The organism is Pseudomonas sp. C9D1 (genome assembly GCF_056491235.1).
Genome location: NZ_JBSZIE010000004.1, coordinates 1 through 51,649 on the forward strand (window position 1 = coordinate 1; position 51,649 = coordinate 51,649).

General features: G+C 66.0%; 58 protein-coding genes, 1 tRNA gene and 2 pseudogenes (1 of these 61 cut by a window edge). 25 read left to right on the forward strand and 36 right to left on the reverse strand.

Annotated elements, in window-relative coordinates; translation table 11 throughout:
- Nucleotides 1-240 (reverse strand): hypothetical protein (locus ACXI0U_RS30300; protein ID WP_479551310.1); only part of this gene is annotated, 240 nt, incomplete at its 3' end.
- Nucleotides 241-595: 355 nt separating this feature from the next.
- Here ACXI0U_RS30300 and ACXI0U_RS30305 point away from each other — a divergent pair.
- Nucleotides 596-1,240 (forward strand): hypothetical protein, encoded by a 645-nt coding sequence (locus tag ACXI0U_RS30305; RefSeq protein WP_479551311.1) that lies wholly within the window; start codon nt 596-598, stop codon nt 1,238-1,240.
- 60 nt (nt 1,241-1,300) lie between these two features.
- Here the strand turns inward: ACXI0U_RS30305 and ACXI0U_RS30310 are convergent, their stop codons facing one another.
- Nucleotides 1,301-2,539 carry an MFS transporter gene (locus tag ACXI0U_RS30310; protein WP_479551312.1) on the reverse strand — a complete coding sequence of 413 codons (1,239 nt, stop codon included), beginning with the start codon at nt 2,537-2,539 and terminating at the stop codon, nt 1,301-1,303.
- A 182-nt stretch (nt 2,540-2,721) separates the two neighbouring features.
- On the opposite strand from ACXI0U_RS30310, the gene ACXI0U_RS30315 reads away from it, so the two are divergent.
- The 4 genes from ACXI0U_RS30315 (at nt 2,722) to ACXI0U_RS30330 (ending at nt 4,845) form a co-directional block, all read left to right on the forward strand.
- Nucleotides 2,722-3,609, forward strand: coding sequence for a LysR family transcriptional regulator (locus ACXI0U_RS30315; RefSeq protein WP_184489441.1), 888 nt, complete (start codon nt 2,722-2,724; stop codon nt 3,607-3,609).
- Nucleotides 3,610-3,727: 118 nt separating this feature from the next.
- Nucleotides 3,728-3,880 carry a hypothetical protein gene (locus ACXI0U_RS30320; protein ID WP_423499290.1) on the forward strand — a complete coding sequence of 51 codons (153 nt, stop codon included), beginning with the start codon at nt 3,728-3,730 and terminating at the stop codon, nt 3,878-3,880.
- The gene (locus tag ACXI0U_RS30325; protein ID WP_271660740.1) at nt 3,877-4,173 is read left to right on the forward strand and encodes an antibiotic biosynthesis monooxygenase family protein; all 297 of its coding nucleotides are present in this window, start codon (nt 3,877-3,879) and stop codon (nt 4,171-4,173) included. Before ACXI0U_RS30320 ends, ACXI0U_RS30325 begins: the two co-directional genes overlap by 4 nt.
- A 153-nt stretch (nt 4,174-4,326) precedes the next feature.
- Entirely contained in the window at nt 4,327-4,845 is a 519-nt protein-coding gene (locus ACXI0U_RS30330; RefSeq protein ID WP_043242913.1) for an ankyrin repeat domain-containing protein, read from the forward strand.
- Between the two features lie 590 nt (nt 4,846-5,435).
- Here ACXI0U_RS30330 and putA read toward each other — a convergent pair.
- Together putA and ACXI0U_RS30340 are read right to left on the reverse strand one after the other, a co-directional pair.
- Complete coding sequence (putA, locus tag ACXI0U_RS30335; RefSeq protein ID WP_431484058.1) at nt 5,436-9,410, reverse strand: trifunctional transcriptional regulator/proline dehydrogenase/L-glutamate gamma-semialdehyde dehydrogenase; 3,975 nt, start codon at nt 9,408-9,410, stop codon at nt 5,436-5,438.
- A gap of 254 nt (nt 9,411-9,664) precedes the next feature.
- Nucleotides 9,665-9,901: a DUF3820 family protein gene (locus ACXI0U_RS30340; RefSeq protein ID WP_043242915.1), complete on the reverse strand. Its 237-nt coding sequence runs from the start codon at nt 9,899-9,901 to the stop codon at nt 9,665-9,667.
- Between the two features lie 150 nt (nt 9,902-10,051).
- On the opposite strand from ACXI0U_RS30340, the gene ACXI0U_RS30345 reads away from it, so the two are divergent.
- Nucleotides 10,052-10,930, forward strand: a complete 879-nt coding sequence (locus tag ACXI0U_RS30345; protein WP_435635968.1) for a DMT family transporter — start codon at nt 10,052-10,054, stop codon at nt 10,928-10,930.
- Here the strand turns inward: ACXI0U_RS30345 and ACXI0U_RS30350 are convergent.
- Nucleotides 10,905-11,261 carry a transcriptional regulator gene (locus tag ACXI0U_RS30350; RefSeq protein ID WP_374981483.1) on the reverse strand — a complete coding sequence of 119 codons (357 nt, stop codon included), beginning with the start codon at nt 11,259-11,261 and terminating at the stop codon, nt 10,905-10,907. The genes ACXI0U_RS30345 and ACXI0U_RS30350 overlap by 26 nt on opposite strands.
- 316 nt (nt 11,262-11,577) lie before the next feature.
- Between ACXI0U_RS30350 and ACXI0U_RS30355 the strand changes: the two genes are divergently transcribed.
- The 5 genes from ACXI0U_RS30355 (at nt 11,578) to ACXI0U_RS30375 (ending at nt 16,364) form a co-directional block, all read left to right on the forward strand.
- Nucleotides 11,578-12,264 (forward strand): endonuclease, encoded by a 687-nt coding sequence (locus ACXI0U_RS30355; RefSeq protein ID WP_184489438.1) that lies wholly within the window; start codon nt 11,578-11,580, stop codon nt 12,262-12,264.
- A gap of 368 nt (nt 12,265-12,632) precedes the next feature.
- Complete coding sequence (locus ACXI0U_RS30360; protein WP_021216740.1) at nt 12,633-13,124, forward strand: GNAT family N-acetyltransferase; 492 nt, start codon at nt 12,633-12,635, stop codon at nt 13,122-13,124.
- A gap of 173 nt (nt 13,125-13,297) precedes the next feature.
- Nucleotides 13,298-13,666 (forward strand): c-type cytochrome, encoded by a 369-nt coding sequence (locus ACXI0U_RS30365; protein ID WP_021216739.1) that lies wholly within the window; start codon nt 13,298-13,300, stop codon nt 13,664-13,666.
- 94 nt (nt 13,667-13,760) lie between these two features.
- Entirely contained in the window at nt 13,761-15,071 is a 1,311-nt protein-coding gene (locus ACXI0U_RS30370; protein ID WP_374981925.1) for a D-arabinono-1,4-lactone oxidase, read from the forward strand.
- A gap of 84 nt (nt 15,072-15,155) precedes the next feature.
- Nucleotides 15,156-16,364, forward strand: a complete 1,209-nt coding sequence (locus tag ACXI0U_RS30375; RefSeq protein WP_431484865.1) for a DSD1 family PLP-dependent enzyme — start codon at nt 15,156-15,158, stop codon at nt 16,362-16,364.
- Between the two features lie 222 nt (nt 16,365-16,586).
- Here the strand turns inward: ACXI0U_RS30375 and ACXI0U_RS30380 are convergent, their stop codons facing one another.
- Nucleotides 16,587-17,537, reverse strand: coding sequence for a SphA family protein (locus ACXI0U_RS30380; protein ID WP_271660746.1), 951 nt, complete (start codon nt 17,535-17,537; stop codon nt 16,587-16,589).
- A gap of 242 nt (nt 17,538-17,779) precedes the next feature.
- On the opposite strand from ACXI0U_RS30380, the gene ACXI0U_RS30385 reads away from it, so the two are divergent.
- A complete protein-coding gene (locus tag ACXI0U_RS30385; RefSeq protein WP_431484060.1) occupies nt 17,780-18,832 on the forward strand; it encodes an AraC family transcriptional regulator in 1,053 nt (350 codons plus the stop codon).
- Between the two features lie 46 nt (nt 18,833-18,878).
- On the opposite strand, the pseudogene ACXI0U_RS30390 reads toward ACXI0U_RS30385, so the two are convergent.
- Both ACXI0U_RS30390 and ACXI0U_RS30395 read right to left on the reverse strand, forming a co-directional pair.
- Nucleotides 18,879-19,013 (reverse strand): annotated as a pseudogene (locus tag ACXI0U_RS30390) (glyoxalase superfamily protein); the annotation flags it as partial.
- A gap of 50 nt (nt 19,014-19,063) precedes the next feature.
- Nucleotides 19,064-19,693, reverse strand: coding sequence for a DUF998 domain-containing protein (locus ACXI0U_RS30395; RefSeq protein ID WP_479551313.1), 630 nt, complete (start codon nt 19,691-19,693; stop codon nt 19,064-19,066).
- Nucleotides 19,694-19,847: 154 nt separating this feature from the next.
- Here ACXI0U_RS30395 and ACXI0U_RS30400 point away from each other — a divergent pair, with 154 nt between their 5' ends.
- Both ACXI0U_RS30400 and ACXI0U_RS30405 read left to right on the forward strand, forming a co-directional pair.
- Nucleotides 19,848-20,726, forward strand: a complete 879-nt coding sequence (locus ACXI0U_RS30400) for a LysR substrate-binding domain-containing protein (RefSeq protein WP_479551314.1) — start codon at nt 19,848-19,850, stop codon at nt 20,724-20,726.
- 39 nt (nt 20,727-20,765) lie between these two features.
- Complete coding sequence (locus tag ACXI0U_RS30405) at nt 20,766-21,260, forward strand: DinB family protein (protein ID WP_374981476.1); 495 nt, start codon at nt 20,766-20,768, stop codon at nt 21,258-21,260.
- A gap of 6 nt (nt 21,261-21,266) precedes the next feature.
- Here ACXI0U_RS30405 and ACXI0U_RS30410 read toward each other — a convergent pair whose 3' ends face one another.
- The 9 genes from ACXI0U_RS30410 to ACXI0U_RS30450 form a co-directional block, all read right to left on the reverse strand.
- The gene (locus ACXI0U_RS30410) at nt 21,267-21,905 is read right to left on the reverse strand and encodes a cell wall hydrolase (RefSeq protein ID WP_037020852.1); all 639 of its coding nucleotides are present in this window, start codon (nt 21,903-21,905) and stop codon (nt 21,267-21,269) included.
- Between the two features lie 117 nt (nt 21,906-22,022).
- Complete coding sequence (locus ACXI0U_RS30415) at nt 22,023-22,361, reverse strand: VOC family protein (protein WP_479551342.1); 339 nt, start codon at nt 22,359-22,361, stop codon at nt 22,023-22,025.
- A gap of 81 nt (nt 22,362-22,442) precedes the next feature.
- Entirely contained in the window at nt 22,443-23,834 is a 1,392-nt protein-coding gene (locus ACXI0U_RS30420) for a putative bifunctional diguanylate cyclase/phosphodiesterase (RefSeq protein ID WP_423727926.1), read from the reverse strand.
- Nucleotides 23,835-24,026: 192 nt separating this feature from the next.
- The gene (locus tag ACXI0U_RS30425; RefSeq protein WP_435635965.1) at nt 24,027-24,932 is read right to left on the reverse strand and encodes a sugar kinase; all 906 of its coding nucleotides are present in this window, start codon (nt 24,930-24,932) and stop codon (nt 24,027-24,029) included.
- Nucleotides 24,933-24,936: 4 nt separating this feature from the next.
- Nucleotides 24,937-25,329: a RidA family protein gene (locus ACXI0U_RS30430; protein ID WP_184489419.1), complete on the reverse strand. Its 393-nt coding sequence runs from the start codon at nt 25,327-25,329 to the stop codon at nt 24,937-24,939.
- 12 nt (nt 25,330-25,341) lie between these two features.
- Nucleotides 25,342-26,796: an N-acyl-D-amino-acid deacylase family protein gene (locus ACXI0U_RS30435; protein WP_479551315.1), complete on the reverse strand. Its 1,455-nt coding sequence runs from the start codon at nt 26,794-26,796 to the stop codon at nt 25,342-25,344.
- 3 nt (nt 26,797-26,799) lie between these two features.
- A complete protein-coding gene (locus ACXI0U_RS30440) occupies nt 26,800-27,657 on the reverse strand; it encodes a MurR/RpiR family transcriptional regulator (RefSeq protein ID WP_479551316.1) in 858 nt (285 codons plus the stop codon).
- Nucleotides 27,657-29,009: a GntT/GntP/DsdX family permease gene (locus ACXI0U_RS30445; RefSeq protein ID WP_184489417.1), complete on the reverse strand. Its 1,353-nt coding sequence runs from the start codon at nt 29,007-29,009 to the stop codon at nt 27,657-27,659. Before ACXI0U_RS30445 ends, ACXI0U_RS30440 begins: the two co-directional genes overlap by 1 nt.
- Nucleotides 29,010-29,086: 77 nt before the next feature.
- Nucleotides 29,087-30,358 carry an amino acid deaminase gene (locus tag ACXI0U_RS30450; RefSeq protein ID WP_431484066.1) on the reverse strand — a complete coding sequence of 424 codons (1,272 nt, stop codon included), beginning with the start codon at nt 30,356-30,358 and terminating at the stop codon, nt 29,087-29,089.
- A 379-nt stretch (nt 30,359-30,737) separates the two neighbouring features.
- Between ACXI0U_RS30450 and ACXI0U_RS30455 the strand changes: the two genes are divergently transcribed.
- Nucleotides 30,738-31,316, forward strand: a complete 579-nt coding sequence (locus ACXI0U_RS30455; protein WP_431484067.1) for a hypothetical protein — start codon at nt 30,738-30,740, stop codon at nt 31,314-31,316.
- 4 nt (nt 31,317-31,320) lie between these two features.
- On the opposite strand, the gene ACXI0U_RS30460 is transcribed toward ACXI0U_RS30455, so the two are convergent.
- The 3 genes from ACXI0U_RS30460 to ACXI0U_RS30470 form a co-directional block, all read right to left on the reverse strand.
- Complete coding sequence (locus ACXI0U_RS30460; RefSeq protein ID WP_021216719.1) at nt 31,321-31,692, reverse strand: glutathione S-transferase N-terminal domain-containing protein; 372 nt, start codon at nt 31,690-31,692, stop codon at nt 31,321-31,323.
- A 67-nt stretch (nt 31,693-31,759) separates the two neighbouring features.
- Nucleotides 31,760-32,020, reverse strand: coding sequence for a hypothetical protein (locus ACXI0U_RS30465; protein ID WP_021216718.1), 261 nt, complete (start codon nt 32,018-32,020; stop codon nt 31,760-31,762).
- A 14-nt stretch (nt 32,021-32,034) separates the two neighbouring features.
- Nucleotides 32,035-32,259: a hypothetical protein gene (locus ACXI0U_RS30470; RefSeq protein ID WP_043242934.1), complete on the reverse strand. Its 225-nt coding sequence runs from the start codon at nt 32,257-32,259 to the stop codon at nt 32,035-32,037.
- Between the two features lie 331 nt (nt 32,260-32,590).
- Here ACXI0U_RS30470 and ACXI0U_RS30475 point away from each other — a divergent pair, with 331 nt between their 5' ends.
- A complete protein-coding gene (locus ACXI0U_RS30475; RefSeq protein WP_021216716.1) occupies nt 32,591-33,313 on the forward strand; it encodes an amidotransferase in 723 nt (240 codons plus the stop codon).
- A gap of 68 nt (nt 33,314-33,381) precedes the next feature.
- Here ACXI0U_RS30475 and ACXI0U_RS30480 read toward each other — a convergent pair whose 3' ends face one another.
- Nucleotides 33,382-34,353, reverse strand: coding sequence for a magnesium and cobalt transport protein CorA (locus ACXI0U_RS30480; RefSeq protein ID WP_271660759.1), 972 nt, complete (start codon nt 34,351-34,353; stop codon nt 33,382-33,384).
- A gap of 189 nt (nt 34,354-34,542) precedes the next feature.
- Between ACXI0U_RS30480 and ACXI0U_RS30485 the strand changes: the two genes are divergently transcribed.
- The gene (locus ACXI0U_RS30485; protein WP_479551317.1) at nt 34,543-35,412 is read left to right on the forward strand and encodes an alpha/beta fold hydrolase; all 870 of its coding nucleotides are present in this window, start codon (nt 34,543-34,545) and stop codon (nt 35,410-35,412) included.
- 68 nt (nt 35,413-35,480) lie between these two features.
- Here the strand turns inward: ACXI0U_RS30485 and ACXI0U_RS30490 are convergent, their stop codons facing one another.
- The 5 genes and pseudogenes from ACXI0U_RS30490 to ACXI0U_RS30510 all read right to left on the reverse strand — a co-directional run bounded on the left by ACXI0U_RS30490 (nt 35,481) and on the right by ACXI0U_RS30510 (nt 39,966).
- Nucleotides 35,481-36,200 (reverse strand): 1-acylglycerol-3-phosphate O-acyltransferase, encoded by a 720-nt coding sequence (locus ACXI0U_RS30490; protein ID WP_265168193.1) that lies wholly within the window; start codon nt 36,198-36,200, stop codon nt 35,481-35,483.
- 69 nt (nt 36,201-36,269) lie between these two features.
- Nucleotides 36,270-37,121, reverse strand: a complete 852-nt coding sequence (locus tag ACXI0U_RS30495; RefSeq protein WP_316926644.1) for a substrate-binding periplasmic protein — start codon at nt 37,119-37,121, stop codon at nt 36,270-36,272.
- 48 nt (nt 37,122-37,169) lie between these two features.
- On the reverse strand, nt 37,170-37,997 hold the full coding sequence (locus ACXI0U_RS30500) for a methyl-accepting chemotaxis protein (protein ID WP_371877147.1): 828 nt from the start codon (nt 37,995-37,997) through the stop codon (nt 37,170-37,172).
- A gap of 30 nt (nt 37,998-38,027) precedes the next feature.
- Nucleotides 38,028-39,053 (reverse strand): annotated as a pseudogene (locus tag ACXI0U_RS30505) (HAMP domain-containing protein); the annotation flags it as partial.
- A gap of 223 nt (nt 39,054-39,276) precedes the next feature.
- Entirely contained in the window at nt 39,277-39,966 is a 690-nt protein-coding gene (locus ACXI0U_RS30510; RefSeq protein ID WP_184489409.1) for a crotonase/enoyl-CoA hydratase family protein, read from the reverse strand.
- A gap of 199 nt (nt 39,967-40,165) precedes the next feature.
- Between ACXI0U_RS30510 and ACXI0U_RS30515 the strand changes: the two genes are divergently transcribed.
- Entirely contained in the window at nt 40,166-40,384 is a 219-nt protein-coding gene (locus ACXI0U_RS30515) for a hypothetical protein (RefSeq protein ID WP_184489408.1), read from the forward strand.
- 93 nt (nt 40,385-40,477) lie between these two features.
- Nucleotides 40,478-40,567 (forward strand) — tRNA-Ser (locus ACXI0U_RS30520).
- A gap of 246 nt (nt 40,568-40,813) precedes the next feature.
- Here the strand turns inward: ACXI0U_RS30520 and ACXI0U_RS30525 are convergent.
- Nucleotides 40,814-41,158 carry a hypothetical protein gene (locus ACXI0U_RS30525; protein WP_374981465.1) on the reverse strand — a complete coding sequence of 115 codons (345 nt, stop codon included), beginning with the start codon at nt 41,156-41,158 and terminating at the stop codon, nt 40,814-40,816.
- On the reverse strand, nt 41,155-41,502 hold the full coding sequence (locus ACXI0U_RS30530) for a DUF3592 domain-containing protein (protein WP_374981464.1): 348 nt from the start codon (nt 41,500-41,502) through the stop codon (nt 41,155-41,157). Before ACXI0U_RS30530 ends, ACXI0U_RS30525 begins: the two co-directional genes overlap by 4 nt.
- Here ACXI0U_RS30530 and ACXI0U_RS30535 point away from each other — a divergent pair.
- The gene (locus ACXI0U_RS30535) at nt 41,501-41,725 is read left to right on the forward strand and encodes a hypothetical protein (RefSeq protein ID WP_479551318.1); all 225 of its coding nucleotides are present in this window, start codon (nt 41,501-41,503) and stop codon (nt 41,723-41,725) included. The genes ACXI0U_RS30530 and ACXI0U_RS30535 overlap by 2 nt on opposite strands.
- 106 nt (nt 41,726-41,831) lie before the next feature.
- Here ACXI0U_RS30535 and ACXI0U_RS30540 read toward each other — a convergent pair whose 3' ends face one another.
- A complete protein-coding gene (locus ACXI0U_RS30540) occupies nt 41,832-42,248 on the reverse strand; it encodes a hypothetical protein (protein ID WP_479551319.1) in 417 nt (138 codons plus the stop codon).
- A gap of 22 nt (nt 42,249-42,270) precedes the next feature.
- Nucleotides 42,271-42,882 (reverse strand): hypothetical protein, encoded by a 612-nt coding sequence (locus ACXI0U_RS30545; RefSeq protein ID WP_479551320.1) that lies wholly within the window; start codon nt 42,880-42,882, stop codon nt 42,271-42,273.
- Nucleotides 42,883-43,117: 235 nt separating this feature from the next.
- On the opposite strand from ACXI0U_RS30545, the gene ACXI0U_RS30550 reads away from it, so the two are divergent.
- Nucleotides 43,118-43,759, forward strand: coding sequence for a DUF4124 domain-containing protein (locus tag ACXI0U_RS30550; RefSeq protein ID WP_479551321.1), 642 nt, complete (start codon nt 43,118-43,120; stop codon nt 43,757-43,759).
- A 75-nt stretch (nt 43,760-43,834) separates the two neighbouring features.
- Here ACXI0U_RS30550 and ACXI0U_RS30555 read toward each other — a convergent pair whose 3' ends face one another.
- The 3 genes from ACXI0U_RS30555 to ACXI0U_RS30565 form a co-directional block, all read right to left on the reverse strand.
- Complete coding sequence (locus ACXI0U_RS30555; RefSeq protein WP_374981460.1) at nt 43,835-44,914, reverse strand: hypothetical protein; 1,080 nt, start codon at nt 44,912-44,914, stop codon at nt 43,835-43,837.
- Between the two features lie 169 nt (nt 44,915-45,083).
- Complete coding sequence (locus ACXI0U_RS30560) at nt 45,084-46,082, reverse strand: PA5033 family protein (RefSeq protein ID WP_374981459.1); 999 nt, start codon at nt 46,080-46,082, stop codon at nt 45,084-45,086.
- A 193-nt stretch (nt 46,083-46,275) separates the two neighbouring features.
- Nucleotides 46,276-46,593 (reverse strand): hypothetical protein, encoded by a 318-nt coding sequence (locus ACXI0U_RS30565; protein ID WP_148304242.1) that lies wholly within the window; start codon nt 46,591-46,593, stop codon nt 46,276-46,278.
- 342 nt (nt 46,594-46,935) lie between these two features.
- Here ACXI0U_RS30565 and ACXI0U_RS30570 point away from each other — a divergent pair, with 342 nt between their 5' ends.
- Nucleotides 46,936-47,403, forward strand: coding sequence for a hypothetical protein (locus tag ACXI0U_RS30570; protein ID WP_263403112.1), 468 nt, complete (start codon nt 46,936-46,938; stop codon nt 47,401-47,403).
- Nucleotides 47,404-47,480: 77 nt separating this feature from the next.
- On the opposite strand, the gene ACXI0U_RS30575 is transcribed toward ACXI0U_RS30570, so the two are convergent.
- Nucleotides 47,481-47,702, reverse strand: coding sequence for a hypothetical protein (locus ACXI0U_RS30575; RefSeq protein WP_021216702.1), 222 nt, complete (start codon nt 47,700-47,702; stop codon nt 47,481-47,483).
- Between the two features lie 183 nt (nt 47,703-47,885).
- Here ACXI0U_RS30575 and ACXI0U_RS30580 point away from each other — a divergent pair, with 183 nt between their 5' ends.
- The 3 genes from ACXI0U_RS30580 (at nt 47,886) to efp (ending at nt 50,004) form a co-directional block, all read left to right on the forward strand.
- On the forward strand, nt 47,886-48,104 hold the full coding sequence (locus ACXI0U_RS30580; protein WP_021216701.1) for a hypothetical protein: 219 nt from the start codon (nt 47,886-47,888) through the stop codon (nt 48,102-48,104).
- Nucleotides 48,105-48,266: 162 nt separating this feature from the next.
- Complete coding sequence (gene earP / locus ACXI0U_RS30585) at nt 48,267-49,394, forward strand: elongation factor P maturation arginine rhamnosyltransferase EarP (RefSeq protein ID WP_479551322.1); 1,128 nt, start codon at nt 48,267-48,269, stop codon at nt 49,392-49,394.
- A 43-nt stretch (nt 49,395-49,437) separates the two neighbouring features.
- On the forward strand, nt 49,438-50,004 hold the full coding sequence (efp, locus tag ACXI0U_RS30590; protein ID WP_021216699.1) for an elongation factor P: 567 nt from the start codon (nt 49,438-49,440) through the stop codon (nt 50,002-50,004).
- Between the two features lie 69 nt (nt 50,005-50,073).
- Here efp and ACXI0U_RS30595 read toward each other — a convergent pair whose 3' ends face one another.
- Both ACXI0U_RS30595 and ACXI0U_RS30600 read right to left on the reverse strand, forming a co-directional pair.
- A complete protein-coding gene (locus tag ACXI0U_RS30595; RefSeq protein ID WP_479551323.1) occupies nt 50,074-51,099 on the reverse strand; it encodes an alpha/beta hydrolase in 1,026 nt (341 codons plus the stop codon).
- A 149-nt stretch (nt 51,100-51,248) separates the two neighbouring features.
- Nucleotides 51,249-51,649, reverse strand: the 3' portion of a protein-coding gene (locus ACXI0U_RS30600; protein WP_184489401.1) for a MarR family winged helix-turn-helix transcriptional regulator. The gene runs 52 nt beyond the window's last position; 401 of the gene's 453 nt are visible here — the last part of the coding sequence; its start codon lies beyond the right edge, outside the window; it ends in the stop codon at nt 51,249-51,251.

The following is a 51,649-nucleotide window of genomic DNA, read 5'->3' on the forward strand; positions in this document are numbered from 1 at the left end:
GGGCAGCAGGCGGGCGCGGGGATCGTCTTCGCTGTTCTTCGGCTGGCGGTTGGCGCCGGGGTCGACGGGCGCGCGGGCCAGGGCCTGGAGCACGCCGAAGCAGAAGGTGGCGCTGCGGATGCCGCCGCCGGAGAGGGCGACGGCCCAGGGGCGGCGCGGCGACTCGTTGTCGGTGTCGAGGCCGAGGGCCTTGCGGCGCCAGGTGATCCGGTCCTGTTCCGCCTTGTATTGGTCTTCCATCCGCCGCTCCCTGGTCGTTGTAGGTCTTCGCTGAAGTCCGCCTAGTAAAGCAGGAGTCGGGCCGATTGCCATTACGGCAAGCGGGCGGCGGGGCCTGCCGCCTCCGGCAAACCCTGGCCTTGTTCGGGGTCCATGTTGGGCTGCAAGCCGCGCCCGGCGTGGGTTTGCAAGCGGTTGAAGGCAAAGGTTTTTGTCGCTGGGGGCCGGTGTGGCGGGGCAGGGCTGGCACGGCCATTGCTCCCCAGGCCCTGTGCTTGAAATTCCGTATGGCAGCACACGCCGGCTTGGTGCAGTTGCAAGCCCCAGCCCTCCAACCCCGGCAGCGGTTCGCCGGGCAAGGCCAAAAGGAAACCCCATGAAGATCAACGCAGGAGTGAACGACTGGTATTCCTACATCAGGCAGTCCAACGCTATGAAAGACCCCTCGATCTCCGCCCTCGACAAGTCCGTCCAGGTCCAGGAGGAGAACGCTTCCCGCTACCAGGACAGGGTGTCCATTTCCGCGGAGGCCAAGAGCCTCCTCAGCCAGGTCGATGGAGGTGACCCAGCCCTCGCCGACGATCCGTTGAGCCGGGTGGTGCCCGAGGCGACCTACAGCCCTGCCAGCCTGCAATCGCCTGCCGCCACCAGCGAGCCGGAAGCCCAGGCCGCTGCCCGCGATGGGGTGGCCGTCGACTCATCGGGCCCGCCCTGGCGCGTCTTTTCCGCTGGGCAGCCCCTGACGGCCACCAGTCCGGCCGAGGCGGAGGCGCGTATCGACGAGGTCACCCGCCAACGCGTCGCCCTCTATCAGAAGGCCATGGAGGCCGGTGCCAGTGACGAGGAGATCGGGCGGCAGATGGCCGCCTTCAACGCGGCGTTGCCGGATGACTACAAGGCCCTTGCCGGCAAGACCGAAGACCCCGCCGCTGCGCTGCGGGTGATGACCGAAGGCGCGGGGCTGACGGTCAGCCAGGACCCCGACGCGCGGCTGAGGTCGCTGGGTATGCAAGTGGGCTGATGTTCAGTGGGTTCCCGCGCTCGCGGGGACCCACTGAAAAGCTCCGCAGGTTTACTTCCCCTATGGCTTGCTTGTGCACGCCGCGCCCTGTGGCTGGCGCGACAGGTGCAGGGCGATCAGCAATGCCAGGCTGAGCATCAGGCCGACGAACAGGCCGATGCCGTTCCAGCCGGCGCGGTTCCAGAACAACCCACCGACCGTGCCGGCGATCCCCGAGCCCGCGTAGTAGAAGGTCTGGTACAGCGAAGCCGCCTGCCCCTTGGCCTGCACGGCGCGGCGCCCGACCCAGCTGCTGGCCACCGAGTGGGCACCGAAGAAGCCGAAGGTGAACAGCAGCATGCCCAGCAGGATCAGCGGCAGCGGCGTGAGCAGGGTCAGGCCGAAGCCGGCCAGCATCAGCAGGATCACCGCCCAGAGCACCTTCTGCCGGCCGACGCGGTCCGCCAGGGAGCCGACCATCGCTGAGCTGTAGGTGCCCGAGAGGTAAACGATGGAGAGCATGCCCACCGCCGCCTGGCTGAGGTGGTAGGGCGCATCCAGCAGATGGAAGCCGATGTAGTTGAAGACGGTCACCAGGTTGCCCATGAGCAGGAAGGCTTCGAGGAACAGCAGCGGCAGGCGTGCATCGCGAAAATGCAGGGCGAAGCCGCCGAAGAGGTTTTTCGCGGTGATGGGCCGCGCCTGGAAGTGCCGCGACTCGGGCAGCACGCGCCAGAACACCAGCCCGGCGATCAGGGCCAGGGCGCCGATGCAGGCGAGGGTCCAGTGCCAGGACACGTAGTCGACCATCACCCCGGCCACCAGCCGCCCGCTCATGCCGCCGATGGCGTTGCCGCCGATGTACAGGCCGACGGCGAGGCCGGTGTGGCGCGGGTCGATCTCCTCGCTCAGGTAGGTCATGGCCACGGCGGTCAGCCCGCTCAGCGACAGGCCCACCAGCACGCGCATGAGCAGCACCATTTCCCAGCTCTGCATGGCCGCGCTGGCCAGGGTGAAGAGCCCGGCGCAGAGCAGCGAGACCCCCATCACCCGCTTGCGCCCGAGGGCGTCGGAGAGCGAGCCGGTCACCAGCAGGCCGCAGGCCAGGGCCAGGGTGGAGACGGAGAGGATCATGCTGCTCTGCGCCGCGCTGATGGCGAAGGCCTGGGCCAGCACCGGCATCATCGGCTGCACGCAGTAGAGCAGGGCGAAGGTGGCGAAGCCGCCGCAGAACAGTGCGAGGCTGGTGCGCAGGAAGGCGGGGGTGCCTTTTTCGATATGGCTGGGCAGGGCGCTGTCCTGGGCGGACGGATTCATCATGGACCTCGGCAAGGCTTCATCAGGGCCCCGGCGCCTGTCGTGCAGGCGTGCGCCGTCGCACCCGCTGATCGGGGGTGGAGTGGCTGCTTCGTTCGGGAGTTGGGCAAAGCCTATCGGCGGGGAGTGATACTTTCCAATATATTGTTCGGCATCTTTGATAGGCAGGACATATCATTCCCGCCATGGAACTCCGTCATCTCCGTTACTTCATCGCCGTTGCCGAAGAGCTGCATTTCGGCCGCGCCGCCGAACTGCTGGGCATCTCCCAGCCACCCTTGAGCCAGCAGATCCAGGCGCTGGAGGAGGAGCTGGGCGCGCGCCTGTTCGAACGCACCAACCGCCGCGTGGCGCTGACCGAGGCGGGGCGGCTGTTTCTCGTCGAGGCGCGCCAGGTGCTGGCCCAGGTGGGGCAGGCGACCGAGGTGGCGCGCCGGGCCCAGCGCGGCGAGCTGGGTGAGCTGAAGGTCGGCTTCACGTCGTCGGCGCCTTTCACCTCGGTCATACCCGAAGCCATCTTCCGCTTTCGTCGCGCCTACCCGGACGTGCAGCTGGAGGTGCACGAGATGGTCAGCCGCGACGTGGCCGAGGCGCTGCTCAACGGGCGCATCCAGGTGGGGCTGATCCGCCCGCTGCCGCTGCCCGAGTCCCTGGTGGCGGTGGAGCTGTTCCGCGAGCCGCTGGTGGCGGTGCTGCACGCCGACCATCCCCTGGCGACGGACCCGGCCCTGGACGCCGGGCTGTACCTGCAGGCCCTGGCCGCCGAGCCTTTCGTGTACTTCCCGCGCACTGCTGGTACCGGGCTCTACGACCAACTGATCGCCCTGACCCACGAGATGGGCTTCAGCCCACGCATCACCCAGGAATCCCACAGCGCGCTGACCATCATCGGCCTGGTGGCGGCGGGGCTCGGCGTCTCGGTGCTGCCGGCGTCCTTCACGCGCATGCAGTTCGATGGCGTGGTCTACCGCCGCCTGCTTGACCCCGTGGCGACCACGGCGGTCTGGCTGGTGCGCCGCAGCGACGAGCGTTCGCCGTTGTCGCGCTCCTTCATCCAGATGCTGACGCAATGAGATTCGCAGGATCAGGCAAGCATCACGCAGGAATCGTCTAACCGGGAAAGCCTTCCCGCCCGTAGTCTTTCGCTGTATCGGCGCTGACTACGGGCGCCGCATGCCGAGGTCGAAGGCGATGCGAGAGCAACAGCGAAGCAACCCGCGCAAGGCCGATCGTGCAGCACTGCCGGTGATCCTGTGGTTGCTGGTGCTGACGTCCCTGTTTCTCGCCACGCCATTGATCGAGGCCTGTGTCCTGGGCCACGTGCAAGAGGAGAACAGTCCATGACCCCATCCCCATCCTTTACCAGCCTCGCCTCGATCCGTGCCCGCAACGGGCGTTCGGCCGAGCTGGGCGAGCGCCTGCTCGCCCTGGTCGAACCGGCGCGGCGCATCGAGGGTTGCATCAGCCACGACGTGCTGCGCGCCCCGGGTGACCCCGATCTGTGGTTGCTGCAGGGCCGCTGGGCCAGCCAGGCGGCGCTGGAGCACTATTGCGACGGCACCTGCGGCCAATGCCTGGCCGAGGTGTTGCAAGGCGCCCTGGTGCTGGAGGCGAGCTACTCCAGCGACACCCTCTAGCGTCACCGCGGCGCTGCAATGGCGCAGGCGTACCCGCCCCATCCACGGCGGCTTTCAACCCTATAGATAATCCCTAAGAGCCGCGCCCCGGCTGCTTCCCTATCATCGGCCCACTGATTTCCGCAGCCTGGCTGCCACTTCAAGGAGAGCCTGATGAGCGAGCAAGACAAAGCGGCCGCACTGGACGACGCCACCCTGGAATTCGCCAACAAGGTGTTCGACCTGGCCCGCGCCGGAGATGCACACAACCTGGTGGCATTGCTCGACCAGGGGCTGCCGGCGGACCTGCGCAACCACAAGGGCGACAGCCTGCTGATGCTGGCCAGCTACCACGGCCACGCAGACACGGTGCGTGCCTTGCTGGAGCGCGGCGCCGACCCGGACCTGCGCAACAACAACGGCCAGACCCCGCTTGCCGGTGCCGCCTTCAAGGGCGACCTGGCCATGGTCGAGCTGCTGCTCGCCCACGGCGCCGATGTGGAAGGCGCGACGCCCGACGGCAAGACGGCCTTGATGATGGCGGCCATGTTCAACCGGGGCGAGATCATCGACAGCCTGCTGGCCCATGGCGCCCGTATCGACGCCACCGATGCCGGCGGCGCCACCGCCCTGTCCGCCGCCCGGCAGATGGGCGCGGCGCAAGCGCTGGAGCGGCTGTCCGCCCGGCATTGATCCCGGATGGGGCCCCGTGGGAGCGGATTCATCCGCGATTGGATTGCCTCCGCGCCCGCCGCATCCCCCTCACCCCGTAGGGCGGGTGAAACCCGCGTTGTCGTGGTACACCCCCTCGTCGGGTTGCACCCGACCTACAGCGGCACGGCGCCGTAGGTTGGTGCCGAGCGTAGCGAGGCCCAACGTTGCGTGGTTCGGGTCTGTCGCGTTGGGCTTCGTACCTCAGCCCAACCTACGGGGCTCCGAGTTCCCAGGCAGCACTGCCTGGTGGATGAAAAGAGCGTCATCCACCCTACAAAAGCTGTCGGCGGCAGGGCATGGAAAGGGGGCGGCTGTAGGGCGGATGCAACCCGCGAAAGCCTTCCTCTCAGATTTCCAAACACCAGAAATGAAAAAGGAGCGGCGCTTGTGGCGCTGCTCCTTTGCCCGAAGGCCTTGGATGGCGGGACGAGCCGCCTGTTGGAAAAGGCGCCAGGCGGATCACCGGGAACCTTGGGTGCCCACATCCCTCTTGAGGAGGCGGGCGCCAGGAGCAGAAGCCCCTGGTTGGAACGGGTGGCGGGCCAGGTGTTCGCCGGGCCCGCCGGCCATCAGCCGATGGTCATCAGGCTGGCGTTGCCGCCGGCCGCTGCGGTGTTGACGCTCAGGGCGCGCTCGATCAGCAGGCGCTCCAGCGGTACCGCGGTCTCGCCTTGGGACAGGCCCTGGACACCGATGATCGGGCCTTTGCGCGCAGCCACTTGTTGGCAGATGCCGCGCAGCTGGTCCGAGTCACCGTGGTGCAGCACGGCGTCGAATTCCACGCCTTCGGCTTTCCAGTCAGCGACCAGCTGGATGCGTGCCTGTACCGCCTTGGGCAGCTTGCCGCGCAGGGTCTTGGTGAGGTCGCCGTCCTGCCAGATCATCGCGCTGCCGACCGCGAGGGCGGCGGCCAGCTGTACCAGCAGGTCGCCTTCGTCGTCGGCCAGACCCAGCACATTGGCGCGGGGCAGCAGCATGTAGGTGTTGCGCTCGCCGGTCGGGCCGGGGAGGGTGCGGGTCAGGCCACTCTGGGAGAGTTCGGCGAAGCCGTCGCAGAGGCTGGCCAGCTCGGCCTTGCCTTCCTTGCCCGCCCATTCCTTCAGCGCTGCGAGGGGGGTGCCCTGGCGTTGCTGCAGGCTGGTGCGCAGGTGGGTGTCGGCGGCCTGTTCGTCCATGCGCTTGAAGGTGCGGCTCACCGCGTCCACCGGGCGGGTGGCCAGCAGGCGGTACATGTACAGCGGGCCGCCGGCTTTCGGGCCGGTGCCGGAGAGGCCTTCACCGCCGAAGGGCTGCACGCCGACCACGGCGCCGACCATGTTGCGGTTGACGTAGAGGTTGCCGGCGTGGGCCTTGTCCACCACCTTGGCGATGGTCTCGTCGATGCGGGTGTGCACGCCCAGGGTCAGGCCGTAGCCGGTGGCGTTGATCTGGTCCAGCAGCTGGTCCAGGTCCTGGCGCTTGTAGCGCAGTACGTGCAGCACCGGGCCGAAGACTTCGCGCTCCAGCTCGTCCAGGCTTTCCAATTCGATCAGGGTCGGCATCACGTAGGTGCCGCGGCTCATCACGTCGCCTTCGGTGCGGGCGACCTGGAACACGTGGCGGCCCTTCTTGCGCATGGCGTCGATGTGCTTGTCGATGCCGGCCTTGGCTTCAGCGTCGATGACCGGGCCGATGTCGATGGCGAAGTTGTCCGGGTTGCCCAGGCGGCATTCGGCCATGGCGCCCTTGAGCATTTCCAGCGCGCGGTCGGCGACGTCTTCCTGGATGCACAGCACGCGCAGGGCCGAGCAACGCTGGCCGGCGCTGTCGAAGGCGGAGGCGACCACATCGGTGACCACCTGCTCAACCAGCGCGGAGGAGTCGACGATCATCGCGTTCTGGCCACCGGTTTCGGCGATCAGCGGGATCGGGCGGCCCTGGGAGTCCAGGCGGCCGGCGACGTTGCGGGCGAGGATGCCGGCGACTTCGGTGGAGCCGGTGAACATCACGCCCTTGACGCGCTCGTCGGCCACCAGGGCAGCACCGACGGTGTGACCTTCACCCGGCAGCAGCTGCACGGCGCCTTCCGGGATGCCGGCTTGCAGCAGGATGCGCACGGCCTGGGCGGCGATCAGCGGGGTCTGCTCGGCGGGCTTGGCCAGCACGGTGTTGCCGGCGGCCAGGGCGGCGGCTACCTGGCCGCTGAAGATCGCCAGGGGGAAGTTCCACGGGCTGATGCACACCACCGGGCCCAGGGGGCGGTGGCTGTCGTTGGCGAAGTCGTGGCGCGCCTGGGCGGCGTAGTAGCGGAGGAAGTCCACGGCTTCGCGCACTTCGGCGATGGCGTTGGCGAAGGTCTTGCCGGCTTCGCGGGCCAGCAGGCCCATCAGCGGCTGGATCTCGGCCTCCATCAGGTCGGCGGCGCGGTCCAGGGCGGCGGCGCGCTCCACCGGCGGGGTGGCCTGCCAGATGGGGGCTGCGGTCAGCGAGGCGAGCACGGCGTTGCCGACGTCTTCCAGGCTGGCGTTCTGCACGTGGCCGACGATGTCGCGACGGTCCGCCGGGTTGGCCACCGGCAGGCTCTCGCCGGCGCTGGCGTTGCAGCCGAGCATCGGCTGGGCACGCCAGTCGGCGTGGCCGCTGCTGAGCAGGGCGCTGGACAGCGAGCCCAGGCGGTGCTCGTTGGACATGTCGATGCCGCTGGAATTGGTGCGGGCGCTGCCGTACAGGTCACGCGGCTGGGGAATGCGCGGGTGCGGCTTGCCCAGGGCGCCTTCGGCGGCGGCGATGGCTTCGATGCTGGCGACCGGGTCTTCCACCAGTTGCTTGATGGAGATGGTCTGGTCGGCGATGCGGTTGACGAAGCTGGTGTTGGCGCCGTTTTCCAGGAGGCGGCGGACCAGGTAGGCCAGCAGCGTTTCGTGGGTGCCCACCGGTGCGTAGATGCGGCACGGGCGGTTCAGCTTGCCTTCGGCGATCTTGCCCACCACTTGCTCGTACAGCGGCTCGCCCATGCCGTGCAGGCACTGGAACTCGTACTGGCCGGGGTAATAGTTCTGCCCGGCGATGTGGTAGATGGCCGAGAGGGTGTGGGCGTTGTGGGTGGCGAACTGCGGGTAGATGGCATCCGGCACCGCCAGCAGCTTGCGCGCGCAGGCGATGTAGGAAACGTCGGTGTAGACCTTGCGGGTGTAGACCGGGAAGCCTTCCAGGCCGTCGACCTGGGCGCGCTTGATCTCGCTGTCCCAGTAGGCGCCTTTCACCAGGCGGATCATCAGGCGATGGCGGCTGCGGCGGGCCAGGTCGATGACGTAGTCGATCACGTACGGGCAGCGCTTCTGGTAGGCCTGGATGACGAAGCCGACGCCGTTCCAGCCCTTGAGCTGCGGCTCGAAGCAGAGGCGTTCGAGCATGTCGAGGGAGATTTCCAGGCGGTCCGCTTCTTCAGCGTCGATGTTCAGGCCGATGTCGTACTGCTTGGCCAGCAGGGTCAGCGACAGCAGGCGCGGGTACAGCTCGTCCATCATCCGCTCGTACTGGGCGCGGCTGTAGCGCGGGTGCAGGGCGGAGAGCTTGATGGAGATGCCCGGGCCTTCATAGATGCCGCGGCCGTGGGACGCCTTGCCGATGGAGTGGATGGCCTGCTCGTAGGAAGCCAGGTAGCGCTGGGCGTCTTCCTCGGTCAGCGCGGCTTCGCCGAGCATGTCGTAGGAGTAGCGGAAGCCCTTGGTCTCGAAGCTGCTGGCATTGGCCAGGGCTTCGGCGATGGTCTCGCCGGTGACGAACTGCTCGCCCATCAGGCGCATGGCCATGTCCACGCCCTTGCGGATCAGCGGCTCGCCGGACTTGCCGATGATGCGGTTCAGCGAGCTGGAGAGGCCGGCCTCGTTGTGGGTCGACACCAGCTTGCCGGTGATCAGCAGGCCCCAGGAGGCGGCGTTGACGAACATCGAGGGGCTCTGGCCCAGGTGCTGCTGCCAGTTGCCGTTGCTGATCTTGTCGCGGATCAGGGCGTCGCGGGTGCCCTTGTCGGGGATGCGCAGCAGGGCTTCGGCCAGGCACATCAGCGCCACGCCTTCCTGGGAGGAGAGGGAGAACTCCTGCAGCAGGCCCTGGACGATGCCGGCGCGGCCGCTGGCGCTCTTCTGGTTGCGCAGCTTCTCGGCGATGCCGTAGGCGAGCTTGTAGGTGGCGTCGGCCATGTCGGCGGGCAGGCGGGCCTGCTCCAGCAGCATCGGCACCACTTCTTCCTCGGGGCGGCGATAGGCCCCGGTGATGGCGGCACGCAGCACGGACTGCGGCAGGATGCTTTCGGCGAAGTCGAGGAACGGCTGGTGGATCGGGTCGATCAGGGCTTCCACGGCCTCCAGGTCACCCTCGGCCAGGCGCGCGGCGATGCCTTGGAGCTCGGGAAGGGTCTTGCCGCTTTCCAGGGTCTCCAGGTAGCTGTAGATGGCCTGCTTGATCAGCCAGTGGGGCGTGCGGTCGATCTGGCGGGCGGCCTCTTTCAGGCGCTCACGGGTGGCTTCGTCGAGCTTCACGCCCAGGGTGGTGGTGGTTGCCATTTCTTATCCTCATTCTTGCCGTGGTCGCGACGGCTTTTGCGGCGCCAAGAGTAGCTGCGCATGAAGCGAGGTGCAACCAGGTGCAACCTAAGTTTTTCCAGTCAATCCGACCATTGGCCGGGCCGTGCAGCAAAAGCCGCACCGCCTTGGTGCCCGTGGCCTGTAGCGCTTCCTTATAAGGTGCAACCCGGTGGCCGGTGGCAGGGTAACCCGCCAGTCACAAGCCTAGACGCTTTCTGGTTGCACCTGTGGAATCAATCGGCGGTCCGACGGGCTGCACCGGGGCGGCGCAAGGGGTCGAGCAGTGGCTTGAGGCCGTTGTGGTCGATCTCCTGCATGAGGGCGAGCAGTCTGCCGATCTCACCTTTCGGGAAGCCTTCACGGGCGAACCAGTTGAGGTAATGGCCGGGCAGGTCGGCGAGCAGGCGGCCCTTGTACTTGCCGTAGGGCATTTCACGGGTCACCAGGAGCAGCAGGTCTTCGGGTTTCATCGGTCTCGCGCCGGCCGGGAGGAGGGAAGTGGGCAAGAATACCTGCTAACCGGCTACTGTCACTTGAGCCTGAGTCACGAAGCCGATATTTTTGAGCCGCCTAATCATTAGTCTGCTACCAAATCGGGCGCGGACCACCCCGGAATCCCCATGAGCACCAACCCCCCATCGCTGCGACGAGAGGAACCCCTGAAGGGCATCCTGCTCGTGTGCCTGGCGATTTTCCTGTTCTCCAGCCATGACGCGATCTCCAAATACCTGTCGGCCTTCTACCCGATCGTCATGGTGGTCTGGGTGCGCTACCTGGTGCATACGCTGCTGATGGCGGGCTTCCTGCTGCCCCGCGAGGGCCTGCGCGTGTTGCGTACCCAGCGCCCACTGCTGCAGCTGGGCCGGGCGCTGTGCCTGATCGGCACCAGCCTGTTCTTTACCACCGGCTTGCGCTACATCCCCCTGGCGGAGGCCACGGCGGTGAACTTCCTGGCGCCGCTGGTGGTGACCGCGCTGTCGGTGCCTTTCCTCGGCGAGCGCGTCACCCGTGGGCAGTGGGTGGCGGTGCTGCTGGGCCTGGGCGGGGTGATGCTGATCGTGCGGCCGGGCAGCTCGCTGTTCACCCCGGCGATTCTCCTGCCGCTGGCCTCGGCGCTGTGCTTCGGTTTCTACCAGCTGTTCACCCGGCGCCTGAGCCAGACCGACAGTCCGGGCACCAGCAACTTCATCACCGGCATCACCAACACCCTGATCATGAGCACCCTGGTGCCGTTCTTCTGGGAAGCACCGGCCACCCTGGCCCACGGCCTGCTGTTGCTGGCGCTGGGTGCCTGCGGGATGGGCGGGCACGTGCTGCTCACCCAGGCCTTCCGCCATGCCTCACCGGCGCTGCTGGCGCCGTTCAGCTACGGGCAGATCGTCTTCGCCGGGTTGCTCGGCTTCCTGCTCTTCGGCCACGCGCCGGATGCCATCGGTATCGCCGGCATCCTGGTGATCGTCGGCAGCGGCCTGTTCACGGCCTACGCGCAGCGGCGCTGAAGTCGTCGGCGCTGCGGGCCAGCGTGTGGCTGGCCTGGGCGTTGTCGACGTACTCCTTGAGCCAGCGCAGCACCTCCACCGGTTCCCAGCGGCCCGGGTCGAAGAGGGCATAGGCCAGCCCCTGGTAACCCACCACATCGAGCTGCTTGTGGTAACCGGCGCGCTGGAACAGCGCTTCGATCTCCGCCAGGCAGGTGTTGAAGTGCACCCGTGTGAACGGCGTCTTGCCGTCGGTCACCAGCCCTTCCAGGCGCAGTTCCGCGACCGCCTCGCTCACCTCGTCCACGGCCATGCGATTGACCGTGTATTTCAGCTGCAGTACGTCGACCATCCCTGTTCTCCTCCTCAATGCAGGCCTTGCGCCTTGTTGCGGCTTCCAGCCGACTGGCGCAGGGGGCGGGGGGCCGGCCGCTTCGGCAAGCGGGGTGGAAAGCCGAGACCGGCGACCTGGGAGACGATGATCCCAGGGATTTGTGACAGTGGTTTTGGCAAGGCGGTTGGGGCTGAAAGGTTCATAGGACGCTTCTCTGAAATACTGTATATTTATACATCTATCAGCTTCGCCGCTTCGTTTGCAACCAAACTCCGATGAATAAACGTTGTCAGTGAAGGCCTTGAAAACAGCCGTACCGGGAACCCCAGAAGTAATGATCCGTCTCGTCCTGCTGCTGAGCCTTCTATTGGCCGGCACCGCCCACGCCTCCGCCCCCCGCACCTTCCAGGAAGCCAAGAAGGTCGCCTGGAAGCTCTACGCCCCCCACCCCGTCGAGTTCTATTGCGGCTGCCGCTACAGCGGCAACAAGGTCGACCTGAAAAGCTGCGGCTACGTGCCCCGCACCAATGCCCAGCGGGCCAAGCGCATCGAGTGGGAGCACATCGTCCCGGCCTGGGTCATCGGCCATCAGCGCCAGTGCTGGCAGAAGGGCGGGCGCGAGAACTGCGCCAGGCACGACGCCGCCTTCCGCCGCGCCGAGGCCGACCTGCACAACCTGGTGCCGAGCATCGGCGAGGTGAACGGCGACCGCAGCAACTACGGCTTCGGCTGGCTTCCACAAAAGCCCAGCCAGTACGGCGCCTGCCCGATGGTGGTGGACTTCAAGGCACGCAAGGCCATGCCGCGCCAGCAGGTGCGCGGCATGATCGCGCGCACCTACTTCTACATGAGCGAACGCTACGGCCTGCGCCTCTCCAAGCAGGACCGCCAGCTCTACAGCGCCTGGAACAAGCAGTACCCGGCCGAAGCCTGGGAGCGTAACCGCAACCAGCGCGTCGCCTGCGCCATGGGCCACGGCAACCACTTCGTGGGGGCGGTGAACCTGAAGTTGTGCAAGTAGGGGCGATTTCAGTCGCCCAGGGCAACGGAGTTGCCGCGGCTTGCGGAGGGCAGCCCTGCGGGCTGCTTGGCGACTGAAGTCGCCCCTACAGGTTGCGCTGCGCATCAGCCGCGAACCCTTCTGAAACATCGCATCGCCAATGAATTCGCTCCCACGAGGCGGCAGTGCAGGCACCCCTTGTGGGAGCGGCTTCAGCCGCGAAAGATCTTCCGCAGGCACCCGGTAGCGAATGACCGGATAACCCAGGGCGACTGAAGTCGCCCCTACAGGGCGGCCTGGCGCTGTATGCCGTTTTTCCCAGCGATCTGTGCCTATCGGCTGCCGCGCGTTGCGCCCTAGCATCGGTCATCGATGAAGAGGGTGGTGCAATGGACGGGATTCCCGGCGGTATCGAATTTCCTGGCCTGCAGGTGCGGCGGCTGGTGCCGGACGACCTGGAGCGGGTCTGCGTGCACCGCGAGGCGATGTTCCTCGAAGCGGGAGGCGACCCGGCGGGGCTGCGGGTGATGACCGAGCACTTCCGCCCCTGGCTGCGGGAGCGCCTGGCCGACGGCCGCTACTACGGCTTCGCGCTGATGGACGAGGCGCGCATTGCGGCGGCCATCGGCCTGATGAGCATCGAGTGGCCGCCGCATCCTTCCCACCCGGAGCAGGACCAGCGCGGCTATGTGCTGAACGTGTTCGTCGAGCCCGACTACCGGCGCCGAGGCCTGGCGTCGGCGCTGATGCAGCTGGCGGAGGCCGAATTCACCCGTCGTGGCCTGGGCTTCGCCGTGCTGCACGCGACCCAGGTCGGCCGCCCGGTATACGAGGCGTTGGGTTGGGCGGCCACCAGCGAGATGGCCAAGGCCATTGGCTGAGCCGCCATCCCGGCACCGTCCCTGGCCGGAAATCACCGCGCTGTCCCCTTAAGCCCCCCTGGCTGTCCGCGATTGCCCTCAGCCCCTGTCGAGCGGCTGGCTTAACGTTGCCCTCTACCCACCACAACAAGAGCCCGTGCCGGCTGCCTGGCACGGTAGACGAGGGGAGTGCGATGCCGAAACCCAGAACACTGCTGATTCCCGCCGCCCTGCTGGCCCTGGCCGGGCTGCTTGGCGGTTGTGGCGAGGAGGCCAAGCCGGCCGCGCCGCAGAACGCCGCCACCCTGGCCCCCACCGACCCGGCCCTGGCCAAGGTCTACGACACCAGCTGCAAGCTGTGCCACGCCAACCCCGCCTCCGGCGCCCCGCAGAGTGGCGACACCGCGGCCTGGGCGCCTCGTGTAGCCCAGGGCACGGACAGCCTGCTGGACCACAGCATCAATGGCTTCAAGGGCATGCCGCCGATGGGCATGTGCATGCAGTGCTCGGAAGAACAGTTCCTGGCGCTGATTTCCTTCATGTCCGGTCAGCACCTCGAATAAGGCGTCCTCCATGGTTATGAATCTCACCCGACGCCAACTGCTGCAAAGGGCCGGCGTCGCTGGCGCCTTCACGGCCCTGGCCTGCACCCCGGCGATGGCGGAACTGGTCCGCGCACCCCGCCTGATTCCCTGGCGCAACTGGTCCGGCGGGCAGAGCTGCCTGCCCCAGGCGCGCCTCGCCCCGCAGAACCTGGACGAACTGGTCCAGGCCATCCGCCAGGCCGAAGGCAAGGTCCGCCCGGTGGGCTCCGCTCACTCCTTCAGCGCCCTGGTGCCCACCGACGGCACCCTGGTGTCGCTCGCCTATTTCAATGGTTTGCTGAGCCACGACCCGGCCACCCTGCAGGCGGAGTTCGCCGCCGGCACGCCGATGTCGCTGATGGGCCCGGCGCTCAAGGATGTGGGCCAGGCCCTGCACAACATGGCCGACATCGACTACCAGACCCTGGCCGGGGCGATCGCCACCTCGACCCACGGCACCGGCGTCGGCTTCGGCTCCTATTCCGACCATGTCACCGGCCTGCAACTGGTGACCGCCAGCGGCGAGGTGCTGGATTGCGACGCCCAGCGCCACCCCGAGGTGTTCAATGCCGCGCGGGTGTCCCTCGGCGCCTTTGGCATCGCCACCCGGGTGCGCATGCAGAACCGCGAGGCCTACCGCCTGCGCGAGAAGCAGTGGATCGCCAGCACCGAGGAGCTGCTGGAGGACGTGGACAACCTCACCCGTGACAACCAGCACTGGGAAATGCTGGTGATCACCCATTCCGACTACGCGCTGTCCATCGCCCTCAACGAGACCACCGACCCGGCGACACCGCCGCTGGACCCGGCGGAGGAGGGGGGCAACGAGTTCGTGAAGATCATCGAGAACCTCGACAAGTACGGCAGCGACTTCCCCGCCGCGCGCCGTGCGCTGCTCAACAGCCTGCGCCATATCGCCAGCTTCGATGACCGGGTCGGCGACTCCTACGAGATCTACGCCAACGTGCGCAACGTGCGCTTCAACGAGATGGAGTACTCGGTGCCCGCCGAGCACGGCCCGGCCTGCCTGCGGGAGATCCTTGCGCTGATCCGCGAGAAGGACCTGCGCACCTGGTTCCCCATCGAGTACCGCTACGTGAAGGCCGACGACATCCCCCTGAGCATGTTCGAGGGGCGCGACAGCTGTTCGATCTCCGTGCACCAGCATTACGGCATGGACCACCACAACTTCTTCGCCGCCGTCGAACCGATCTTCTGGAAGTACGCCGGCCGGCCGCATTGGGGCAAGCTGCATACGCTGAATGCGCGCACCCTGCAGCCGCTCTACCCGCGCTGGAAGGAATTCACCGAGGTGCGCCAGGCGCTGGACCCGAGCGGCAAGTTCCTCAATGCGCACCTGGCCTCGATCCTCGGCGTGGCCTGATAACAAGGAGAAACCATGAACCGTCGCAAATTCCTCGTCGGTACCGCCGGTGCCGGCGTGCTGCTCGCCGGTGTCGGTGCCTGGATGCGCCCGGCCGACAAGGGCGCCCCCTACAGCGATTACTTCGCGCGGCTGAACCGCGAGCTCAAGGAGCGGGGGCCGATGCACCCGGTGATGCTGATCGACCTGGACCGGCTGGACCACAACATCGACGTGGTGATGCAGTCGGTGCGCCGTGCCGGCAAGGCGTTGCGCCTGGTGGAGAAGTCGCTGCCGTCGCCGCAACTGCTCGATTACATCGCCAAGCGCGCGGGCACCCGGCGGATGATGTCGTTCCACCAGCCCTTCCTCAATCACGACGCCGAGCGCTTCCCCGATTCCGACCTGCTGCTCGGCAAGCCGATGCCGGTGCGCTCGGCGCAACTGTTCTACGAAAGCCATCGCGGCGCCTTCGACCCGACGACCCAGCTGCAATGGCTGCTCGACACCCCCGAGCGGCTGGAGCAGTACCTGGCACTGGCCAAGGGCCTGAACACGCGCATGCGCATCAACATCGAGCTGGATGTGGGGCTGCATCGGGGCGGCGTTCAGGACCAGGCGACCCTGGGGCGGATGCTCGGCCTGATCGGCGCCAACCCGCAGCACCTGGAGTTCGCCGGCTTCATGGGCTACGACCCCTTCGTCGGCATGGGCGTGCCGGGCATCCTCGGCTCGCCCGAGGAGTTGTTCGCCAAGGTGATGACCCTCTACGACGGCTTCGTCGACTACACCCGCACCCAGCACGCCGCGCTGTGGCGCCCGGGCCTGACGCTGAACACCGCCGGCAGCCCGAGCTACCGCATGCACGAGCGCGAGCGCACCAGCAGCGAGGTGTCGGTGGGCTCGGCGCTGCTCAAGCCCACCCATTACGACCTGCCGTCCCTGGAGGAGCACCAGCCGGCGGCCTATATCGCCACGCCGGTACTCAAGAGCACCGGCGCGGTGCGGATCCCGGCGCTGGACGGCAAGTCGGCGCTGTTCTCCTGGTGGGACCCGAACCAGCGCGAGACCTTCTTCATCTACGGCGGCAACTGGATGGCCGAGCCGGAGTCGCCCAAGGGGCTGCAGTTCAACGGCCTCTACGGGCGCAGTTCCAACCAGGAGATGGTCAACGGTTCCCACGCCGTCGGCCTGGGCGTGGATGACCAGGTGTTCCTGCGGCCGACCCAGTCGGAATCCATCCTGCTGCAGTTCGGCGACCTGCTGGCGGTGCGCGATGGGCGCATCGTCGACACCTGGCCGGTGTACAGCTGAGTGGATGGCACACCGCCGTAGGTTGGCGCCGAGCGCAGCGAGGCCCAACGGTGCGATGCAGGGGCTCGCTACGTAGGCAGATAAGTAGGGCGGGTGAAACCCGCGTTTGCCCTCGTGCCCAGCCCTGTCGGGTTGCACCCGACCTACAAGGCGCATTGCCGCGTGATGCAGGATGCAAAACGAAAACCCCGGGCATTGGCCCGGGGTTTTCGTGTCTGCCTGTCAGAGGGTGAAGGGCAGGTTCAGCTTGGCCCAGAACATCTCGCCTTCCGGGCGGTTCTCCACGGCGAATTCCTTGGCCCAGCGCATCTCCACGCTGGCGTACTTGAGGAAGGTGAGGTGCACGGCCGGGCCGATGGCGAAGACCTGGCCGCGCACGCCGTCGTCCACGTCCTCGCCCATGAAGGTCACCGTCCTGCCGAACTGCTCGTCGTCGGTGGTCTGCTTCACGTAGTAGCCGTTCAGGCCCAGGCGCAGGTTGTCGGTCACCCGGTAGCTGGCGGAGTAGTCGAAGTGGAACAGCTGACCGGAGCGGTAGTCGGTGTCGTGGTTTTCCTCGTTGAAGCTGTAGGTGGTCTTGATCGACAGCTCGGTGCGGTCGTCGGGCTGCCAGGTCGCCGAAAGCATCGGTTTGTAGGTGTAAAAGTTGTTGCTGGTGTTGGCCGGGCGCGCGGCGTCGTAGCTGCCGGTGGGGATTGTGATCTCCAGGGCGGCGCCCAGGGTCAGGTCCTTGCCCATGTCCCAGAGGATGAGCGGTGCGACTGTGGTGTCGCCCTGGCTTTCACGTTCGCTCTGCATGCCGAACATGGCCACCTGCTGGCGCATATAGGGCTGCGCGACGTAGCCGCCGACACGGCCACCGAACACCCGCAGCGGGCTGAGGTAGTCCAGGCGCGGGATGAGTGCGTCGGAGGTGATCTTCACGTCCGGCACCTTGCCGCCGAGGGAGCTGATGTCCAGCTTCTTCGACTCGTAGTGGTTGTAGTAGAGGTTGAAGGCGAACATGTGGTCCGGCAGGTTGTTCACGTCCAGCGGCAGGACGAAGAAGCCGTCAGTACCGGGGCCGATGTTGTCGACACCGTTTTCGGTGGCCTGGGCCGGTGAGGAGAGGGAGGTCGCCATGGCGAGGGAGGCTGCCAGCACGGACAGCCGGGGGACACGGATAGGTTTCATAGTGAGCTCATTTCTTATTGTTGGTGGACGGCTCCGGGGCGTGGCCCGGGCCGCCGCATAGAAATAAGCGCTCAAGGCCGAGGGATGCAGGGCATTGCCGGACAATCAGGGGGCCTTTCGGGGCCAGGCCGCAATATTCAGTTACACCCTCATCTGGGACACCCGCTAACGCGATATGATGGCGCCGCCACGCCCCTCCCCAGAACAAGAATTCCGGGCGCGTGGCTGGGGAACCGCTCGCCATGTCCATTACCACCACCGATGCCCAGTTCGACCTCGCCCTGGTTTCGCCCTTCCTCCTGCAGACCCTCGCGGAGGTGGCGCACGACAAGGGCGTCAGCGGCGAACGCCTGTGCCGCGGGCTCGGCTTCACCCTCGAAGAGCTGCAGGACCCTGCCCAGCGCATCTCCTATCGCCAGGCCGTGACCATGATCCAGCGCGCGCTGGTCGCCTTGCCCGAGCGCGGCCTCGGCCTCTGGGTCGGGCACCGCAACGTGCTCGGCACCCTCGGCCTGCTGGGCCACGTGCTGTCCCTGTGCAAGACCCTGCGCGACGCCTTCGAGATCGGCCAGCGCTTCCAACACACCTCCGGCGGCATGGCCGTCTACACCCTGCGCGAAGGCGCGGGCGAAAGCTTCGTCGAAGTGGAATGCCGGCTGCCCTACGCCGATGTGCAGCTGTTCGCCGTGGAAGAGTTCTTCGCCAGCCTGGTTGTCTACAACAACGCGCTGATCGGCAGCGAGTTCCAGCCCCTGCGCTTCGAGTTCACCCACGCCGCGCCGGCCTATGAGGCCGAGTACCAGCGCCTGCTGGGCCCCAACCTGCACTTCGGCTGCCTGCACAACCGCATGGTGATCGACAGCCACTGGCTGGACATGCAGCTGCCCAGCCACCAGCCCGTCGCCCTGCGCCAGGCGCTCAACCTGCTGGAGCTGGAGTGTGCCCAGGTGCAGCAGAAGATGGGGCTGCTGCAGACGGTGGAACGCGCCATCGCCCGCGACCTGGCCCAGGGCTGCCATATCGACAAGGTGGCCAGCGAGCTGAACATGAGCAGCCGCACCCTGCGCCGCCGCCTGACCGAGCACGACATGACCTTCGACGCCCTGCAGGAGCAGGTGCGCCGCGCGCGGGCCATGAGCCTGCTGAGCAACCCGGAGATGCCCATCGAGCGTATCGCCGAAGAGCTCGGCTACAGCGACATCCGCGGCTTCCGCCGGGCCTTCAAGCGCTGGACGGGGCTCAGCCCTTCGGCGTATCGCGATGAGGCGCCATCCCTGTCCACGGGCGCTGACTAGCTAGCGGGCTGGGTGGACGCATCCACCCAGCCCGCCGTCCTTTCACTCAGTACTGACAGAACCTGATGCGGTTGCCGAAGGGGTCGTACACCTGCAGTTCCTGGCCCCAGTCCTGCTGGACGATGTCCGGGCGGCCGTAGTTGTAGCGTTTGCCGAGCAGTTCATCGCGCAGGGTAGTGATAAGGGCCCCCGGTGTCGGCGAGCCCGTTCGTGTGAGGGGGGATCCGCGAACTAGCGCCGTGGATCCCGCCACAGGGTGAGCAGCGCCAGGGCCGCGACCCAAATCACCGAGACCCCGTAGTTGAGTCGCTGGTAGAGGCCGAAGAGGTGGCCATCGGCGAAGGCCTTGCCCATCAGCGCCACGGTTGTCAGGGCCAGCACCACGCAGAGCGCCGAGAACAGCCCGAAGCCGGGGGCGCCGAGCAGGCGCCGGCCGAGAAACACCCACAGTGCGCTGGCCAGGGTCAGCGAGAGGAACATCACCAGCCCTGCCAGGTTGTGCACCTGTTGCGAGAGCGACGGTTGTGCCGGTGCGCAGCCCTGGTCGCAGGGGAAGTAGCCGGTGGCGAAACTGGCCAGGCCGTGCAGGGCGATTAGTGCAGCGCTCAGCAGGGCCAGGCGCGAGGTCTGGAAGCGCCTCGCCACACCCGCCGCGAAGAGCACGAACAGCAGCCCCAGGGGCGCGTTGTTCACCCAGGCGGAGAAGCCCCGGGTGGGCGCGCCTGCGGCCCCCAGCTGGCTCATCGCCTGGTCGAGGTGGCTGTAGCCGGGGTAGGCGAGCGCGGTCAGCGCGACACCGGCGAACAGCCAGAACGGAATCAGCACGCCCAGCCCCAGCAGGGCCCGGTCAATCGTCTTCACGGCAGTACTCCCACTCATCACGGATGGCGTTCCGACTCCTGCGGAATCACGGCTCCATGCTAAGGCGCGCCCCTGCCGACGGTTACCGAATTTTTTGCAAGGCAGCTTGCGCATGCGTCATCCTGTCGCCCCATCGATCCACGGATGGCCACCGATGACCAGACGCCTGCCCAGCACCTCCGCCTTGCTCGCCCTGGAGGCCGCCGCGCGCCACCAGAGCTTCGCCAGGGCCGCGCAGGAACTCTCGCTGAGCGAAGGCGCCATCAGCCGGCAGATCGCCAAGCTGGAACAGTTCCTCGGGGTGCGCCTGTTTCTTCGCGTGGGCAACCGGGTCGAGCTTTCGAGCGCCGGTACCCGCTACGCGGCGCAGATGCGCACGCTGCTGGCGGACATGGAGCGCCACACCCGCCAGGTGATGAGCGAGGCATCCGCTGGTACTGCCCTGGAGATCGGCGTCATTCCCACCCTGGCCAGCCGCTGGCTGATTCCCCGGCTCGCACGCTTCCGCCAACGCCACCCCGATATCGAGATCAACCTGCGCGAGCGCACACAGCCCTTCATCCTGGAGGACAGCGACCTGCACGCGGCGATCAACTACGACCACCCCATCTGGCGTTCCATGCGGGTGCAGCCGCTGTTCGAGGCGCCGATGGTCGCGGTCTGCCACCCGCGCCTGGCGGACGAGGTGCACGCACGCATGCCGCTGCTGCACAAGCACGGGAGCCCCTATGGCTGGTCGCGCTACGCGGAGCTGGCCGGCATGGCCCTGCCCAGCGCCACGACGGGCCCGGTCTATGACCGCTATGCCTTGCTCATCGAGGCTGCCAAGGCGGGCTTCGGCATGGCGCTGGTGCCGCGTCGCTACGTCGAGGACGAACTGGCCGAAGGCCGGCTGAGCGCGCCCTGGCCGACGCTGCCGCAACTCAGCGAGCGCTACGTGCTGGTGACCCGGCCCGCCGCCGAATCGCCGCCTGCGCTCGCGACCTTCACCCGCTGGCTGCTCGCCGAAGGCGAAGCTCCATCGTCTATGTGACGACTCCGTTTCCGAGCCACCTGACCCCGAGGACCGCCGATGTTGACCAAGGCCTTTCAGTACAAGTGCTGGGCGGACCGACGCGCGCTGGAGGCCATCGGCCTCATCGACGCCGAGCGCTTCCCCGACTCGCTGGCCTTCACCCTGCAACAGCTCAACCACATGGTGATAGTCGAGGACCTGTTCCGCGCGCGGCTCACGGGCACGGCGGAACCTCACCCGGCTACCAACACCGAGGCGGTGCCGGGTTATGAGGTGTTGCAGCGCCGGCTGCTCGCTTCCGGCCAGTGGTACGCCGAACAGGTGGCGGCGCTGGAGCCTGCCGCCGCCTCAGAGGCCATCACCTTCCGCTTCACCGATGGCCGCATGGGCCGGCTGACCCGCGAGGAGATGTTCTTCCACGTGCTCAACCATGCCACCTACCACCGCGGCAACATCGCCCACGCGCTGGACCTGGCCGGCGTGGCGCACCCGGCGGACACCTACACGGTGTTCGTGCACGCCACCGAGCCGGCGCGTCGGGAAGCCCGCTGACGGCCCCTAGGGGCGGGTGTCTTCCGCACCGGCCAGTGGCTCTTCGAGGCGCGGTTTGTAGAACAGCAGGCGCTTGGTCTGCGCCGTGCGGGTGAACGTCTTCGCCCAGGACGGCGAGACGTTGCGGTCGTGGAAATACAGGGCGCCGTGGGTGCGGTCCTGCAATTGCCCGTTGAGGGCTTTGCGGGCGATTTCGCGGGCGAGGGTGAAGCGTTCTTCTTCCACGGCTTCGTCGGGGCGGCCGTCGCACCACCAGGAGAACTGGCAGCTCTTGGTTTCCGAGCCTTGCTTGACCACTGCGCAAACGGTCTTGGGGAACTGCTCGTTGCCGAGGCGGTTCATCACCACGTTGGCCACCGATTCCATGTCCTGCGCCGGGGCGCCCTTGGCTTCCCAGTAGATGGAGCGGGCGAGGCAGGTGATGGGGTCGTCCAGGGGCGCTTCGCCGGCCGGGTCCACGGCCTTGGCTTCGCTGCGGGTGATGGGCGGGGTGCCAGCGGGGAGTGGCGCCTGGTTGGCGGCTTTTTCTTCCAGCACCTCGGCCTTGGTTTCCGCCGCCTGGGCTTTTTGCCGGGTTTCCCCGGCGAAGGTTGGACCGCCGATCAGCAGGGCGGCGACGCAAAGCATTCCTGATATCCAGCGCATGATCGACCTCGCCATCGCTGTGCGTTCGGGGCCGCCCCTGGGGGCAAGGCGGGCGGTTGTCGGCGTGGCTGCCGTCTGGCTTGCCGCGCTTGAGGGATAGACTGCGGCGCCGCTCAATCATTCCCCGGTGGCGGGCGCGACCTGGGTGAAGGCCAGGGTGTAGCCGTTGCAGTCGCGGATGCCGAACTCCCTTGAGCCGTAGTCCATCTCCTGCAGGGGCCAGGCGATCTCGGCCTTGTCCCTTACCTGCTCGTAGTAGCGGGCGACGTCGGCGATGGCGAGGTAGAGGGTGCCGGAGCAGGCGACGGGAGCGGCCCACAGGTCCTGCTCGGTGAAGATCAGGCGGCAATCCTGCAGCTGCACGGTGAGGCTCGCGTGCGCCGAGTCGAGGGTGGCGAAGCCCAGGGCATCGCGGTAGTGACGGCGGGTGGCGTCCAGGTCGTGGCCGCGCAGCAGGGGCGCGAGCGGCGTGGGTGGCTCCGGTGGCGTGGCTCGAGGTCACCTTTTACCGCTGCGGAACCGTCTTGCCAGTTGCGCCTACGACATGCCGCTGCCCGCGCGGCTTTCCCGTTCGGTGATGGCCTGGGTGAAGTCCAGGAAGGCGTCCAGTGGCAGCGGCTTGCTCAGCAGGTAGCCCTGGAACTGCGCGCAGCCGTGGCGCAGGAGGAAGTCCTTCTGCGCTTCGGTTTCCACCCCTTCGGCGATCACCGTCAGGCCCATGCTCTGGCCCAGGGCGATGACGCTGCGCACGATGGCTTCGCTGCTGGCGTCGGTGAGCAGGTCGCAGATGAACGAGCGGTCGATCTTCAGCTTGCCCAGGGGTAGCCGCTTGAGGTGGCTGAGGGAGGAGAAGCCAGTGCCGAAGTCGTCCAGGGAGAAGGACACGCCATGCTGCACCAGGACCGACATCTTTTGCGTCAGGTCTTCCAGGTCCTGCACCAGCACGGTCTCGGTCAACTCCAGTTCCAGGCGCCGCGCGTCCATGCCGTAGCGCCGCAGCATCTCCAGGACCTCGGGCACGAAACTGGCCTGGCGGAACTGCTTCTGGCTGATGTTGACGGCCAGGCACAGGTCGCAGCGGGCCGGGTCGTCCGCCCAGGTGCGCAGTTGCGCGCAGGCCTGCTCCAGCACCCACTTGCCGATGGGGATGATCAGCCCGCTGCGCTCGGCGTGGTCGATGAACTCGCCGGGGGGCAGCAGGCCCCGCTGCGGGTGGCGCCAGCGGATCAGCACCTCGGCGCCGATCACCCGGCCGGCGACGTTCAGCTGGGGCTGGTAGTGGAGCTCGAACTGCTGCTCGCGCAGCGCGGCCTGCAGCTCGCGCTCCAGCACCGAGCGCTCGGCGGCATCGGTCTGCAGTACGTGGAGAAGGGCGAAGAACATCGCCATCGCCGCCCCGGCCTGGCCCCAGGAGCCCGGCGTGCGCACCTCGTCCGGCAGGCTGTAGCCGATGACGGGCGCCCAGTTGCTGGAGGCGAGGCAGGTGAAGGTGAGCAGGCACAGCAGGGCGATGCCGTAGCGCAGCCACGGGCCCTCGTCGCGGAACGCCATCAGCGCGGCGAGGGTGAGGGGCAACAGGTACAGGTGGGTGGCGCGGGGCGCGGCGGCATTGGGCACATCGAGCACGATGGCGGTGCCGGCAATGATCACGATCAGCACGCTGAACAGGATGAGGTTGGCGCTGCGGGCCTTGTTGCGCACGGTGAGCATCAGCACGGTGAGGCCGGAGACGATGAGCACCGCATCCATCGCGACGATGGCCCAGAACCCCCGCAGGGCGAAGATCACCGCCCAGATCACCCCCAGCACTAGCATCACGCAGCTCGCCAGCAAACGCATGCGCCGCTCGCGGCGTTGGGCCACCGACACCAGGTCGGCGGCGTGCCAGAGCTGTCTGACGCGCTTGAAGAAACGTGATTTCGCAATCATTCGGCGTTCCCGTACAGCCTGCTCTCCACAAGGCTCCCTGCAGGCTGGAGTGGATTATAGAAGGCGCTTTTCGAGGGCGTCGGGATGGCGATGCTGCCGCTGGAGAAAGTGACCTGGGGCAGCGCGTCGGCGGTGAACGGCGCGGTGACGCAAAGCCGGCCCCGGGCCGGCTTCGTCGTTGTCGGTTGTAGCTCAGATGGGCATCGCGCTGCGGGGGATGATCGCGCCCGGATGCTGGATCACGGCTGCAGCCAGGCGGTGCCCGCTTTCCGCCGCCAACCGGAGTGGCTGCTGCTGGATGCGTGCGGCGAGGTAGCCGGCGGCGAATGCATCGCCCGCCGCGCAACTGTCCACCACCCGGGTCACCGGGCGGGCGGGGACCTCGATGCGCTGCTCCGCCGTGGCTACCAGGCAGGGCTCGCCTCCGCGCTTGATCACCACTTCCGTGCAGCCCAGGCCCAATGCCCGATCAGCGACTGCCTGTGCGCCCAGCGTGCCGTGCAGCAGGCATTCGTCAGCCAGCGTCAGCAGGGCGGTATCGGTCAGTGCCAGTACCTGATCGTGAACCGGGCGGGCGTGCGCGGCACTCCAGAGTGCTGGCCGCAGGTTGTTGTCGAAGCTGATCTGGCCCCCTTCGGCCTTGAACGCGGCGAGCGCGACCAGCAGCTCCTCCCTGCGCGGCGGCGGGAACAGCGCGAGGCTGATGCCGGAAAGATAGAGCATGTCGATGCGTGAGCGGTCGACCCAGCGCGCCAGTGCTGTGCCGCTGGAGAAGCAGTGGCGTGCGGCACTGTCTTCGCGCCAGTAGTGGAAGCGCCGTTCGCCCAGCGCGTCCACCTCCACCAGGTAGAGGCCGGGGCGACGACCCGGTAGCCGTAGCACTTCCCGGGTGTCGATGCCTTCTTCGATCCAGCTTTGCTCCATCTCCTCGCTCAGGGTGTCATCGCCGAGGGCGCTGAGGTATTCGACCCGGTGCGCCGTCCCGGCCAGCAGGCGGGCGAGGTAGAGCGCGGTATTCAGGGTGTCGCCACCGAAGCTGCGTCGCAGCGGGTTGCCGGCGAGCTCCACCATGCATTCTCCAAGGCAGGCGATGCGCATGCGGCTACCTCCCTTCGGGCGCACGGTAGGCGATGCAGTCGACCTCGACCCGGCAGTCGATGACCATGCTGGAGACCACGCAGGCCCTGGCTGGCGGGTGGTCGCCGAAGAACTCGAGGAACACCGCGTTGAAGGCGCCGAAGTCCCTCGGGTCATCCAGCCAGACCCCGCAGCGCACCACGTGCTCGGGTCGATAACCGGCCTCGTCGAGAATCTCCAGCAGGTTGTTCAGGCACTGGCGGGCTTGCGGGACGATGCCGCCATCCACCAGCACACCGTCGCGGAGGGGCGTCTGCCCGGAGACGTGGAGCCAGCCATCGGCCTGTACGGCGCGGGCGAAGGGCATGGGTTGGCCGGCGGTGCCGCTGGCGCGGGTGTAGCGTTTGAGTTCGGTCATGGGGTGCTCCTTTCAGTTCACGGGGGAGGGGGTGTCGCGGGCCAGGAAGCGGCCTGCCCTGTCTGGGCAGGCCTCCCCCGGGCAATAGGCCAGGGTGCCGTTGACCCAGACGGCGTGGATGCCGGTGGCGGGGCGTTGCGGGTCGGTGTAGCTGGCGACGTCGGAAAGGGTCAGGGCGTCGAACAGCACCAGGTCGGCCCAGTAGCCGCGGGCGACCACGCCTCGTTCATGCAGGCCGAAGCGGTTGGCGGGAAGCGAGGTCATCTTGCGCAGCGCCTCTTCGATGCTGAACAGGCCGATGTCCTGGGCGTAGTGGCCGAGCACGCGGGGGAAGGTGCCCCACAGCCGCGGGTGGGGTTGCGGGTCTTCCGGAAGGCCGTCCGAGCCGATCATGGTCAGTGGGTGGGCGAGGATGCGCTGCACGTCCGCTTCGCTCATGCAGTGGTACACCGCACCGGCGGGCTGCAGGCGCCGCGCGGCCTCCAGCAGGGGAAGCGCCCAGTCGGCGGCGATCTGCACCAGCGTGCGCCCAGCCATGTGGGGGTACGGCTCCGACCAGGTGATGAGGATTTCGTAGGCGTCGGTGACCTGTTTGAGGTCGAGGGTGGACGAGCTGGCGGCGTAGGGGTAGCAGTCCCAGCCCAGGGGTTGCCCGGTGCTGGCGGCGTCCAGGTGGGCGAGCACCTCGGCGCTTCGGCCCCAGTTGCCGACACCGGCGCATTTCAGGTGGGACACCACCACCGGCCTGTCGATATGGCGGCCGGTCGCGAGCGCTTCGTCCAGCGCACCGAGGATGCCGTCGAACTCGTCGCGCAGGTGGGTGGTGTAGAGCCCGCCAAAGCGACTCAGCTCTTCGGCCAGCTGGCGCACCTCGTTGGCGTCGGCTGCATGGGCCGAGGCATAAGCCAGGCCGCTGCTCAGGCCGATGGCGCCCTCGGCCAGGCTGGCTGCCAGCTCGCTGCGCATTGCGCGTATCTCGGCTTCCGTGGCGCTGCGGTCGAGGCGGTCCAGGTGGTTGTTGCGCAGGGCGGTGTGCCCCACCAGTGCCGCGACGTTGACCGCCGGACGGACCCGTTCCACCGCCGAGCGATAGTCCGAGAAGCGCGGGTAGCAGAAGGCTTCCGCCGTCCCTAGCAGGTTCATCGGGTCCGGCGGAGAGCCGGTCAGGCGCACGGGGGCGGCACTGATGCCGCAATTGCCGACTATCACCGTGGTCACGCCCTGGCTCAGCTTGGCCAGCATGGCCGGGTTACGGATGAGCGCCAGGTCGTCGTGGGTGTGCACGTCGATGAAGCCCGGGGCCAGGATCAGCCCATCGGCATCGACGGTGCGCTCGGCCGTGGCATCGCCGGCCTCGCCGATCAGGGTGATGCGGCCGTCCAGCAGGCCGACGTCGGCGACGAAGCCTTGCGTCCCGCTGCCGTCCATGACCTGTGCGCGGCGGATCAGTGTGTCGTAGTGGTTCATGTGTCAGTCCCCCAGCGGAAGTCGGTCCTCGCCCTGGCGATAGCCGTCCAGCGCCAGCTTCACCCGGCGCAGGAGTTCCTGGCTGGCTTCGGCGTTGCGCAAGGCGAGCTCGGTGGCGAGGAGGTCGATGATCAGCAGCATCCCGTAGCGGGCGGCTGTCGGTTTATGGATGAACTCGGTTTCGTCCAGGTGCACGGGCAGCACGATGTCGGCCAGCGCGGCGAGGGGGCCATTCGCCCGGGTGAGGGCGAGTATCCGGGCGCCGTAGTCCCTGGCCAGGCGCAGGACGCTCGGCAGGTCGGGCGGCGTGCCGGTGAGCGACAGCACGATCAGCAGGTCGCCCTCCGCGAGGGTGGAGGCCACCATGCGCATCATCACCGGGTCGTGGTAGGTGGACACCGGGTAGCCCAGCCTCACCAGCCGGAACTGGAACTCGGTCGATAGCAGCGTGGAGCAGCCGCCCATGCCGAAGGCGTAGAGGCGGCGGGCGGAGGCCAGCAGGTCCACTGCGGCACTCAGTTGCGCTTGGTCGAGTCCGTCGAGGTGGTGGCGCAGGCTGTTTTCCACGTCTGCCAGGATCTGTTCGTGGAAAGGCAGCGCCGGTGTGGCAGCCCCGGCGAGGAAGCGGCGGCCGACGAGGGAGGCCCGGGCCAGCTTGAGGCGCAGGTCGCGCAGGTCGTTGCAGTCCATCGACCGGGCGAAGCGCGACATCGCGGCCTTGCTCACGCCGGCCTTGGCCGCCAGTTGATCGATGCTGGCTGCGGCCGCGAAGGCCACGTCGTGCAGCACGGCCTCGGCGATGCGCGCCGCGTTGCCGCTGAGCCGGCCCTGGCGGCTGCGGATGGTGTAGAGGATGTCCATCACAGCACCAGGGCCAGGCCGCAGGTGAGGGCCAGGGCGACCACCGAGATCAGCGTTTCCAGGACCGTCCAGGTCTGCAGGGTCTGGACCACGGTCATGTTGAAGTACTCCTTTATCAGCCAGAAGCCGCCATCGTTGACGTGGGAGAGAATCAGCGAGCCCGCGCCCGTGCTCAGTACCAGCAGCTCGGGGTGCGGGTAGCCGCTGGCCAGCGCAATGGGGGCGACGATGCCGGCGGCCGTGGTCATGGCGACGGTGGCCGAGCCGGTGGCGATGCGCATCAGCGCGGCCACCAGCCAGCCCAGCAACAGCGGCGAGAGCTCGAAGCGGGACGACAGGGCGACGATCTCGGTGGTGATGCCGGTTTCGATGAGGATGCGGTTGAGGCCGCCGCCGGCACCCACCAGCAGGGTGATGGCAGCGGTGGGGGCCAGGCATTCGGTGCTGAACTTGAGAATGGAATCGCGGTTGAAACCACGGGCCAGACCCAGGCTCCAGAAGCTGAACAGGGTGGCGATCAGCAGGGCGATCACCGAGTTGCCGACGAACGACAGAAACTGGTGAAGCCCGCTGCCCCGGGTGCTCAGTTGATCGGCCCAGCCGCCAAGCAGCATCAGCGCCACCGGCAGCAGAATGGTGCCGATGGTGATGCCGAAGCCTGGCAGCGATGCCACGGGCTTGCCGGAGCCGAGCAGCTGTTCACCGATGGGGTTGTGGGCGGGCAACTGGATGCGCGGGGCCACGAGCCGGGTGAAGAGGGGCCCGGCGATCGCCGCCGTGGGAATGCCGACAACGATGGCGTAGAGAACCGTCCTGCCGACCTGCGCCGAGTATTCGCCCACCGCCAGCATGGCCGCCGGGTGTGGGGGGACCAGCCCATGCACCACTGATAGCCCGGCCACCATGGGCAGGCCGGTCATCAGGATCGATACCCCGACCTGGCGGGCCACGGTGAAGGCGATGGGCACCAGCAGCACGAAGCCCACTTCGAAGAACAGTGGCAGCCCGCAGAGGAAGGCGATGGCGGCCATGGCCCAGTGGGCGTTGCGCTCACCGAAGCGGGTGATCAGGGTCTGGGCGATGCGTTCCGCGCCGCCCGACTCGGCCATCATCTTGCCGAGCATGGTGCCGAGGGCCACCACCAGCGCGATATGGCCGAGGGTGCGGCCGACGCCGGCCTCGTACGCGACCATGATGTCCTGGGCCGGCATGCCGGTGGTCAGGGCCAGGCCGATGGACACCAGGGTGATGACGATGAAGGGGTTGAGCCGATAGCGCGCGATCAGCAGCACCAGGGCAATGATGGCGAGCAGTGCGTGGATCAGCAGGTAGGTGCCGGAACTGGCGGGCATGGTGTGCTCCTTTTCTCGGGGCAAAGGCCGGCCGCCCCGCCTGATAAGGCGGGAACCGGCTCGTTCCAGGGGGTGAGCTAGAAGAAGGTTTCCACCGCGCCGATGACCCGGTAGTGGTCATCCACCAGCAGCAACTGGCGCCACTTGTCGAAGGTCAGGCAGGGGTGGGAGATATCGAACGCAAGCAGGTCGCCCACTTGCAGGTCGGCGTCGGGGGGCGTTTCCAGGAAGGCGTGCTGATCCATCATCCGCGTGATCTTCCAGGCGGCCGGAGCGACCACCGGCGGCGCCTCGCGGCCAGGGCGGTGGTGAAGCGCCGGCAGGGGCATGCCCGCGTCGAACGCGGCATCGCGTTTGCCCAGGCCGATGATCGCCAGGCCCGGTTCGGGCAGCGCCTGCACATGGGCCCAGAGCTGCAACGCTGGCAGCAGGCTGCTACCCATTTCCCTGGCCACGGTGTTGCTGGCGTGGATCCGCTGCGCCGCTTCGCGGTAGATGCCTTCGTCGTGGGTCAGGTAGCAGCCCGGGCGCAGTATCACCTGCAGGGGCTGGCCGATGTCCTGGCCGCTGAAGGTTTCGGCGACCACGTCGTACCAGGCGGAGCCCGCGCCGGAGAGGATCACCTCGGGCTCGTCGAAGCAGCCTTTGGCGGCCAGCTGCCGCGTGCGTTCCAGTACATGGCGCAGCAGGTTCCGAACGCTGGGCTCGTCCTGCAACACGCCTTCGTAGACTTCACAGCCCACCAGGCTGAGGGTGCCAGGCCAGCGCCCGATGGCTGCGAGCACCTCGGCCTCCTGTCGCTCGTCACGGATACCGGTGCGACCGCCTTGCACGCCGAACTCCAGCAGCACCCGCAGGCGTTGGCCGGTGGCGGAGAAGTGGCGCCCCAGTGCCTCGACGTTCGTGCTGGAATCCACCAGGCAACAGAAGCTGAAGGCCGGGTCCCGGAGCAGGTGCGCGACCAGCGCCATGTTCGCCTTGCCTACCAGTTGGTTGGCCATCAGCACACGCCGCACGCCGTGGTTGTAGGCGGCCTGCACCTGTGGGGCGGTGGCCAGGGTGATGCCCCAGGCGCCCTGTTCGAGCTGCATGTGGAACAGTGCGGGGCTCATGGTGGTCTTGCCGTGGGGGGCCAGCTGTACGCCGTAGTGGCGGATGAACCGGCCCATCCACGCCAGGTTGTGTTCGAGGCGGCTCTGGCGCAGTACGGCGACCGGCAGGCTGACGTCGTCGGCGAGGATGTTCCAGCCCAGGCTCGTAACGTCGGCGATACGGCAGCCGCTGGGTGCTGGGCCAAGGCCTTTGCCGTTAGGGTCGAGCGGCCGTTCTTGAAATTTGTTTTCAGCCATCGGGTCTTCCTCCTTGGTTCGCTGAAAACAAGTACCACTACCTCCCGACGTTCCGCTACGTGCCAGCGGGCCTGCCTTGCAGCTTCGGAAACGCGAGCGGATCTGCGGCAAACAGCGTATTGCCAGGGTATTGGCCGGATTCCTTGTCGTGGCTGCGTGTTCTCCGACCTGCGATGTTCCGGATTCGCCCGCCCGGGCGGCTGGATGCGTTGGCGGTGCGGGACGGTGCATCGGCTCACCCCTGGCCAGTGCCGACTCATGGATTCATCGGGCGATGAGCGCTGCGATCACGGAGATCGGCGCTTGCACATCGAGGTTGCGCGCACGCTTTTGGCTGAACGCCCGGCCGTTGGCCAGGGTCCACCCTAGGTCATGCCGAATGAACCTGGAGGTTGAGATGAGACGGCTGAATCTTCCGTTGCTGCTGCTGGTCGGCGCCGTTTCCACGGTGGTGCTGGCGGATGACGAGGACCTGACCATGGAGCAGGAGCGCGACCAGATCGGTGCCAACATGGAGGCCGAACGCAAGGGCGAGCAACCGGCGTTGAACAACTCCGGGGTGCCGTCTTCGGCGGCGACGCCAGGCGCTGAGGGCTCCGGCAGCTCGGTGGGGTCGCCGACCACGACCACGGGCAATCCGACCACCTCGCCGGGCTCGCCGACCCCTGGTCAGGGCAGCTCCATCGCGGCTCCCGATACACCGACGACGGGGCAGGGCATGCCGACCCATGCGCCGGGCAAACCGACCACGGGGCAGGGGCGTTCGACGGCGTTGCCCGGGACTTCCACTGCCGTGCCCGGCAGCTCGACGGCGCGGCCGGGTACGTCCACGTCCGTGCAGGACTCATCCACCGCCGCGCCCGGCGCGCCGACCACCGGCCAGGGCCGTTCGACCACGGGGTCGGGCGCTGCAGGTGGGGCGGCGGGCGGTGCTGGAGGCGCAGGCGGCAGTAACTAGCGGGTCAGGCCTGGGCGAAGCGGCTTTCGAGGTAACGGATGATGTCGTTGGATTCGTACATCCAGCGGCTTTCGCCGTTCTCGTCGATGCGCAGGCAGGGCACCTTGACCTTGCCGCCGCCGGCAAGCAGGGCTGCGCGGTGGCTTTCGTCGTTCTTGGCATCACGCAACTGCACCGGCAGGTTGAGGCGGTGCAGGGTGCGGCGGGTCTTCACGCAGAAGGGGCAGGCGTGGAACTGGTAGAGGGCGAGGCCGGCGGTTTCCTCCTCGACCCGGGCTTGCGCCTCGGGGCTGCGGCGCAGCTTGCGCGGGCGGGTGACGAGGTCGATGAGGATGATCAGTTGGCCCAGGCCGATGCGGAGTGCCTTGATGAACACGGTTGGTAACCCTTGCGGCGGAAAACGGGTCGGCAGTCTACCCGATGCGCAGCGCTGCGACCGGCTTTCACGCCAACCGGTCGCGGCAGCAGAGCAGTGAATCCATGACGAAGGCGGCGGGCAGCTGGAACTGCCGGCGGATCGGCGGGCTGCCGAGTTCGCCCTTGAGCGCCACCTCGTTGGCGAGCTGGCGGTCGATCTCGTGGCGGGCCTCGATGTTCTTGGCCACGCCGCCCACCGAGCCGTGGGCGTAACCCATCAGCGAAAAGCCGTTGGTCATCAGCGCCAGGCCGGCGAGCAGGAGAAGCCGTTTGCGTTGTGCCTTCATGGCGATTTCGCTCCTCAGCCGCTTTGCCGTCCACTGACCGGTTTCTGGCTCATCAGCATCGCCGGCACGCTCTGGCTGAGCTGCTGGTAGAAGCCCATGGAGCCGTCCACCGGGCTGACGCCGAGGCGGGCCTTTTCGTAGCTGAAGCTCACCACCAGCAGCAGGGAGATGGCGATGGTGTAGAGCCCGAGCGAAGCCAGGGCGCCATTGCGTGCGTATTTGAGGGTGAGGTTGCTCATGGTGGTTTCCGCTTGGCTGTTCCGTGGGGTGGGCACAGCTTCGCGAAAAGCGATTCGATAGAAAAACGGATATCAGGCATTTAAACTATCGACGAAACCAATAGGTCTGCATGGGATCGTAAAATTTTATTGACGATCGATCCAAGTGCCTGAGTGGCAAGGGAATCTGTTGAAAGGCCGTCACATACGGCGTCTCCGCTGCTGTTCCCTATCCCGCTGTTAGTCAGCCTCTATGGCGCTTCGGTGTAGGCGCTATTTCCTTATAGGGGTGCTTGTGTTAAATAAATCGCACACTTTGCGCTGCCCCTTTCATTGCTTCAGGAAGTCCGCCATGCCGTTACGTATCTGCATTCTGGAAACCGATCTCCTTCGCCCCGAACTGGTCGACCAGTACCAGGGCTACGGGAAGATGTTCGAGCAACTGTTCGCCAAGCAGCCGATCGAGGCCCAGTTCAGTGTCTACAACGTGGTGGAGGGCAACTACCCGCCGGCCGGTGAGCGCTTCGATGCCTACCTGGTGACCGGCAGCAAGGCCGACTCTTTCGGTGATGACCCCTGGATCCAGACCCTGCGCACCTACCTGCTGGAGCGCTTCGAGAACGGCGACAAGCTGCTGGGCGTGTGCTTCGGCCACCAGTTGCTGGCGCTGCTGCTGGGCGGCCGTACCGAGCGTGCGACCCAGGGTTGGGGTGTTGGCACCCACGCCTACCGCATCGCCGAGCAACCGGCCTGGATGAGCCCGGCACTGGACCAGCTGACCCTGCTGATCAGCCACCAGGACCAGGTCACCCAGCTGCCGGAGAACGCGACCCTGATCGCCTCCAGCGACTTCTGCCCGAACGCGGCCTACGCCATCGGCGACCAGGTGCTGTGCTTCCAGGGCCACCCGGAGTTCATCCACGACTATTCCCGCGCGCTGCTGGACATCCGCCAGCAGTTCCTCGGCGATGAGATCTACGGCAAGGGCGTCGCCAGCCTGGACAAGCAGCACCAGGGCACGACGGTGGCGGAGTGGATGATGCGTTTCGTCGCCCAGGGCCGTAACGCGGCCTGACCGCTTCGTGTCATGAAAAAGCCCGCCTGATGGCGGGCTTTTTCATGGGCGCGCGGCGAGACTCGTGGCTAGAGCCAGCCCGAGCGCTTGAAGCTGGCGAACAGCCCGGTGCAGCCGACGGCGATGAAGCCGAGCACGCCGAAGTAGCCGTAGTGCCAGGTGAGTTCCGGCATGTTCTGGAAGTTCATCCCGTAGATGCCGGCCACGGCGGTGGGGAAGGCGAGGATGGCGGCCCAGGCGGCGAACTTGCGTTGCACCACGCTCTGGCGCGAGGACTCCAGCAGCAGGCCGATCTCGATGGCGTGGTCGGCCATTTCGCGCAGGCCGGTGAGGTCTTCCAGCAGGCGGTTGACGTGGATGGCGATGTCGCGGAAGTAGGGCCGCATGTTCTTGTCGATGAAGGGGAACTCCAGGCGCTGCAGCTCCTGGCAGATTTCCGCCAGCGGGCCGATGTAGCGGCGCAGGCGCAGCAGGTCGCGGCGCACGCCCTGGATGTGCTCGACATCTTCCTGGCTGAGGGGGCGGTCGAGCACCAACTGCTCGAGGGCTTCCAGCTCCAGGTGGTAGCCGTCCATCAGCGGACGGTAGTTTTCGATGACGAAGGCCAGCAGCGCGTAGAGCACGAAGTCCTCGCCGTGCTCCAGCAGCAGCGGGCGCGCTTCGCAGCGCTGGCGCACCTGGGAGTAAGGCGCCGAGGCACCGTAGCGGGCGCTGATCACGTAGCCGGTGCCGGCGAACAGCTGGGTCTCGACGAAGGTGAGACCGTCGTCGGTGCGGATGGGCGAGTAGAGCACCAGGAACAGGGCGTCGCCGAAGGTTTCCAGCTTGGGCCGGGTGTGGCGCACCAGGGCGTCTTCGAGGGCCAGTTCATGCAGGTCGAACTGGCGCTGCAGGTTGGTCAGTTCCTCGGCGCCAGGATCGTGCAGGCCGATCCAGACGAAATGGCCGGGCTTCTTCGCCCACTCCTTGCCCTCGTCGAGGCTGATGTCGGTGATCTTCTTGCCCTTGGCGTAGACGGCGGCGGCAACCACATGACCCATGCGCTGGTTTTCCTTGTTCGAATGGTGAGCGGCGGTGAGCTTAACCCGCCCCTGCTTGAGAGTGTCGGTGGATGCGGGGAGTTCTTCCACAAAGGCGGGCACTTCGGCCGAATTACCCGGCGGGTCATGGTGCCGGTGCGGCGCTTGCTCTAGATTCGGCGGCTCCCGCTCATAACAAGGAGAACAGGCGTGAACGAGGCATTCCCTTTCGCTGCGGGTACTTTCGATTGCCCGGTGACGATCCATCCGGGGCAACCGGGTGCGCCGGCCCTGGTGGTGATGCCCGCCATGGGCGTGGCGGCGCGCAAGTACGAGGCGTTGGCCCAGGCGCTGGTGGCCGCCGGCTGCAATGTGCTGGTGGCCGACTGGCCGGGCCAGGGCACCAGCCGGCCGCGCCCGGACCGCGGCCATGACTATGGCTACCGCGAGCTGGTGGAGGATTTCGTGCCCATGCTGCTGGCCATGGCCGCGCGGCATTTCCCCGGCAGCCGCCAGGTGTTGCTGGGGCACAGTTTGGGTGGGCATGTCGCGGCGCTCTATGCCGCGGCTAACCCGGATGCCGAGGTGACGGTGATCGGCGTCGCCTGCGGCAACATCCATTACCGCCACTGGCACGGCCGCAAGCGCCTGATGACGCCGCTGGTGGCGCTGAGCTTCAACCTGATGACAGCGGTGCTCGGCTACCTGCCGGGGCCGCGCATCGGCTTCGGCGGCTACGAGGCGCGCAGCCTGATCCGCCAATGGGGGCGGGTGGCCTTCAGCGGCAACTTCAAGCATGTGGGCCTGCCCCTGGCGGAGCCGGCGCGGGTGGGCGTGACCTCGCTCTTCGTCAATATCGAAGGCGATAACTTCTCGCCGGAAGCCTCCACCCTCGGCCTGGCCGCGCTGATCCAGGCACCGGCCCGGGTGCAGCGCCTGCCGTCGCCCCGGCCGCCCCACGAAAACCCCCACAGCGCCTGGCTGCGAGCGCCGGGTTCGGTGGCGGAGTTCGTGCTTGGCTGGCTGGTGGAGCGGGGCATCCTGGTTGCACAGGGGCAGGTTTCGAGCCGCGTGGGCTGAAGCCCACCCTGCACGCCCGCGCAAACGAAAAAGCCCGGCATCGAGCCGGGCTTTTTCATGGACGGTGATCAGGCCTGGGCCAGTTCGCGGTCCATGGCGTTGATGCAGTCGAGCATCTTCTGCCGGCATTCCTCGATGAGCATGGGCAGGTCGTCCAGGCTCAAGCCGGCGGTGGGGATGGCGGGCAGGGCGCGGATGATGACCTTGCCGCTGTTCCAGCGGTTCAGGCGCATCTGCTTGACGTAGTTGCTGACGCACACCGGGATGATCGGCACGCCGGCGGCGATGGCCATCTGGAAGGCGCCGCGTTTGAACTGCAGCAGCTCCTCGCCGAGGTTGCGGGTGCCTTCGGGGAAGACCCAGATGGAGGTGTCTTTGTTGCGCAGCGTCTCGGTGGTGGTGAGCATCGCTTCGCGGGCCTTGCGGGCGTTGCCACGGTCGATCAGCACGTTGCCGGCGAGCCAGTAGAGCTGGCCGAAGAAGGGCACCCACTTGAGGCTCTTCTTGCCGATGCTGACGGTGCGTGGCGGCACCACGCGGCCGAGCACGTAGAGGTCGTAGTTGGACTGGTGGTTGGCGACGATGACGCAGGCCTTGTCGTGCTCCAGCAGCTTCACGTCGGGCTTCACGTCCAGGCGCAGGATGCGCAGCGCCGGCAGGGAATAGAAGCGGGCGCAGAGGCGACTGTTATCCGGGTTGAATGGGCGGCAGATGCCGAGCAACAGACCGGCGATGCCGGCGATTATGAAGTGCACGCCCATGAGGATCATGCGCAGAAGGAAAAGCATCGATATCGCCCAGTCAGACAAAAGGCGCGCAGTGTACGGGTGTGCACTTTATTGGGCAATTGCTGCCGGTCAGGGGGTTGTAACCTTTTCTGTACCGCTGGCCGTGGCAGGGAGGAACTCCGGCGAGCTGTAGTGTTCGGCCAGTCGGTCGAGGGTGCCGTTGGCCTGTACCTGGGTCAGTGCCGCGTCGAAGCGCTGCATGAAGTCGGCCTTGTAGGGGTAGGCGACCGCATTGAGACGGGTGAAACCGAGGTGGCCGCGTTCGCTGGCCAGAACCGGGCCTTCCACCAGGCTGATGGCTTCCTCCTCGGTGATGCTGCCGTCTTCGCGCATCTGTTGCAGTTCCCAGAGGATCGACAGGCGATCGTTGATGTAGACGTCGATCCGCTGGCGCAGCAGCTTGAGCAGGTTGGTGCGGTTGTCGCGGGCGTAGGACTGGTCGATCTCGCCGGTCTCCACCATCTCGCGGTAGCGCTGGGAGTTGACCGTGACGAAGCCGCTGTTGAGGCCCACGCGCAGCCCGGCGTAGGCACTGGGGAAGTCGTCGAAATTCCGGGTGCCGGCCAGCCCCGGGCGGATGAACACCGCCAGGCGCTCTTCCATGATCGGCCGCGAGTACTCCATCCACGGGCGTTCGTCCGGGCGGTAGTAGGGCGGGTAGAGGGCAAAGGCGTTGCCCTTGGCCACTTCCGCCAGGCCGCGCGGCCAAGGCACCGGGCGGATGGTGACGCGGTAGCCCGGCATCAGGGCGAAGACCCTGCGCAGGATATCGGTATAGAGCCCCTTGGCTTCGCCATTCTCCTCGTAGCTATAGGGCGGGTAGCCCGAGTCGCAGAGGATGGTGACCTCGACGGGCGTTGGTCCCTGGGCACGGCACAGGGCCGTGGCGCAGAGCAGGGCCACCAGCAGAAACGCGCGCATGGCATGCCTCCGGCAAAGCGGCCGCGCTTCATGCGCGGCCTGCCCGGGTCAGATCTTGAAGCGGCTGAGCAACCTGTCCTGCTGGCCGACCTGTTCCACCATCACCGCGCATTGACGCACCTGCTGCTCGGCACCGCCGGCAACCTCGTGGCTGATGTCGCGGATGTTGGTGGTGTTGCGGTTGATCTCTTCGGTGGTGGCGCTCTGCTGCTCGGCGGCGGTGGCGATCTGCAGGTTCATGTCGTTGATGCGGTTGATGGCATCGCGGATGCGCCCGAGCATATCGTTGGCCGCGCCGGCATCGTCGGCGGTCTTGCTGGCGGTGTCGCGGCTTTGCTGCATGCGCTGCTCGGCCTGGCGGACGCCGGTCTGCAGCTGGTCGATCATCTGGCGGATTTCCTGGGTCGACTGCTGGGTGCGCGAGGCGAGGGAGCGCACCTCGTCGGCCACCACCGCGAAACCACGGCCGGACTCGCCAGCCCGCGCCGCTTCGATGGCGGCGTTGAGGGCGAGCAGGTTGGTCTGGTCGGCGATGCTGGTGATCACCGAGAGGATGGATTCGATGCTCTGGCTGAGCTTGGCCAGCTCGTTGATGGCCTGGCCGGTGTCGTCCATCTCGTTGGCGAGCTGCTTGATCGCCTCGGTGGAGCGGGAGACCACGGTGACGCCGTTCTCGGTCTCCTCGTTGGCGGCCAGCGCTGCCTGGGCGGCGGCCTGGGCGTTGCGCGCCACTTCCTCGGCGGTGGAGGCCATCTCCTGCATGGCGGTGGCCAGCTGGTCCAGCTCCATCAGTTGCACCTGCAGGCGGTTGGCGGCCTGGCCGGCTTCATTGGAGGTGAGGTCGGTGCTGCCACGCACTTGCTGGGAGCTGCCCATCACGTCGCCGATCAGGGTCTGCAGGTTCTGCAGGAAGCTGTTGAATTCGCGGGCCACCAGGGAGATTTCGTCGTTGCCGGCGGCCGGCAGGCGCTTGGTCAGGTCGCCCTGGCCGCTGTTGATCTCGTGCAGCGAGTCACCCAGGGCATCCAGCGGTCGCAGTACGCTCTTCATCAGTACGCCCAGCAGCACCAGGCTGATGATCACGCCCAGCACGGTACCGACCACGGCGCGCCAGCTGAGGGCGTTGGCTTCGGCCATCACCTTGCCCTGGTCGAGCACGACGCCTATGTACCAGTCCATGCCCTTGAGGTTGGGCAGCGGGGTGAAGGACACCAGCAGTTGCTGGTCGCCGGTGTCGATTTCCTGCAGGTCCTTGTTCAGGGCCGGGCTCTTGCCGCCGAACAGTTCGCTGTAGGGCTTGCCGTTCAGTTTGGTGTCGGGGTGGGAAATGATGTTGCCGTTGCGGCTGAGCAGGAAGGCGTAGCCGGCCCCGTTGAAGTCCAGGGTGTTGACCGCGTCGGCCACGGTCTTCAGGCGGATATCGCCGCCCATCACGCCGAGGAACTTGCCGGCATCGGTGATACGGGCAACGGCGGAGATGAGGATCTCGCCCGTGGTGGAATCGACGTAGGGCTCGGTGAGCACGGCCTGGCTGCCGGCCTTGCCAGTGGCGTACCAGGGGCGCTGGCGGCCGTCCCAGTCGGGTTTGGGCTGCCAGGAGGGGTCGTTCTTGATTGGCTTGCCGTCGGCTTCGAGGGCGCCGAACACCAGAATGAATTCGTTCTTCAGCATCGTCGAATCGACGACGCGCTGGGTTTCCTCGGGGCTGTATTTGCTGTCGATGGTCTGGGACATGAGGTCCAGCAGGCGCAGTTTGGCGTTCAACCAGTTTTCGATCTGGCGGGCCAGGGCGTTGCTGGATTCGGAAATGCTGGATTCAGCTTGGGCGCGAAGGGTGCTACGGACCTGGCTGACCTGGGCCAGGGACAGGAGCGCGGTGGTGAGGAAGAGTACTGCAGCGGCGGCAAGGCTGACCTTGTGGGCAATCTTCATGCGGAGCTCCTGGCGAGTGAAATGCCTGATGCCTTCCGTCCGTGCCCGGCGTCATGGCTTAAAAGTAATACAGCTTTTCGAGCTTGTCCGAAGCAAAGTGCCATCACTTGTCGGAAATTTCTGCTGCTCGTCTGGGATGGGAGTCTAGGCGGCTACAGCGAGGCAGGAGGCGGAAATGAAAAAGCCCGGCACGGGGCCGGGCTTTCTACAGGGGACGGTGTGATCAGAGCGGGTGCTGCTTGTCCTGCTCGATGGCGGCGTCCAGGGTCTCCAGCAGCGCCTTGCGCACCTTGAGCTTGGTGTTCTTGTGGGCGGTGGAGTTGATCTTCTTCATCTGTTGGGCGACGGCCTGGGCGGTGGCCAGCAGTTCTTCGGCCGGCACCACCTTGTCTAGGAAGCCGGCTTCCTGGGCGCCCTTGGGGTCGAACATCTCGCCATTGACCACCGAGCGCTGGAAGGCGGCCTTGGTCAGGCGGTCACGAGCCAGCTCGATGCCGACATGGTGCATGGTCATGCCGATCAGCACTTCGTTCAGGCCGATGCTGAAGGGGCCCTCGACGCCGATGCGGTAGTCCGCCGACAGCAGCAGGAAGGCGCCCTTGGCCACGGCGTGGCCGGAGCAGGCAACGATGATGGGGAAGGGGTGGGCGAGCATGCGGCGCGCCAGGGTGGAGCCGGCGGCGACCAGGTTCACTGCGTTCTGCGGGCCGGAGGTCATTACCTTGAGGTCGTAGCCGCCGGAGAGGATGCCCGGCTGGCCGGTGAGGATGACGATGGCGCGGTCCTGCTCGGCGCGGTCCAGCGCGGCATTGAAGGCGGCGATCACGTCCGGGGAAATGGCGTTCACCTTGCCGTTGGCAAGGGTCAGGGTGGCGACGCCGTCTTCGAATTGGTAGGAGATCAGCTCACTCATGGCAGGGGTCCTTGTTGTGGAGTGGGGCAGACACTACTCAGGCGCAGGATTCAGGTAAAGCGCTTTGACTGACTGACAAGTCAGGCGGGCCGGGCGTTTCCTCCCTATAAGGCGTTCTCTATGGGGGTGATGGGCAGGGACAATTGGGCGGGGCCGCGGGAGGCCGGTAAGTTCGCCTCCATTGTCGACAGGAGCTCCTATGGACCGATTCGCCCACAGCGCCAGCATCATCCTCGCCGTCGTTCTGCTGCTCGGCTCGTTGCTCGTGGCCAACAGCGCCACCCTGCAGAACCCCACCGGCGTGCTCCTGTTATTCGTCGCCGGGGTGTTCGTTTCCTTCGGCTTCATCTTCTTCGGCAGCCTCAAATTCGACGACTACCGCAACGGCCAGGACGGCGACTCGCCCCGTTCTCCATAAGCGCATGAAAATTCTCAAAAAAATGTTTGCATTCCGGAAAACACTCCACTAAATTAGCGCACCTCGACGGGGCTGACGCCTCGGAGAGATTCCGGTGAGGTGTCCGAGCGGTTGAAGGAGCACGCCTGGAAAGTGTGTATACGGGAAACCGTATCGTGGGTTCGAATCCCACCCTCACCGCCACTTTCCGATTCAAGCAAACCCCTGATATTCCCAGCGAAGTCAGGGGTTTTTGCTTTCTAGCGGTTTCGTTTAGGACCATTTTAGGACCAAACCACCGTATTCCAGTCCTGCCCAGGACGACCCCTGAAACCTGTCATCTCGGAAGTTGCTGCTGCCAGGCTCCTGGTTTGGGTTGGGGGTGGCTAAAGCGAGGCCTCTGCGCCCAGAGTGCACCGCTCCTTTATGGCTGCAAGCAGGCCCTCTGTATCACTGGCATCCCGGTTTTGGCAGTTGGTCACAGGTGACGGGGTCCTGCCCTGGAAACCCGTAGCTGTACTTCCCGATGATGTCCCTGTCTTCAACAGTGATGTTGAGGTAGGTGCCGTCCGCACAGACCCAGCCACCAGACAGGAACCATGCGTTCCCCATCACTACGCCCCCATCCATTTCGCCGAGGTGGTCCAGGCGGCGGTAGGAGGTCTGGCCGAGCTTGAGCTCGGAAATCAGGGAGGGGGTGATGCGGCACTGCTCCGGCTCGGTAGCGCATCCGGAGAGGAGGGTTGCCATCAGTGCGGGCCACACAAGAGCAAGGCGCCTTTTGTTCACCTTCATAGCTTCAATCCATCCCATCCCGGCGTTGTGATCATTGCGTCCTGAGGGAACTGGGGATCGTATTTCACCTTCACGGAGGTGCCCGGCTTGTTCTGGCTAAGGGTTCCGTCGAGAGTCCGTCTTTTGACTTCTCTGGTTCCGACGTCCGAGTACGTGTGGCCATCAACGGTATAGGAGACGTTGATCTTCACGACGTAATAGGAGCCGCCGTTCTGGGGCTTGTGCGTGATCGTCGTGATTGTTCCGGTGGTTTCGGGCCAGCTCTGGTGGATGAGTATCTGCTTGACGCAAAAGTAGGCGAATGCGACGAAGGCCGCGGCCTTGAGGATTGTTCCCAGCTTCATGGTGTTCTTCCTTGAATCGACGTCTTCAGCGGCCCGGGCCTTGGCTGATGTCGCGCAACTCTACTGGCAGTGCGGCGTGTCGGCAAACGTCCGGAAACCGGCTATTGATGAGGTTGGCAAAGGAGCTGGATTCTTCGGGCTCAGAATGAAAAAGCCCCGCATTGGCGAGGCACTCTACATCCGACTGGCACGTCAGGTTGCTCGTGAGCTGTGTTTTCAATGACGCGTTTGTGCTGCTTGCAGAGCAGCTGCGATACCAGTGTTTTTTCCTGTTCGCGTCCGAGGTAGCCTGGCGCCGCTTCCGGAGGGAAGCCTGTGAGTTCGGCCGCTCAAGGCGGCCCGAACTCGATCTGCGCACAGCCGTGGGACAGCAGCATCTGCCCGTCATCGGCTTCGAAGGCAGTGATGGTCTTCGACTTGTCGACGGTGATGGTGATGATGCAGCGGTTGGGGTGGTGGACGTTGTCCCAGTAGTTGGTGGTGACGATGACGTTGCCTTGCTGCTCCGACGAGGTGCCGACCACTTCGTTCTGGTAGTAGGACGTGTCGCTGTACCAACTGAGCACGACTTCACCGGTGCCGGTGGGGTTCATCTGGTCCGGTTTGCCGAAGAAGTTGATGGCTTCCTCGGCGGAGCGGCCCTTCCATTGGCTGGCGGCGTAGAGCTCGGGGAGCGTGTCCATCTGGATGCAGCCGCCCAGTGCGAGCGGCGGGCAGGCCAGGGCGAGTATCCGTAGCGCTTTCATTTGTCTGTCTCCTGGCTGCCTGTCACGGGTTGGCGGGCTTGTTGCCCAGGAGGAGGTCGAGGTCGCGCAGGACGCCCTGGCTGCTGTTCTTCACGGCGTTGGGGCCGTTGTTCTCTTCATAGGCGCTTGGGCGGGTGATGCCCCACATCTTGGTGCGGGTGACGGTGGCGAGGACGTCGGCGGTGGTGTTGCCAAGGCGCATCATCGCGTTGGCTTCACGCCCGTCGGGTTTGCAGGCGAAGTCGTAGGAGCGGTCGATCCAGCTTTGCGGGACCGGGTTCCAGCCCTTGGGCGCCGGCAGGGTGGAGGCGGTGGCGGAGCGGTTGTAGGCGGTGACGGTGTTGACCTTCAGCAGGCGCTTGTTGCACTGGAACTGCAGGTCGTAAGCAACGAAGTCGGGGGCGTCGGCGGTTTCGAATATCTGCACGACGGTGACGGAGCGGGCGGGTTCTGACTGGCCGGATTCCATCTTGAGTTCGGCGACGGAGGCGCCGTCGGCGTAGAAGAGGTCACGGTTGGGCTGGTCGCCGGTGCCGAAGATCACCCACCAGTCAGCAGCCATCGCCGATTGCTGGACCTGGATCAGCAGCAGTGCCAGCGATACGCCCAGTACGACTTTGTTCTTGATGTTCATGCGTGTCTTCCATGAAGGGCCGCTTGGCAACTGGAGAGCCCAGCCCCTTGCACGGCAGAGCGCGGACGTTAGCGAGCGCTCGTGGCGACTTGAATAGGGCGCATGAGCTAGTGGCGTGGTGTTAGCAGGCAGGTTGTGCGCGGCGTCGCAACCTGCCTGTGGCGCAGTGCCGGTTTTTCCGTGTGGGGTCATTGCTGCATGGGTTGCCGGTTGGTGACGTAACCCGGAAACTGCCATGCCTGCTCGGGCATGTTCGGTTTCAGTCATGGGCGCCGGTCGGCGCTTCACTCATGGGTACATCGGGAGCTGCATCGTGGTTTCAGGGAAATGGCTGGCGGCGCTCGCCGCAGTGATGGTGTTGTCGGGGCTACCGGTGGTGGCGGGTGCGCAGATCTACAAATGGGTGGATGCCAACGGCAAGGTGCAGTTCGGCAACGTGCCCCCGCCGAGCGGGGCGGAGCAGATCAAGGGGGCGGCGTCTCCGGCCGAGAAGGCGCCCGAGGCGGCTGCGAAACCGACCACCGAAGCCGCGCCTGCGGAGCCTTCGGCCTTCAAGAGCGCCGATATCGTCGGGCGCTGGTACATGAAGAACGATGAAGAAACGCTGGACTGGACCTTCAAGGCCGACGGCAGCTTTGCCGGCACCCTGGTCGACAGCATGGGAACCGGGCGCTTGGCCGGGACCTGGGAGCTGAAGGGCGACACGTTGCGGGTGGTGACCCGCAACACCTTCAAGGACGGCTTCTCGGGCAATGGGGAGCGCGAGGCTACGGAGCGTTCCGAATACACCCTGCTCGGTGTCGAGGCGGGCAGCCTGAAGCTGCTGCCGGATCAGTCGCTGTTCAAGCGGCCGCCGTACACCTTCATCAAGCGCTGATCTTCGCGTGTATGAAAAAGCCCCCTGGAGTCGAGGACTCCAGGGGGCTTTTGCGTTTCAGGGCCTGCCGTCAGCTCAGCGCTTGAGCACGTAGGTTTCGCCCCAGATGGTTTCATCCTTCACCGGCTTGGCGTTGAGCTTCACCGGGCGGTACTGCAGGTTGGCCAGGGCCTTGCTCATCTTCATGTAGCCGTACTTGGAGGGGTCGGTGGCGCCGCGGAACTCCTGCAGGCCGGTGGGGATGCGCACCATATAAAGAGCGGAGAGTTCGCACTCGAGCTTATCGTTGGCGGTGCGGCGGCAGTCCTTCTCCTCGAAACCGACGTTGGGCGCTTCGGGGTAGAAGCCGTCGACCACGATGGCCTCGCCAGGGGCGACATCGAAGGAGGCGAAGGCCTTCTTCAACTCGCTGTGGGTTTCGACGCTCGCCACCTTGCGTGCGCTGACGCTGGAAACCCAGCCGGCGGCGGCGGTCTGGTTGGTGACGTCGTAGGAGTTGTTGCCCCAGCTCACGCATTCGCCGCTGACCACGCGCACGGCGGCGCAGTAGCTCTGGTTCACCGTTTCCGTGCGGTACTGGGCATCCTGCCAGCGCTGGCCGCGGTCGAACTCGGTGAATTCCTTTTCCACCAGCGTCACCTGGCCCAGCGTCGAGGGTTTGATGTCCTGGTTGGTGCGCGGGTTGGGCGTGCTGGTGCGTGGTGAGTTGTAAAGGCTGCCGACCAGGTCGTAATGGCCGGGTTCGACGATGTAGATCTGATAGAGGGTGCGGCCGAACACCGTCTGGTAGTGGGAGCCGTGGGCGCCGATCTTCTCGGCCTGCATGTTGTTGCCCACGTAGAGCAGGCGCTTGGGATTGGAGCTGTTGCGCCAGACCGCGGTGCCGGTGCGCAACTTCTCGAAACGCACCGAATCGTCATTGTTTTCGAAGTTGTACTGCTGGCTGTCGAGGTTGACGGTGGTGGTGACGACTATCGCCATGCCGCTGGCCATCGCTGCTTCGAACAGGTCGTCGGTGGCGGCGTGCAACAGGCGCGCCTGGGCTTCGACATCCTGCGTGTACTGGTTCTGCTGGTCGATCAGCGAGGGCCGCGGGACGCAACCGCTGAGCAGGGCCAGGCCGAGAAGGCTGAGGCAGGGGAGTCCTTTGTTCATGGGGCGTTCCTTCTGGATGCGGTACTGCCAGGGGCGAGGAGTGTTCGGGGCGGCCGAGCATAGCGGCGGTGGCCGTCACGTTACGCCAACCTGCTCACGCTTGGAGAAGGACTAGTACATCTGTACTAGTGGGTGGGGCAGCTCCCGGCCATGGCCGGGAGCTGGCGGGTTACAGCGGTTTGATGGTGCCGAGGCGGTCATTGATGATGAAGGTGCGGTTGGCGCTGTCGACCACGGTGATCTCGGCGCCGGCCACGCCGTCACGGTCGGCGACGGCATAGATGGCGTAGGTGCCGGAGACGGCATAGTCCTTGGCCTGGCCGGTGCGCTGGTGCACCACGCGCACCTTGCCCGGCAGCGCGAGGATGACTTCCTGCCCCGGCTGGCCGTCGGTGTCGGCGAGGGTGCCGTGGACGTTCCAGTTGGCGCCGGTGCCACCGGCGTAGCTGCTGAGCACGGCGGTCTGCACGCCACCGGTGATCACCAGCAGGTTGCTGCTGGAGCGGGCCACCAGTTCGTTACCGGGCGCGCCGTCGAGGTCGGCGGCGGTGATGACGCTGGTGGCGCCGTCGGTGGGGAACTCGCGACCGGCCTGCAGGCTGTAGTCATACAGGCGCAGGCTGGTGCCGGCGGTGTAGGCGAGGGTGGCGTAGGGCAGGTTGCCGAGGGTGTAGGCGCCCTGGTATTGCCAGGTGCCGGTGATGCCATCGCTGACGGTGCGCTTGGTGCGGTTGAGGTTGGAGATCAACACCAGGGCGTTGCCGGCGCGAACGATCACCTCATCGCCCTGGCCGCCATCCAGCTGAGCGGTGCCGACCACGTCGAACAGGGTGTTGCCGATGGCGTATTTGCGCACGTCGTTGAGCGCATGGTTGACGATCGCCACGTCCGGGCCGGCCTTCACCACCAGTTCCGCGCCTGGCTGGCTGTCGGTGTTGGCGGCAGTGGCGAGGCTCCAGGTGACGTTGCCGAAGTTGTAGCTGCGCTCCAGGGCGCCGGCGGCGTTGCGCACTTCCAGCACGCCTGTGCCGCGGTACACGCTTTCCAGCGTGCCGTCGCCGTTGAGGTCCCATTTGCCGAGCAATTCGGCGGCGATGGCGTTGAGGGCGAATCCCTGGGCGCCGAGTAATCCGGCGCCGGCCAGTACCAGCTTCGCTAGCTTTTTCATCTCTCAGTCCTTTTCCTTGATGAATCGGTCAGGTGTTTGACCGGCGCACAGCAGAGCACAGGGCGCAAAGGCAGGAAATGATGGCAAAGAGGCGCTAGGGGGAACCCCTAGGAAAACGGCGGGTGGCGCGGGTGTGGCGGATTGGCGCGGGGGCATCGCCAGGCTTGCGCGCTGGCGATGGAAAGCATCGCTGTTACCAGTAGAGCGTTACGCGGGTGTCGCCTTTGGCGTCGCCGCTGACTTGGGTCACGGCCTGGTCGGCGAGGGTTTCGCTGTGACCGTTGGCGTGCTCGGTGCGCACCTGGTATTCACCGCCCTTGGAGCAGGATTGACGCGTCACGCTGTAGGAGCGGGAGCTGGCGTCATAGCCGCTGTCGACCGCGCAGGAACTGGAGATCGTCAAGCTGACGCCCATGTTTCCAACGGCTTGGCCGGCATTGCTGGTGGTGGAGAAGAAAGCACTGGTGATCATTAACGCTGCGAAGATGGAGCGCTTGAAGGCCGTACTCATTCCGACTGCTCGACGGTGAAGCTGACGGTGATCGGCCTTCCTGGTCGAGTCACAACTGACAGCTTGGATTGCTTTCCTTGGATTGATTGAACGCTGCGTTGCAGGGGGCGCTACGCCAGCAGGTTCGCCATGAACTTGGCGCCAAGTGTACGGTGATGGCTAGGTGATAGCTAGCTCATTTCTTAACCACTTGTCGGCAATCTCTTACACGACTTAGGGGTGACCCCTAGATCCCCTACATACCTGGCACATGGCCGCAACTCTTGCGCGGCGTAGCGGGTCGAACGAAGGCGCGTGCTATAACCCTATGGTTTGAAGCCACAACGCCACGGAGACGGACACATGAGCGATACAAGCAAACTCGCCAAGCAGGAGCCCGCAGCCCTGCCCGAATATGACCTGAGCAAGGCCAAGGATTTCGAGTGGACGGGCCGCAGCATGGACTGGTTCCTGCAGATGCTGGTGCGTCAGGCCAACGACCTGGGTGTAGAGGTCGGGATCACGCTGACCATCGGGGCGGGAATGATCAGCGGCACGCTCATTTCCGTGGAGACCTACTTCGCCCAGTTCGCCGACGAGTACGCCAACTCCTGGCCTCAGGAGGGCAGGGAGGAGATCCGCGCCACCTTCGCCAACATCGGGGTGATGACCAAGACCACCGGCGACGACCCCAAGCTGCTGCCGCCGCAGTACATCCACCTGAAGAACGTCAACGTCTATGCCGCCGGCGGCCTGACCTGCACCGGGCTGACGCTGTGGCGCGGCACCCTCGCTTCGGTGACCGGTTTCAACCTCGGCACCCTGAGCTGATCACTGCACGGAAGACGTGCAGCAATAGAGAAGCCCCGGCATCGACCGGGGCTTCTTGCTTCTAATCCTCGTTGCTTTCAGTACTTGCGCCGCACCGCGACGTCGGTGATGCCCTTCTCTGCCGTCATGCGCAGGTAGTCGCCGTTGTCCCGCGGCTCCCCGGTAAAGGGGATGCCGTGTTTCTCCATCAGCAACCCGTAGATGTCGGCGCTGGACGGCTGGTAATCCACCTCGACCATCAAGGCGCGTGGGCTGCCGTTTTCCTTGTAGATGATCTCGTAGCGGTTGTGCCCGTTCATGTCTTCCTCCTTGCCGGGGGTGTTCTTGCCAATAGACGGGCAGGGCGGGAATTGGTTTTGCCGATTTTCCCGAACGGGATGCCGGCTGTGATTGCGCTTATCCATAAGCACTATCGAGACGACTGATTTCAACGCGGCGCCAAGGCCCCATAAAGTGGCTCCAACAGATTCAAGGAGGTAGCCATGCCGCATATCGACATCATGTCCCTGGTTGGAAGTGCAGTTCCCGAGGCGCTGCGAGCGCAAGGGCATCTCGCCTGCTGGTTCGTGGTGATCGACGGCCAGCGCAAATCCGGCCCCTACACCACCCAGGACATGGCCAGCGCAAGCAAGGCCATCTGGGAGTTGGAGATGGCCAAAATGGCCAAGCGCCACAAGGGTTTCCTGGCCATGGCCGCCTGAGGTTTCTTGCGCCCGCTCCGGCGCATTTTGGCAGCGTGGGGCTGCCCGTTTATTCCTGGTGCCCATCCCGCACCCCCTTTGGCCCGCCACTTGGCGGGCCTTGTTTTTTCCGCCCGGGCCGGCTGCAGGTAAACTGCCGGCTTTTATCGCGGAAGCCCCCATGTGAACTGGGACATTTTCTGTAGCGTCGTCGACAACTACGGCGACATCGGCGTGACCTGGCGCCTGGCACGGCAGCTGGTCGCCGAGCATGGCCTGCAGGTGCGCCTGTGGGTGGACGAGCCGGCCGCCTTCGCGCGCCTGTGCCCGGATGCCGACGCGGCGGCCGACTGCCAGCTGCGCCAGGGCGTGGAAGTGCGTTGCTGGGCGGCCGAGTGGCAGCCGGTGGAGCCTGCGGATGCAGTGATCGAGGCGTTCGCCTGCCAATTGCCCGCCACCTACATAGACGCCATGGCCGCACGCGACAGGGCGCCGCTCTGGTTGAACCTGGAATACCTCAGTGCCGAAGACTGGGTCGGCAGCTTTCACGGCCTGCCATCGCCGCAGGCCGGCGGGTTGCAGAAGTTCTTCTTCTTCCCCGGCTTCAGCGAAGGCACCGGCGGCCTGCTGCATGAGCGTGGGCTGATCGAACGACGGGACGCGCTGCGCAGTGATGCCGCCGCCCAGGCCGAGTTCCTGCGAACGCTTGGCGTGGAGCGGGTTGCCGGTGCTCGCTTGATCTCCCTGTTCGCCTACGAGAACGCGGCGCTGCCCGGTTGGCTCGATGTGCTGGCGGCCGCGCCGCGCCCCACCCAGTTGCTGGTGCCGGAGGGGCGTGTGCTGGGTGATGTGGCGCGCTGGCTCGGTGTCGATTCACTGGCCGTCGGCGCCAAGGGCCAGCGCGGCAACCTGTCCGTGCAGGTGCTGCCCTTCATGCCCCAGGACGATTACGACCGCCTGCTCTGGTGCTGCGACTTCAACGCCGTGCGTGGGGAGGACTCCTTCGTGCGCGCCCAATGGGCCGGCCGGCCGTTGCTCTGGCACATCTACCAGCAGGAAGAGGACGTCCACCTAGAGAAGCTCGAGGCCTTCCTCGCGCTCTATGTCGCCGGCCTGGACGATGCCCCGGCGCAGGCGTTGCTGGCGGCCTGGCGCGCCTGGAACCAGGGCGGTGACATGGGCGCCGCCTGGCTGGCGCTGCAGCCGTTCGAGGCCCAACTGCAGGCTCACGCCGAGCAATGGTGCGGCTTGCAGGCGGGGCGGCGGGATCTGGCTGCGGGGCTGGTGCATTTTTATACAAATTGGATATGATACGCGGCCTGTTTTTTGTCACTCATCCAAATCGGATATTCGTATGAAAACCGCTCAAGAGTTCCGCGCTGGCCAGGTTGCCAACATCAATGGCTCCCCCTGGGTCATCCTGAAAGCCGAGTTCAACAAGTCCGGCCGTAACAGCGCAGTCGTCAAGATGAAGCTGAAGAACCTGCTCAACGGTTCCGCCACCGAGACCGTGTACAAGGCCGACGACAAGCTGGAACCGGTAATCCTGGATCGCAAGGAAGTTACCTACTCCTACTTCGCCGATCCGCTGTACGTGTTCATGGACAGCGAATTCAACCAGTACGAGATCGAGAAAGACGATCTGGAAGCCGTACTGACCTTCATCGAAGACGGCATGACCGACGTCTGCGAAGCCATCTTCTTCAACGAGAAAGTCATTTCCGTTGAACTGCCGACCACCATCGTTCGCCAGATCGCTTACACCGAGCCGTCCGTGCGTGGCGATACCTCCGGCAAAGTGATGAAGACCGCTCGCCTGAACAACGGTGCCGAGCTGCAGGTTTCCGCATTCTGCGAAATCGGCGACTCCATCGAGATCGATACCCGCACCGGCGAGTACAAATCCCGCGTCAAGGCCTAAGCCTTTCGCGAGATGTGAAAAGCCCGGCCTAGGCCGGGCTTTTTGTTGCCTGCGATTCAACCGTCGCGGTTACTGCAGGTGCTTCTTCAGTTCGGCGCCGGCCTGAAGCATGGCCGAGCGCACCGCCGGAACCTGGTTGACCACGTTGAGCAGGCCGTAGTCGTGGATCATGCCGTTGTAGCGCACGGCGGTGACTTCGACGCCGGCGGCATCCAGCTTGCGGGCATAGGCTTCGCCTTCATCACGCAGCACGTCGAACTCGGCGGTCTGGATCAGGGTCGGCGGCAGGCCCTTGAGCTGCTCGGTGGTGGCCCGCAGCGGCGAGGCGTGGATCTCGGCGCGCTGCTTCGGGTCGGTGGTGTAGCTGTCCCAGAACCACTGCATCATCGGTTTGGTGAGGAAGTGCCCCTGGGCGAACTGGTTGTACGAGGCGGTCTCGAAGTTGGCGTCGGTCACCGGCCACAGCAGCACCTGGGCGCGCAGTTTCGGGGTGCCCTGTTCCTTGGCCATCAGCGCCACCACCGCCGCCATGTTGCCGCCGACGCTGTTGCCGGCTACCGCCAGGCGCGAGCTGTCCACGCCTATGTCCTTGCCGTGTTCGGCCACCCATTGGGTCGCGGCGTAGGCCTGGTTGATGGCGGTGGGGTACTTGGCTTCGGGCGAGGGGGTGTAGTTCACGTACACGGCCACCGCACCGGAGTTCACCACCAGGTCATGGATCAGGCGCTCGTGGGTGGGGTAGTCGCCCAGCACCCAGCCGCCGCCGTGGAAGAACATGAACACCGGCAGGTCACCCTTGGCGCCTTCGGGACGGACGATGGTCAGTTCCAGGGGCTGGCCCTTGATGCTGATGGTCTTGTTCTCGACGCGGGTGCCGGAGAGGTCGACCTTGACCCCGGCCTGGGCACCCACCAGCACGGCGCGGGCATCTTTCGGCGCGAGGGTTTCCAGCGGTTTGCCGTTGCCGGCTTCGAGGGCTTCGAGGAAGGCCTGGGTGTTGTGTTCGACGCCGGGGCTGCCGGCGGCGAAGGCGCTGCCGATGGACAGGGCGAGGAGGCTACCGGTGAGGAGGTTTGCGATGCGCTGGGTGTTCATGGTGATTCTCCGTTGAATTCGTTTGGTTTCGTAAAATATTGCGCACTAACTAAATGCGTGGAGAGAAAGTTAGCGATCTTTTAGTTTGCGCGCAAGGTATTTCTTGAGAAGAAAAACGAATAGCGCTCAGCCAGATGGGAATAAGGCCGTCAGACGGCCTTCTGCAAGCTCCTGCGCAGGCTCACCAGCTCGTCCTTCAACTGGCCGAGGCCGGCGATGTCCATCTCGCTGGCGGCGAGGATGCAGGCGGGCACGCGCTGGGCCTGCTGGTGCATGGCGCGACCTTTTTCGGTGAGGTGCAGCTCCACCACGCGCTCGTCGGCGCTACTGCGGGTGCGGGTGATCAGGCCTTCGGCTTCCAGGCGCTTGAGCAGGGGCGTGAGGGAGCCCGGGTCGGTCAGCAGGCGGGCGCTGATATCGCCCACGGTGATGCCATCGCCTTCCCAGAGCACCATCATCGCCAGGTACTGCGGGTAGGTCAGGCCCAATTCCTGGAGCAGCGGCTTGTACACCTTGGTCATCAGCAGGGAGGTGGAGTAGAGGGCGAAGC

Bases quoted from the DNA above. Each gene is read 5' to 3' on its own strand.
- ACXI0U_RS30310 (WP_479551312.1), bottom strand. From the start codon at position 2,539: ATGATGAATCCGTCCGCCCAGGACAGCGCCCTGCCCAGCCATATCGAA.
- ACXI0U_RS30495 (WP_316926644.1), bottom strand. From the start codon at position 37,121: ATGCGCGCGTTTCTGCTGGTGGCCCTGCTCTGCGCCACGGCCCTGTGC.
- ACXI0U_RS30560 (WP_374981459.1), bottom strand. From the start codon at position 46,082: ATGAAAAAGCTAGCGAAGCTGGTACTGGCCGGCGCCGGATTACTCGGC.
- ACXI0U_RS30595 (WP_479551323.1), bottom strand. From the start codon at position 51,099: ATGAACACCCAGCGCATCGCAAACCTCCTCACCGGTAGCCTCCTCGCC.
- ACXI0U_RS30540 (WP_479551319.1), bottom strand. From the start codon at position 42,248: ATGAAAGCGCTACGGATACTCGCCCTGGCCTGCCCGCCGCTCGCACTG.
- ACXI0U_RS30425 (WP_435635965.1), bottom strand. From the start codon at position 24,932: ATGCGCATCGCCTGCCTTGGAGAATGCATGGTGGAGCTCGCCGGCAAC.
- ACXI0U_RS30480 (WP_271660759.1), bottom strand. From the start codon at position 34,353: ATGGGTCATGTGGTTGCCGCCGCCGTCTACGCCAAGGGCAAGAAGATC.
- ACXI0U_RS30340 (WP_043242915.1), bottom strand. From the start codon at position 9,901: ATGAAACCCGAAGACCTGCTGCTCCTGGTGACCCGTGAAATGCCCTAC.
- ACXI0U_RS30525 (WP_374981465.1), bottom strand. From the start codon at position 41,158: ATGAAGGTGAACAAAAGGCGCCTTGCTCTTGTGTGGCCCGCACTGATG.
- ACXI0U_RS30430 (WP_184489419.1), bottom strand. From the start codon at position 25,329: ATGACCGAACTCAAACGCTACACCCGCGCCAGCGGCACCGCCGGCCAA.
- ACXI0U_RS30550 (WP_479551321.1), top strand. From the start codon at position 43,118: ATGCCTGCTCGGGCATGTTCGGTTTCAGTCATGGGCGCCGGTCGGCGC.
- ACXI0U_RS30490 (WP_265168193.1), bottom strand. From the start codon at position 36,200: ATGCTTTTCCTTCTGCGCATGATCCTCATGGGCGTGCACTTCATAATC.
- ACXI0U_RS30515 (WP_184489408.1), top strand. From the start codon at position 40,166: ATGGACCGATTCGCCCACAGCGCCAGCATCATCCTCGCCGTCGTTCTG.
- ACXI0U_RS30500 (WP_371877147.1), bottom strand. From the start codon at position 37,997: ATGGGCAGCTCCCAGCAAGTGCGTGGCAGCACCGACCTCACCTCCAAT.
- ACXI0U_RS30555 (WP_374981460.1), bottom strand. From the start codon at position 44,914: ATGAACAAAGGACTCCCCTGCCTCAGCCTTCTCGGCCTGGCCCTGCTC.
- ACXI0U_RS30545 (WP_479551320.1), bottom strand. From the start codon at position 42,882: ATGAACATCAAGAACAAAGTCGTACTGGGCGTATCGCTGGCACTGCTG.
- ACXI0U_RS30405 (WP_374981476.1), top strand. From the start codon at position 20,766: ATGTTGACCAAGGCCTTTCAGTACAAGTGCTGGGCGGACCGACGCGCG.
- ACXI0U_RS30420 (WP_423727926.1), bottom strand. From the start codon at position 23,834: ATGATTGCGAAATCACGTTTCTTCAAGCGCGTCAGACAGCTCTGGCAC.
- ACXI0U_RS30345 (WP_435635968.1), top strand. From the start codon at position 10,052: ATGAGCACCAACCCCCCATCGCTGCGACGAGAGGAACCCCTGAAGGGC.
- efp (WP_021216699.1), top strand. From the start codon at position 49,438: ATGAAAACCGCTCAAGAGTTCCGCGCTGGCCAGGTTGCCAACATCAAT.
- putA (WP_431484058.1), bottom strand. From the start codon at position 9,410: ATGGCAACCACCACCACCCTGGGCGTGAAGCTCGACGAAGCCACCCGT.
- ACXI0U_RS30575 (WP_021216702.1), bottom strand. From the start codon at position 47,702: ATGAACGGGCACAACCGCTACGAGATCATCTACAAGGAAAACGGCAGC.
- ACXI0U_RS30455 (WP_431484067.1), top strand. From the start codon at position 30,738: ATGAACCTGGAGGTTGAGATGAGACGGCTGAATCTTCCGTTGCTGCTG.
- ACXI0U_RS30365 (WP_021216739.1), top strand. From the start codon at position 13,298: ATGCCGAAACCCAGAACACTGCTGATTCCCGCCGCCCTGCTGGCCCTG.
- ACXI0U_RS30410 (WP_037020852.1), bottom strand. From the start codon at position 21,905: ATGCGCTGGATATCAGGAATGCTTTGCGTCGCCGCCCTGCTGATCGGC.
- ACXI0U_RS30510 (WP_184489409.1), bottom strand. From the start codon at position 39,966: ATGAGTGAGCTGATCTCCTACCAATTCGAAGACGGCGTCGCCACCCTG.
- ACXI0U_RS30535 (WP_479551318.1), top strand. From the start codon at position 41,501: ATGGTGTTCTTCCTTGAATCGACGTCTTCAGCGGCCCGGGCCTTGGCT.
- ACXI0U_RS30370 (WP_374981925.1), top strand. From the start codon at position 13,761: ATGGCGGAACTGGTCCGCGCACCCCGCCTGATTCCCTGGCGCAACTGG.
- ACXI0U_RS30400 (WP_479551314.1), top strand. From the start codon at position 19,848: ATGACCAGACGCCTGCCCAGCACCTCCGCCTTGCTCGCCCTGGAGGCC.
- ACXI0U_RS30470 (WP_043242934.1), bottom strand. From the start codon at position 32,259: ATGAGCAACCTCACCCTCAAATACGCACGCAATGGCGCCCTGGCTTCG.
- ACXI0U_RS30305 (WP_479551311.1), top strand. From the start codon at position 596: ATGAAGATCAACGCAGGAGTGAACGACTGGTATTCCTACATCAGGCAG.
- ACXI0U_RS30440 (WP_479551316.1), bottom strand. From the start codon at position 27,657: ATGGACATCCTCTACACCATCCGCAGCCGCCAGGGCCGGCTCAGCGGC.
- ACXI0U_RS30465 (WP_021216718.1), bottom strand. From the start codon at position 32,020: ATGAAGGCACAACGCAAACGGCTTCTCCTGCTCGCCGGCCTGGCGCTG.
- ACXI0U_RS30475 (WP_021216716.1), top strand. From the start codon at position 32,591: ATGCCGTTACGTATCTGCATTCTGGAAACCGATCTCCTTCGCCCCGAA.
- ACXI0U_RS30350 (WP_374981483.1), bottom strand. From the start codon at position 11,261: ATGGTCGACGTACTGCAGCTGAAATACACGGTCAATCGCATGGCCGTG.
- ACXI0U_RS30380 (WP_271660746.1), bottom strand. From the start codon at position 17,537: ATGAAACCTATCCGTGTCCCCCGGCTGTCCGTGCTGGCAGCCTCCCTC.
- ACXI0U_RS30445 (WP_184489417.1), bottom strand. From the start codon at position 29,009: ATGCCCGCCAGTTCCGGCACCTACCTGCTGATCCACGCACTGCTCGCC.
- ACXI0U_RS30580 (WP_021216701.1), top strand. From the start codon at position 47,886: ATGCCGCATATCGACATCATGTCCCTGGTTGGAAGTGCAGTTCCCGAG.
- ACXI0U_RS30330 (WP_043242913.1), top strand. From the start codon at position 4,327: ATGAGCGAGCAAGACAAAGCGGCCGCACTGGACGACGCCACCCTGGAA.
- ACXI0U_RS30530 (WP_374981464.1), bottom strand. From the start codon at position 41,502: ATGAAGCTGGGAACAATCCTCAAGGCCGCGGCCTTCGTCGCATTCGCC.
- ACXI0U_RS30325 (WP_271660740.1), top strand. From the start codon at position 3,877: ATGACCCCATCCCCATCCTTTACCAGCCTCGCCTCGATCCGTGCCCGC.
- ACXI0U_RS30385 (WP_431484060.1), top strand. From the start codon at position 17,780: ATGTCCATTACCACCACCGATGCCCAGTTCGACCTCGCCCTGGTTTCG.
- ACXI0U_RS30315 (WP_184489441.1), top strand. From the start codon at position 2,722: ATGGAACTCCGTCATCTCCGTTACTTCATCGCCGTTGCCGAAGAGCTG.
- ACXI0U_RS30375 (WP_431484865.1), top strand. From the start codon at position 15,156: ATGCGCCCGGCCGACAAGGGCGCCCCCTACAGCGATTACTTCGCGCGG.
- ACXI0U_RS30320 (WP_423499290.1), top strand. From the start codon at position 3,728: ATGCGAGAGCAACAGCGAAGCAACCCGCGCAAGGCCGATCGTGCAGCA.
- ACXI0U_RS30570 (WP_263403112.1), top strand. From the start codon at position 46,936: ATGAGCGATACAAGCAAACTCGCCAAGCAGGAGCCCGCAGCCCTGCCC.
- ACXI0U_RS30450 (WP_431484066.1), bottom strand. From the start codon at position 30,358: ATGGCTGAAAACAAATTTCAAGAACGGCCGCTCGACCCTAACGGCAAA.
- ACXI0U_RS30355 (WP_184489438.1), top strand. From the start codon at position 11,578: ATGATCCGTCTCGTCCTGCTGCTGAGCCTTCTATTGGCCGGCACCGCC.
- ACXI0U_RS30435 (WP_479551315.1), bottom strand. From the start codon at position 26,796: ATGAACCACTACGACACACTGATCCGCCGCGCACAGGTCATGGACGGC.
- ACXI0U_RS30360 (WP_021216740.1), top strand. From the start codon at position 12,633: ATGGACGGGATTCCCGGCGGTATCGAATTTCCTGGCCTGCAGGTGCGG.
- ACXI0U_RS30565 (WP_148304242.1), bottom strand. From the start codon at position 46,593: ATGAGTACGGCCTTCAAGCGCTCCATCTTCGCAGCGTTAATGATCACC.